This is a genomic window from Burkholderia sp. YIM B11467, assembly GCF_052952715.1.
The window spans coordinates 412,515-459,003 of sequence record NZ_JBQVSQ010000007.1 but is presented as its reverse complement, the minus strand read 5'-3'; the positions used below and the strand labels follow the sequence as shown (position 1 = coordinate 459,003).

The following is a 46,489-nucleotide window of genomic DNA, read 5'->3' as shown; positions in this document are numbered from 1 at the left end:
GGACCGTGAAACGACTCTACGCCGATGATAGTGCGGATTCCCGTGTGAAAGTAGGTAATCGTCAGGCTCCCTAAGCCAAGAACCCCCGCCCGAAAGGCGGGGGTTTTTGCATTTCGGCGACGGAAATCTAGATCTCGACGAACGAGGAGACCTGCGAAGCAATCAGGCGCGGTGACGGTGAGCACTGGCAGGCACATATATCGTCGCTCAGTGCGGCCTGCCGGCCGTCTGGGCCGGTAGTAGGGATGCGCGGCCCATCGCATACGATCTTGCCTATGGTCTTGCATGCAGGACACCAGACAGGGTCGCCTTCGTAAGCTTGTTCTCGGGTGCCGATCAGGTCGTTGTTGTCGCCATCCTGGACCAGACCACCTGCCGTGGTGGTATCGCCTTTCAAAATGTCATAGCGCTTCACTTGGAGGCCTCCGAGTCACTTGGCCACGGGGCCGCGATAGTGGAAGCTGTTCAGCACGGTGTCCCATGCTTGAATCGCTTGTGTCTCGCTGGCAGGAGAGGTTGCCTCGGAGGCCGGTGTAACCGCATCGGGTGCCGCACCGAAGAGCAGCTCAATCGCAGTGTGAGGCTTCGAGATATCGCGCTCGACGCCAGGGGCAAGCAGATAGAACTGATACTTCTGCACACCGTCCTCACTGATGGCGATCAGAAGCTCTTCGCCCTGCATGCCGGCGAACTGGCGCTTACCTTTCCGCAGAACCTTGTAGCGACCCACAAGGGATTTCAGCCGGATCTCGAATGCAGGGAGCCCATCCAGCAGCGATGCTTGCTGATCGACATCGACCGACTCGCGCAATTTCACGATCAGGTTAGATGGGCGACCGGGCACAAGTCCAACCGCCAGCGTGGCGTCGAACCCGGGCAATGGTTTGCCACCGATGGCGCCACCGTCGAAGCAGAACGCTCCGTCCGAAGGAACATCCCAATCCGTGCGACGATGGATGTTGCGAAGAATTTCGGTGGCATTCCGGATGGCAGTTTGATCGTACCCACCACCAAATTTATTCTTCAGCACGAATAGCGTCTCGTCTGATAGCGCGTATCCCTCAACATCGTAGACTTGCTCTTCCGACGGCACATCGTAGCGACCAAAAACGAAGAAGCGCGAGTCTTCACTCGGTCGAACCACTTGATGCGACCACGGAGTTTTTGTCGGCGTGAACGATTTGTGCGGATCCAGCCTCATCGTAGTTTCTAGTTCGAGTTCACGCGTGTCGATCCGACGCGCAAACTCCTGCCTGCTCACGTTTTTGGTGCTCGCGATCGAATACCCCATGTACTTGAACTGTTGGTTGTATACCTCGGCATCACCAGGAAGCTCGAGGGCGAAGCGCCCGATACACCACGGGCGGGTATCGTGCATTACAGGTGCGGTCATAACGTGATCCGATGAGTTGCTGCTTTTACATGCAGTAAGCCCGAAAAAGAGGACTGTCAGAGCGGTGAGAGTTTGTTTGCCGAAGCGACTCACGGTGGTCATGTCGGTGTGTCGATTGTTCTTGCGATCTTGACCAGGCTGTATAGCGTGGCCCAACGTGCCCACGGATGTTTAAAGCACTCTTGGTGACCCATGCCGTTCTGGTCAAAAGCAATCCGTACGCCTTCGGCCTTGCCTCCTGGGATGCCGCCCTTCAACCCGCGGGCCACAGCTTCGCCAGACCACACCGGCACGGTGCCATCGCCAAAAATCAGGCCTCGTTCAGCTGCAAAGTTGGGCGTCATCAACTCGGCTTCTATCGTATAAGCCTGATTTTTGACACGTATGCGAATTTGTCCCTTTGCGTTGTCGCTTAATAGTTGGGCACCAAGCAGATCTTCTTCCGTAGTACTGGCAGGAAAGTCTCCTCGCCAGAAGATACGACCGAATGTGAGTAGTTTTTCACGGGGAACAGATATCTCCCGACGTCTTGGACCCGCGGACGCATTGGTCTTCGTTGTTGCCGATTCGGCAGCTTGTTGTAGAGGACCGCTCCCGTAGAAAGCGTAGGTGTTGGGGTGGTACTTGTTGATCAATGCTGTTTGTCGCTCAACGACCTCACGCATCGTCATCTGAAAATTCTTCTGAATAGTCATGGCGGGTTCGTTGATCGCCAGGCGCTTCTTGGCAATACCAGCCGGATCGAGGATTGCATCAGTCTGATGAGGCACCAACCCATACCACGCCTGCGACGCGTACAACGAGAGCGTGTCGCCCGGCTTGGGGAGCTTGAGAATTTCGTCGCGTCTAAGATTGCGCACGATCCACCATGGTTCATAGCCGTGATAGTCGGGCATTGGCAGGAGCTCCAGCGGCCCGGGCGCATTGGCCGTGACGGCAGTGAACTCGCGGCTGTTGCGCCCCGCCAGCACCTGGTTGATGACTGTATTTTCTGTCTGTGCCCCCGCACGAAACCGTCTCGCGGCAAGCGGCGCACCCGTGGCCGGCTGCGCACCGTGAATCACCCCGTACATCAGGTCGGCATGCCCGGCGATCACCGACGCCATTCGCGTGACCAGCCCACCCATCGAATGCGTGATGATGATTGCCTTCTTGACCTTGTTTTCCGCGCAGATTTCCCGGATGCCCATAAGTCGAGCCTTCCTCTTGCGCTTCTTGTCAACGCAATCGATGCCTTCGACTACATCCCGAGCCGAATCGAGATTCGACTGAAGCCAGTTGTAGCCGATTGCGTAGACGGGATATCGGAACTCGCAGAATTTCTTGAACTCGTCGGACGTGGCGTGAATCACGTCTGCAGTCGGGCCGTGCGCACCGTACAGCCTCGGTGGAGTACCGATGATCGGTTTCAGCGTGAACGTTTCGCCCGTTGGGTCGCCTGCGGCCCATGCCCCGAGTAACTTGCCTGAATCCGCCGGGTTGTTCAGCTCGCGTTCGAGCCACGCGAAAGTTGAGTGGTAGCTCGTGCAGTGCACGGAGCCCCAGCCCCTGCGCCGTGCCTCCTCCTCGGAAACGTCGCATCCGTCCGTGCTGACCTCTCCGAAGGCCGAGACCATGGCCGCGTGCGGGTCGTAACGTGTTTGGCGCTCCGCAGCGTTTTCGAAGTAGCCGGACACCGCGAACGACAAGGAGTCGGTGATGCCATTTGGTGGGTCCCATATTTCCTTGCCGTTGTTTCGGTCGACCAGCAAGGACCCCATGACGCCGGGGATAAAGATCACCGGAATCGGTTGCCTTGGATCGCAATCGATCTCCTTCGCGCGGGTGTTCGAGTCGGGTGTCAGCGTCACTCTCGCCGATGAGCCGCCTCCAGGTTCGTGTCGTGCCTGAATGGTGATGGCTTCGGTTTTCTTGTCAGTGCTGTTGCTTTTGGGATTGCTCATGCGAGTACCAGGGCGGAGCTGCGATCGATCGACGAAGGGCGGATGGGTACGCGAATCTGCATCGCTATCTGGCCTCGTCGCGAGGGAACGGCAACACCCGAATCAGCAGCGACTCGACATCGACGTTCTTTTGTACGGTGGTCTGCCCCGATTCGTTCGTGACGCCCTTGATGACCGTCCCGTCCGCTCGCACGATTTCATAGGGATGGTTCTTGAGCACTTCACCGGTGATCTTGTGACGAAGAACGTAGGGATCGTTGAACGCGGTGTGAGGCCTGTCATTCATGTGTTCCGCAACCGAGCTCGGGCCGAGCCGGCCAAACGAAGCGGCCTTGCTCGTCCGGGTACCGCGGGTGCCGTCTTCGATTCCGTCGGCTGTGATGCGCAGGTAGGAACCGCCGCACTTCAGCATCAGCTCCTGTTTGGCTTCGATCACGACACGACCGCGATTGCTGGTGATCGCAAGATCCTGGTCCGCGTATAGCCGCATCGCGTCGCTTTGCGCCTCGATCTCGACTTTTCCCTTCGCCGCGAACAACTTCATGCCGGCCTTCTGAACGAACAGGCTGATTTTCTCGGCTGCGGCTGCGATCAGGGATTTTCCCGTCGCGATATGGGTATGTTCGCCACTGACAAAATTGATATGTCTGTCTGCAGCGATCTGCGTCGATTTCCGCGTGGTTGTCGCGATACCGGCAGGGCTTGACATGACGATCAGCGGTGTTGCGAAGCCGTTGGCTTCGCCCAAGCCGCCGCCATCCGTTCGACCACCGGAGGTCTGGCCGGACTCCGGATGTTGAGTTGCCCGTGCGACAGCATCGAAGTCATCTCGACCGGCCTGTAGCGATTCAGCCTGCGCTGTCGCACTTGCATGAGACAACGACTCAAGCAGCATGCCCGAGCGCGTAAGCTGATCTCGCGCTTCGGCAGCGTCGAGCTGTTCGCTATCGGGCGATTTCTTATGCGTGGTGAGATAGAGGCCTCGATTCGCCCTTACCGCACCGTAGTCGTCGGTGTGCAGTACAAATCCCATGCCCAGATAGCGGCCCCGTGTGTTGCCATCCTGGCGAATCAGGTAGCCCTGGTGAAACAGGCTGTAGCGCTTGCCCGTGAAGGTGGTCAGGCGCGTGCCGCCTTGATTCGTCGCATCATCATGGACCAATGCGTTGTAGGCGCCCGTTTTGCCGAACCCCTTCGACTGAAACCCGGACAACAGCACGTTCGTATGCCAGGGCGGCGGAGTTGTGCCGCCGTTGAGCCTGCCCAACACGAACGGCCGATCGCAGTCGCCACCCCAGTGTCCGATCGCCACCCATTCTCCGGCGCGAGGCACATGCACCGCGCCATATGCATTACCGGTGTCGGCCTGAAGTGTCAGAAGCAGTGGTGACGTGTTGAAGACGCCGGAAGGGCTTTGACGGTCCCACACATGGCGCACACGGATCCGGTTCAGCGAGTCGGACCACGCTTCTTCGCCTTCGGGCGCAACGACATGCGCATGCTCAATGTGTATCGCGGGCTTGGGGTGCTCAAACGGGCTCCGATATTCGACGGTTGTCGGTTGCGCTTCTATCTCGACGACGAAGAACCCGATTTCTCCGTCGCTGATGTGCGGCTGCGATGCAAAGGAGGGGCCGTGCCTGGCTTTCGCGTCGGTGATCGTCTGCTGCAGACTGCGGGGAAAGGAGCCGGAGAGTCGTCCGATCGGGATGTTGTTCTCGACGTACCAGTGCGCTTCGATCGCCACAAATTCGCGATCGTGCGGCGCGATGGCGATGTGTCTCGGATGATTGTTCAGGACGAAGCGTGCGCCCGTGTCGATCCAGCGCAGGCCGCCCGTTCCGACATAGCGACGGGCTATCGAATCCCACGCCTCCGTTCGAAGCCGGGCACGGCGGTCGCCGGCGCGAGAGTCGGCATAGCCATATAGCGTCGACTCGAAAATTTCCATCGGCGCAGAGGGAATGTGACGCGTCTCGCGCTGGCGCCCCTGCTCGACGTTGTATGTTGTCCATGCAAGATCGCTCGTCGAGTCGAAGTCGTGATGCGATCGTTTGTAATCGAACGAGCGCGATGTGTAGCGAACGCTTTGGAGGGTTTGGTGGGCGGACCATTGCGTCAGGCCATCTGCTTCGTTGCCGGTGTTGTCACGACAATACGACGCCGAGCTCGCTTCGGGTAGCGACGACAGGCGATCGACAATGATCAGCATGGTCTTCGGCGGTTCGCCTTGCCGGATTTCCTCGTGCTTCCAATAGCAGTACCAGCCTTCGTCTTCGAGCAACCGGTGAACGAAGTTCAAGTCTGAATCCGCCTGCCGGCAATACGACCGTACACGTGGCGGGTTGGTGATGTCCATGCGGACGCAGCCGCGATGCTGCGGATACCGGTCGAACACGTCGGTCAGGATTTCGCGTGCGTCTTTTTCCAGCCAGTAGTGGTCGTCGCGCGCGTGGCCGAGGAAGAAAAGGGCCGATGCGAACTCGATCTGGTAGACGGCTAGATCGCCGTCAGCGCCCAGTATTCCGGCACGATGGACGAAGCCGTGGATCGGACGATACGTCGAGTTCGAAAAAGGCGCGGTTGTTTGCTGAATCCAGAGAGTGATCGGCTGATGCATCAGCGAGAGCAGCGCGATATCGTCGCGGGTCGATGCGACGTCGACGGTCCATTGATAGTCGCGACCGATCTTCGCCCGTCCCTTTGCACGGAGCGGGATAAGCGTGTTGGCACCGAGAGGTGTATCCAGCTTCAGCAACCGGTCATGTTGCAGAAGACCTCGGTGGAGCGCGTCGAAAAGACTGCGGGATGTCGGTTTTCCGGACGAAGACGGTCTGGCTACCACGGTACTTCTCCCTTTCTCTCAGGTTCTCCGCACGGCAGCGGAGACGAGGACAATCGTGTTGTCCTCGCGTATTTCTCTTTGGAAATGTCCTAACCGATGTGGCGTGAATCAGGACATATACTAAGTAATGCAGAATTAAATGGTGCTTGGATGTTCTGGATAAAAAACGCAGTGATCGGAGCAGAAGAGGGAAATTTGCACCAGGATGAAACGTAGCGGCAAGTCTCTCGATTCGCCGGCCGGAATAGAGCGAGTACTTTGTTGACGCGGATAGCTGCGGGCGTGTAGAGGGCGCGCTGTTTGCGCGTCAGGACGCAGTTGACGTTTCGAAATCGGCGAACTGTCTCCGATTGTCACGTGACGGGCGATGTGGGGTGTCGACGATAGATGCGGATACTGACTGTGCCCAAAGGCAGGGCTTGCCTGTTTCGCAAGCTTCCGATTACGCGGGGTGCGATTCGAAGGAACCGAGTCGCGTGGGCGACGATAAGGTGATGATGCTTGGCCGGTGATTTCTGTTGTGACGGTTGTTTAAGGTGGCCGTTGATAAGCTTTGGCGGTATCTGAGCCGAGGAAGGGCGCAAAGAGACCAGCTGGACGTCGAGTCAACACCCAAGCAATAAGGGCCGCATAAAGCGACCCTTGCTTTTTAGAGCGCAAACGGGTTTCGGCCGCCCGGCTGATGGTAGGGCTGCTCGCGCAGTGCAAGCCCGTCGTGGTCAGGTCTGATGCAGATTTGCCGGGTGATGTGATTGATCTCGAGATAGACGAGATCACCCGGTTGGAATCCGAACAACTTGAAGTGCGCATCGACGACGCTCATCCAGGGCAGGTACGGCCAGCCCCGCTTGGGCTTGTCAGGCGTGCTGCGGAGGATCATTTGGAGCACCGTGCTCGGTTTGCGCTTCTTGGGACGTGAATTACTATTGGCGCCAACCATTTCCGACTTCTGTGCTGAGTTGGTTGTGGTTAGCGGGTCGTATGGGTGGCAGCCCATGCGACCCGCGCTTCGTGCGGCGATGCTGTTTTAGTTTAACGAAGGAAGACGCTTGATGAGACAGAAACGTGCGAACTAGCCGAACGGTATATGTGGAGTTCCACGTTGTCTTTTGAGAATTGACGCGAAGTGTTTTTTCGCGATAGTTTTTGTTAAAGAAGAATAATATTCTGTACGCTAGCTGCTACGCAATAGAGGGTTTTATTGAGATTCGGCCGTCGAATGCTCGAATAATCTGTACATACCCGTTATGAGTCAATAAGGCCGGGCCACGATCTTTTGATACCCATAGAACGCCCGCTTCTTCACGCACGGTCCACGAGGAGGGATTGCCAAATTGGTCAATGATTTGGATTTCGCCAATAGGTAAGCCGCAACTTCTATTGATACGTAGGCAGTTGTCGATTGCCGAAAATTGCGCAAAGCCGAGACTCTCATTACGAGCAACCAGCCGCCCTTCCACTTCATGAGCAGACCGTCCATTGCGGTCACGGTAGATGGATACGGTCAAGTGTTGTACATCCAAAGCTCGTAGTGATCGGGTCCATTCCACATCGTGAAGGTTGCTGACAACAGCAACATAGCGCGGAATGTAACGTAGGACCATTGCAGCTTGTTCACGTGTAATGTTGCTAAATGCACGTGTGAGGCTTGTGATGCAGCTGTCTTCGGGTTCGCCATAACGGAAGCAGCGTACCTGAGGTAGAACATGGCCTTCGAGCGAGTGCCCGGCCAATTCGACCTCGACGACGAACCAGTGTGACAAGCTCTTGTGTATGAGGGCTAGGTCAGCGACTCGTCGTTCTCCTTCCAATAGAAACGAACCAGCGAAGACCCCGCACCAATAATCAGGCTGCAGACAGGTAAGTGCCTTCACAACCTCCGCTTCGAAGTCAATTTCGACGAAAGTAGTAGGATCGACAAGGTTGAAAATATTATCTTCGTGGCAATCTCCGGTTAAGAGCTTTTTCATGCTTTGCTCCAGCTGACCGTAGCGACACCTTCCATATTCAGTTCTTCTTCTTTTAGGCGTTGAATCTCGGGCCCGCTAGCGACGAGCGTGTAGATCACGGCCCCCTCTTTACCTTTGGCCGGTCTCACGACTCGGCCAAGTCGTTGAATGCGTTGACGACGTGTTGCAGTGCTGGCGGCAATAATGCCGAGCTCTGTTTCAGGGACATTAAATCCTTCGTCGAGGGCCCGGCACGTTACCAAAACATCAATTTGGCCATGACGGTATTGCGCAAGCATCGCTGCACGATCTCGAGGTTTCATCTTCGAATGATAGACCCCACTTCGTACGCCATTTTCTTTAAGAACAGTTTGAATTAGATCGCATGCTTCAATGTCTTCGTGGAATACGATTGTCCGTTTTCCGCGATTTGCCGCAATAAGTCGTAATGCTATGCGAATACGATTTATGCTCAAATTTAGAATGCGTGCGCGCTTTAGATATAGGGCAATCGTTTCTTCTGAATTTGCGCCGTGCTGACTTATCGATCTTGCGATGGCTTTGCTTAGTTTGTCGTACTCGGTTTGACGATCTTCCTCGAGTTCGAAAATTAAATTTCTGAGTTGAAATGGGACGATTACATTGTCTTTCAATGCCGCCGCATAATCATAACTGTAAATTATTGGTCCTAGCGCCGGAATCAATACCTCTTTGAGCCCATCATCGTAAGGTCGCTCGGGTGTTGCTGATAGACCTAGCGAGGCAAAACTATTAATTTGCAAGACAGTGCGGAAATGTTCGGACGCGGCCTTATGGCATTCATCTACAATTAGGAAGCATTTTTGCTCCCGCATCCTTTCCGCCATTTTCGCGGCAGTGTTGAGTACGGCGATGTTGATTGTGCCGACGCGAAAGTTGGAATTTCCAGTGACAATGTTTATTTCATCGAGACTCAGATCGAAATAGTTCGCTGCCTCCTCCCACCACTGCTCGAGTAGTGCAGCTGTAGGGACGACGATGAGCGTTGCGATCGGTTTAATGCGATCAATACAAGAAAGTGCGAATACTGTCTTACCTCCTCCGGTCACAACGCTGACGATGCCGCGATGCTGGGCCTGTTCCCACTCTTCCAGCGCCGCGACTTGCCAACCACGTGGTGTCAGTTTTGGCAAAGCACCTCCCGCCTTAGTTTGAAGTTTTGCGACCAAATAATTCGGCTTCGGCCTGAGCACGGACTTCGGCATCAGCGTTGTCGAGTTGTTCAGCGCGTGCGCGGAGTAGGCTATTTTTCAGGTTGCGCACGCTATCCGGATTGACCCGCGCTGTTAGCTTACTTGTTTTGAATTCTGCAACCGCATCAAAAATGTACTGTTGGACGCATTCGGAAATCGCGTCCTTAGCTTCAAGGGTCTGGTAATATGGATGCAAGCCATTAATAATGACATGCAATACGCCAGCCTGCGCGCCAGGAACAAAAACTACATGCGGCTCGTAAGAGCTGGTTTCCTTGAGTGAGATAATGACATTAAGATCGGGAAGAATTTCGAGTCGCCCGATTTCATCTTCTGCCGTCAGGGTCTGAAGCTGTTGGAGATTATTGGCCGTGATAATTTCTAAAGGCGGAAGGGCAGCATTATTTAGTGCGTCCCTCATTTCAGGGCTCGTGAATTCGGATTGCATGTCTTTTACAAGATCACGCACCTGTTCCTTAGACCATTTCGCACCGCGGCCGGAACTGCGACGGCTTTTTGCATACTCGACATAGTCCTTTGTCTCTTTGACAAGGAACTGTTCCAGCTGCTCCTCTTCATTATCTTCAAAGAGCACCCTATCTTTGGTGTGCGATACGCCAAAGCCGTCTAACATCAAAACGCCGGTCAGACGCTGTGCAATAAGGTTGTTCGCCCCTTCGTCATCTACGCCACCAAATATTACACTCGGTTTCCACGCGCTGGGATATCCTTGAATTTGACGCCCATTCTGAAACATCGAAAACCCGCCGTACTTGCGCCCACCTTTGCGCAGAATGCCTATCCAGCCCGTAATAATCTTTCCGTCGATCGGGAAGCTTGGTAGATCGCGTTTCATAACCGTGCCCGACGGATCGGTGTCCCACTCGCTTTCTTGAGGAGGAAGGATTTCTTCGCCATTATAAGTTAGCTTCATGGCGACCTGTCCCTTATCTCCGGGGCGTAGATCGAACATATACATGGAGCCAAGATAGTCTTTGATCGTCTGTTCGGATCGGGTCTGTATGACACGCCGAAGTTTGCTGATGGTAATTTTTGTATAATGCTCATCTCGGCTGACGGTACGCATGGTCAGCGGGACTTTGGCACTGTGATTAGCGATAGCATCTACGTCAATTATCGCAGTCCACTCTTCTCCACTGCCCAGTTCGCATGTTGTTACCGTCCAATAGGCACCTATCCAACAGGCCGCCGTCTTCATGCCCATGCCGTATTTTGAGCGCCCTCTACTATCCGGAGTCGGATGAGCAATGCGCAGTGCAGCGACAAGGTCCACACTGCTCATGCCGATCGAATTGTCTGAGATCGTGAGTGTTTTATTGGGGCGGTCGTGAACGATCGAAACAGTGAGCGGTTCACCCTCTTCCCGAAGGACATCATCAATTAAATTGCCGTAATTTAGACGAGATTGAGTCGAATTGTCGACAAATTCCGCGAGTGCGAACCACATCGTATAGCTCAAACGGCTATAGGCATCGATGGCTTTGGGCCCGACGGTCAACTCCGCCTCTTGAGGGGCCTGATTGGTCTGTTGGATTTCTTGATTCATTATGTTTATCCCCCGGAGATGGGCTGGCCTGCGCCAGACCCCATTACGTCGAAAATGAGTCAGACGTGATTTTACCCTCAAATCGACCACGCGATCCTTGAATGTAGTCACTTGATGCTTCAATGCTAATCCAAAAACGCTCTAACTCTTCTGCAGCGGCTCCCGTCGTGTTGCTGCCTCCGAACGGGTCGAGAACTATGTCACCTGGCTCAGTCAAAAACTTAATGAAGAATTTCGCAAGGTCGATCGGCATGCGAGCAGGGTGCAGCTGGAGATTATTGTCCCGACAATACGTTTGATACAAGTCAAAATTTTGCGTATTCGAATAGGTTAAGACATTCGATGGAATTGCGCCCCCATTGTTTTTAAGAAAAGAAGTTTCGCCAATGTTATGTTGGGAGGGGCGCTTGCCTGCGTTATAGCTACCCTTCTTCAACAATTCTTTCATCGATTGACTATATTCTTGAAGCACTCGCTGATTGCTAGCCTTCGGTTTCTTGTTGGGAGACATCCACCATAATTTGGTGAAGCTGTCTTTCACGCGAATTCGCTCTACATTCACCCATTGGGCTGGAGAAGGTAGTTTTGCTGGATTTTGCCAAATAAATTCCTGGCAGAGATAAAGGTCATTTTTTGTCTGAAAATCAAGAAGCGCACGTAAGGCAAGCGTGGACATAACTGGAAGGCCAGGCTCCCATGAATTTCCCATTTCGATAACAATGGAGCCATCCGGTGTCAACATTTTCTTTAGCAATGGACCAAAAGCACAGAGCCAATGGATGTAGTTTTCACCAGTCTCGTTACCGTAACGCTTTTTTCGATTCAATGGAAAGGGCGGCGATGTGAAAATCAAATTCACCTTTCCTTCAAATCGCGAGATAGACCCGTCGTCGAGTATCTCGTCAGATTTTCCATGAAGCATCCTGCCCCATGGAGTTGCATACGCGACATTTGCCGGTGGGCGCCCAAGAAACGGGCTAGCTGGTCGGTCGTCTTTTTCTTCTGTTGATGCGTCGATGGTAGTTGTCTGCATGTAGGTCTAAATTAAGATTTCAATATTGATTTTTGTCGTCTAGTGATGCGCTCAACAGGCACGACATTTTCATGATAAAAGTGGATTTCTTAACAACGATATCGATCTGTCTAATCATTCGACGATGATGTCCAAACCACACCTCTGTACTATATGCAAGAGCTTAAGCGCAGCGCCCGTAGGTCTCTTCTGACCGATTTCCCACTTCTGTACAGTCGAAAGACTTGTGTTAAGTAGGAGGGCAAACACGGCTTGACTGACATTTGTTTCTTCACGAATGCGCTTAATTTCTGCCGGCATCAATGGTGCGACAGGAGATATGCTGAGTTGGTCAAACTGGCGTAGGGTGACTTGGTCTGTCGCGCGAGTTCCGCCAGAGCGATCCTCAATGGCGGATATAGCTTTGGAATCAAGGGATTTTGTCTTCCGCATATACCTATTCTTGCCGGTTGACTCGTTCGCCGAATTTTCTCGGCACCTACAAGACTGGACCACCTCTGATCGATGTCTAAGGTTGTTTTATAGCACTAGGTGCTACTATTCGCAAGCTTAAGTGTCGCCAACATCAGAGGTTTGAGGTGTGGGATCACATGTTCAATCGAGGGAGCGAGCGAGGGTTAGACGCATCAGATCCTCGCCGAAAGTCGTTGGGCAAGGTTTGTGCGTGCAAGGTCTGGGTGGATACGGGGCCAACGCATGGTATCTGGCGGGTGTGTCCAAATGTGACCTATTTTTGTCGTATTTCGTAATCCGGAAGATCTGACCTTCTTGGTCTTCGTAGATACGGTTTTAGCGATTCCAATAAGAATCGTAAATCCGTCGAAAATTTACATGCCCTTCACGAAATCGCTGCTTGCTGGGTCGGCGGCCGATTTGCAGTTTTTATCTCAGTGAATAAGGGGAGGGCGGTGGCCGGAGCAGCGCTCAAACATGGGCTGAGGAAGTTGCAAGTGACTATCGAAGTACCGATTCGGATCTAGTCCTTGCCGCGAAGGCGGACGACGTACGCGTGTCCTTCGCGGCAAGTGCTGATGGTGCATATTGGCGGCAGTTTCGACATCCAATTCCAAAGCTGCGGCATCGGTTATATCGGCCCTAGAGCCCTGCGATTGCCCACGCGGATTTCAAACGTCAATATTCCCCGCCCTCAACGCATTCGACTCAATAAACGCCCGCCGCGGCTCCACATCATCCCCCATGAGCGTAGTAAAGATCCCATCCGCAGCAATAGCGTCCTCGATCTGCACACGCAACAAACGCCGCACCGTCGGATCCATCGTCGTTTCCCACAGCTGCCCAGGGTTCATCTCCCCCAGCCCCTTATACCGCTGCTTCGAAACATTCCGCTCGGCATCCGCAAGCAGCCACTTCATCGCGCTCTTGAAGTCCGTCACGGCCATGCTGCGCTCGCCACGCTTGATGACCGCACCTTCCCCAATAAGTCCCTTGAACGTATTCGCGGTGGTCACGAGCTGCTGATAATCCGCCGTGTGTTGGAATTCCTGGTCGATGACCGAAACCCGCACGTTCCCGTGATGGGTACGCTCGACATGCAGCGACCGTTGCTCGCGCACCGGATCATACGAAGGCACCACGCGCACTTCGTTCTTCAAAGCCTCATCATGCAACGCAGCATGCAGCGCCTTCGCCGAAGCCTCCGTCGAAGCCTCATCGGAAAGGTCGATCGCAACCCCATCCATGATCGCTTCAAGCGCGGCCGGGTCATACAACCGGCTCAACCGCTCGATCACGCTCTTCGACAGCAGATACGACCGCGCCAGCTCCCCGAGCGCATCACCGGAAATCGCTGCCGCGTTCTCGCCGGGCACCAGCTCCGAGCCTTGCAGCGCCAAGCGCAGCATGTGCGCGTTGAGCTCCACGTCGTCCTTCAGATACCGCTCGTCCTTGCCCGCCTTGATCTTGTAAAGCGGCGGCTGCGCGATATACACATACCCGCGCTCGATCATGTCCGGCATCTGTCGATACAGGAACGTGAGCAGTAGCGTCCGGATGTGCGCACCATCGACGTCCGCGTCGGTCATGATGATGATGCGGTGATAACGCAGCTTGTCGAGGTTGTAGTCTTCTTTGCCGATGCCGCAGCCGAGCGCGGTCACGAGCGTGACGATCTGCTCCGACGACAGCAGCTTGTCGTAGCGCGCCTTCTCGACGTTCAGCACCTTGCCGCGCAGCGGCAGGATCGCCTGGAACTTGCGGTCACGCCCTTGCTTGGCCGAGCCGCCTGCCGAGTCGCCCTCGACGATGTAGATTTCGCACTTCGCCGGGTCTTTCTCCTGGCAGTCTGCGAGCTTGCCCGGCAGGCCGACGCCGTCGAGCACGCCCTTGCGGCGCGTCATCTCGCGCGCCTTGCGTGCGGCATCGCGCGCACGAGCAGCCTCGACGATCTTGCCGCAGATGATCTTCGCGTCGATCGGCGTTTCCAGCAGGAACTCTTCCAGCGCCTTCGCGACGACGTCCTCAACCGGCGCCCGCACTTCGGACGAAACCAGCTTGTCCTTCGTCTGCGAACTGAACTTCGGCTCCGGCACCTTCACCGACAGCACGCACGACAGCCCTTCGCGCATGTCGTCGCCGGTCGTCTCGACCTTGGCCTTCTTCGCGATTTCGTTGTCGGTGATGTACTTGTTCATCACGCGCGTCATCGCGGCCCGCAGGCCGGTCAGGTGCGTGCCGCCGTCGCGCTGCGGAATGTTGTTGGTGAAGCACAGCACGTTTTCGTTGTAGCTGTCGTTCCACTGCATCGCGACTTCGACGCCCACGCCTTCCTTCTCGCCGATGGCGTGGAAAATCGTCGGGTGCAGGTTGGTCTTCGTCTTGTTGATGTACTCGACGAAGCCCTTCACGCCGCCGGCGAACGCGAAATCGTCTTCCTTGCCCGAGCGCAGGTCGGTCAGGCGAATCCGCACGCCGTTGTTCAGGAACGAAAGCTCGCGCATGCGCTTCGCGAGGATGTCGTAGTGATACTCGACCGTGCCGAAAATGGTCGGATCGGCCATGAAGTGCACTTCGGTGCCGCGGTTCTCGGTATCGCCGGTCACCAGCATCGGCGACACTTCCACGCCGTCCACCTGCTCGAGCACGCGCTCCTGCGCGACGCCGCGATGGAACTCCATGAAATGCTTCTTGCCGTTGCGGCGCACGGTGAGGCGCAGCCAGCTCGACAGCGCGTTCACGCACGACACGCCCACGCCGTGCAGGCCGCCGGACACCTTGTAGCTGTTCTGGTCGAATTTGCCGCCGGCGTGCAGCTCGGTCATCACGATCTCGGCGGCGCTGCGCTTCGGCTCGTGCTTGTCATTCATCTTCACGTCGGTCGGAATGCCGCGGCCGTTGTCGGTCACGGTGATCGAGTTGTCGGCGTGAATCGTGACGTGGATATCGTTGCAGTAGCCGGCCAGCGCTTCGTCGATCGAGTTGTCGAGCACCTCGAACACGAGGTGATGCAGACCGGTGCCGTCCGACGTGTCGCCGATGTACATCCCGGGGCGCTTGCGCACCGCTTCCAGACCTTCGAGGATCTGGATCGACGAGGCGCCGTAGCTGCTGTTATCGGGTTGCGAATTGTGCTGTTCACTCATGGATATCTTCCGGTTCTGCGAGGCCACTCTAGTGGCGGCGCGGTACGTTTCAGCGAGAGAAATCGCCGGGCCGCTCCAGTTTCCTGGCTCGTCCACGGTGCCGGTCAGGCACCGAAAGGACGGGTTGTCGGTTCGCCATAAAAACGCCAAAGGGGCTTGCCGCCCCCTGGTGTGTGTCGTGATGTCGCGCGCGTCAGATGCGCATCGGCATCACGACATACTTGAACTCTTCGTTCTCGGGCACCGTGATCAGCGCGCTCGAGCTGGCGTCGCCGAGGCTCACCTGCACGGTGTCGACCTTCAGGTTCGCGAGCACGTCGAGCAGATACGTGACGTTGAAGCCGATGTCGACGGTGTCGCCCTGGTAGGCGATTTCCAGTTCTTCCTGCGCCTCTTCCTGATCGGCGTTGGTCGACATGATCTTCAGCTGGCCCGGCGCGATGATGCAGCGCACGCCCTTGAACTTGTCCGAGGTCAGGATCGCCGCGCGCTGCAGCGAACGCTGCAGTTCTTCGCGGCCGATCTCGAACGTGTTCTTGTGCGCCTTCGGGATCACGCGCTGGAAGTCGGGGAACTTGCCCTCGACGAGTTTCGACACGAGCTCGACCTGGCCGAACGTGAACTTGGCTTGGGTTTGCGCGATGTCGATGGTGACGGTGTCGTCGATGTCCTCGAGCAGGCGCTGCAGCTCGAGAATCGTCTTGCGCGGGACGATCACTTCCTGGCGGCCGAACGTGCCGCCTTCGAGCTTCATCGACGAGAACGCGAGGCGGTGGCCGTCGGTGGCCACGGCCATCAGCTGGTCGCCGTCGACGACGAGCAGCATGCCGTTCAGGTAGTAGCGGATGTCCTGCTGCGCCATCGCGAAGTGCACCATGCCGAGCAGCTGGCGGAACGACTTCTGCGGGACGGTGAGGGTCGCGCCGAAATCCTTCGCCTGCGCGACGGTCGGGAACTCGTCGGCCGCGAGGGTTTGCAGTGCGAAGCGGCTCTTGCCCGATTGAACGGTGAGGCGCTTGTCGGCGAGCGACAGCGTGACCTGACCGTCAGGCATCGCGCGCAGGATGTCGAGCAGCTTGCGGGCCGCGACGGTGGTCGCCACCTGGTCGCCGCCGACGCCGAAATCGGCGCGCGTGGTGATCTGCAGCTCCAGGTCGGTCGACAGGAACGAAACGTCCGGGCCGTTCTTGGTGATCAGCAGGTTGGCGAGGATCGGCAACGTATGGCGGCGTTCGACGATGCCGCTGACCGTTTGCAGCGGCCTGAGGAGGGTGTCTCGTTCGGTCTTGACCAGTTGCATAGAGTTCCTTCGTTGAGTAACGGCCTGCAGCGCAGCAGCCTCGCAGCGCCCCGCCGGCCGGGCTCTTGGCCCGCCTCCACCGGGGCGGTCAAACCAGTATTGTGCCTCAAAACCGAACCGCCCCCCTTAATTTGGGGCGGATGCCGAATTATCAAGCGCGCCCGCGCTCAGCCCTTCAGCGTCTGTTCCAGCACGTGCAGCTCGTGGTTGAGCTGCGCGTCCTTGCTGCGCTCGTCGGCGATCTTGCGCACGGCGTGCAGCACGGTGGTGTGATCGCGTCCGCCGAACAGCTCGCCGATTTCCGGCAGGCTCTTCTGCGTGAGTTCCTTCGCGAGGTACATCGCGATCTGCCGCGGCCGCGCGATGTTCGCCGGACGCTTCTTCGAATACATGTCGGCGACCTTGATGTTGTAGAAGTCGGCGACGGTCTTCTGGATGTTCTCGACCGAAATCTGCCGGTTCTGCACGGTCAGCAGATCCTTCAGCGCTTCCTTGGTCAGCTCGATCGAGATCTCGCGGCCGTGGAACTTCGAATACGCGAGGATCTTGCGCAGCGCGCCTTCGAGTTCGCGCACGTTCGAGCGCAGGTGCTTCGCGACGAAGAACGCGACGTCTTCCGACAGGTTCACGCCTTCCGACTGCGCCTTGCGCATCAGGATCGCGACGCGCATTTCCAGCTCGGGCGGCTCGATCGCGACGGTGAGGCCCGAGTCGAAGCGCGAGATCAGGCGATCGTCGATCCCCGAAATCTCCTTCGGATACGTGTCGCTGGTGATGATCACCTGCGCCTTGTTCGCGACCAGCGCCTCGAACGCGTAGAAGAATTCTTCCTGCGTGCGCGACTTGCCGGAGAAGAACTGGATATCGTCGATCAGCAGCAGGTCGAGCGAGTGGTAGTAGCGCTTGAAATCGTCGAACGCCTTGCGCTGGTACGCCTTCACCACGTCCGACACGTATTGTTCCGCATGGATGTAGCGGATCCGCGCGCCGGCCTTGTCGAGCAGCAGCTGGTTGCCGATCGCGTGGATCAGGTGGGTCTTGCCGAGGCCGACGCCGCCGTACAGGAACAGCGGGTTGTACGAGATGCCGGGGTTGTCGGCGACCTGGATCGCGGCGGCGCGCGCGAGCTGGTTCGCCTTACCGGTCACGAAGTTGTCGAACGTGAGCACCGGGTTCAGCTTCGAGCGCTCGTACATCGAATCGGCTTCGCCGCCGGACGGCGCGGCGCCGGGGCCCGGGCGCCACGTGCGGCGGCCGGCGGCCGCTTCGTGCGCGGGCAGGCTCGGCAGGTCGATGTCGGCGTCGTCGGCGTTCAGGTGGTGCGCGGCGGCCGACGGCGTCATCGGCACGTTGGATGGTGCGGCGGGCGCAGCGGCGGCATTCGCGCTCAGGTTCGCGGCGATCGCGGCCACCGTGGCGGCCGGGCCGGTCGGCTGCAGCGGCGCGCGCGGGGCGCCAGTGCCCGATGCTGCACCGGCTGCGGCGCTGCGCATGCCTGCTTTGGGATCGAGGACGAACTGGACTTCGATCGGCGCGTTCCAGAAATCCCGGGCCAGATCGGAGATCCGGCCCGAAAACTGGCTCTTGACCCAGTCCAGCTTGAATCGGTTCGGCGCGGCGATGGACAGCGTGTTCGCCGACGCATCGAAGGCCACCGGGGCCAAGGGTTTGATCCACGTCACGTACTGCTGGGGCGTCAGCTCGCGCTCCAGCAGTGCGGAACAGTGTTGCCAGAAATCGTTCATCAAGTAACTGTCGTTTTTTGCATGCACAGCGCGGCTCGCAGGCGCCCTTGTCGCGATCGCGCAACAAGGCCCGAAGCGGTCGTGCGAGCGTGCCTCGGACGCCTGCGTCACAGTCGTGGAGAGGCAGGCGAGCGCCGAGGCGGCGTGCGGGATTCTTGGAGATAAGGCGAGATTCTAACGCCAAACGCCGCCACAGCGGGACTTATCCACAGGCTGTGATTGTGGGGCGCGGGGCCGGATCGGCCGGGGCTGGCACAGGCGGACGACTCCTAAGGTATTGACCGCCAACAGAAAACCGGTTTAAATAGCGGGTTCCGCGAAAACCAATCCTGTATTCCCGGCGATTGCGTTCGCCCGAATGCCTCCGGTTAAGGGCACGCGGTCCCCTGAATTTCGACATTCTCGAACAAGTGAGAACATCATGAAACGTACTTACCAACCGTCCGTGACGCGCCGCAAGCGCACCCATGGCTTCCGTGTCCGTATGAAGACGGCAGGTGGCCGCAAGGTCATCAACGCTCGCCGCGCGAAGGGCCGCAAGCGCCTCGCCATCTAAGGCAGGTTGCGCGCTGTGTCCGCCGTCCGCAGTCCTGCGGAAGGTGCCGTCGAGCCGGGTGCGAATCCGTTGCAGACGAAAGCCGCCTTCCCGAAAGCTGCGCGACTTCTGAAAACGGATGAATTTTCATCCGTTTTTCGTTTGCGCCCTTGGCGGCGCTCCGCGCACTTCGTGATCTACGGCAAGCCGACCGGTCAGCCCGCGCGTCTGGGGCTCGTCGTCGGCAAGAAGTACGCGCCGCGTGCAGTCACGCGTAATCTGGTGAAGCGGCTGGCGCGCGATGCATTTCGCGTGCGCCGGGCCGAATTCGCCGGTTACGACCTGCTGCTGCGGCAGCACACGCGCTTCGACAAGAAAGCGCTGCCGAGCGCGGCTTCCGCCCCGCTCGCGGCGATGTGCGCGGCCGAAATCCGCGAACTGCTCGACAGGGCAGTCCGGGAAATCGCTCGCCGCGCGTCGAAGCCCGCGTCCGAGTGACGCATCCGTCCGCGGTGCGGCGTTCGCGCCCGCCCGGCCGGTTTTGACGCGGTGCCGAACGGCGCCGCCCAAGGTATGGAAACGGTATTGATCGCCTTGCTGCGCTTCTACAAGGTTGCCGTGAGCCCTCTGCTCGGCAACCGTTGCCGTTTTTATCCTTCCTGTTCGGATTACGCGCGCGAGGCAATCCAGTATCATGGCGCCGCGCGCGGCACGTATCTCGCCGTCAGGCGCGTGTGCCGATGCCATCCGTTTTCCGCGGGCGGCATCGACCTCGTCCCGCCGCCCAACTCCGACACTCGCGCTCGCGGCGAAGCCGACGCGCGGTCCCATCGACTCTGAGACAACGCATGGATATCAAACGCACCGTCCTATGGGTGATTTTCTTCATGTCAGCTGTCATGCTGTACGACAACTGGCAGCGGTCCCATGGACGCCCGTCGATGTTCTTCCCGAGCGCTACGCAAACGGCCCCCGCGGCCGCTGCCGGCGGCGCATCGGGCACGGGCGCGACGACGACCGCAGGTGATGTGCCTGCCGCCGCAGCCGGCACCGCACCGTCGACGACGGCACCGGCCGCACAGGCGCAGCTCGTGAAGTTCTCGACCGACGTGTATGACGGCGAAATCGACACGCGCGGCGGCACGCTCGCGAAGCTGACGCTGAAGAAGCAGGGCGACGGCAAGCAGCCTGACCTGTACATCACGCTGTTCGACCACACGGCCGGCCACACGTATCTCGCACGCTCGGGCCTGCTCGGCGGCGACTTCCCGAACCACAACGACGTCTACACGCAGGTGAACACCGGCTCGACGTCGCTGGCGGGCGACCAGAACGCGCTGAAGCTGTCGTTCGAATCGCCGGTGAAGGGCGGCGTGAAGGTCGTGAAGACCTACACGTTCACGCGCGGCAGCTACGTGATCGGCGTCGATACCAAGATCGACAACGTCGGCACGGCGCCTGTCACGCCGACGGTCTACATGGAACTCGTCCGCGACAACACGGCCGTCGAAACGCCGATGTTCTCGCACACGTTCCTCGGACCGGCGGTCTACACGGACGCGAAGCACTTCCAGAAGATCAACTTCAGCGACCTCGACAAGAACAAGGCCGACTACGTGACCTCCGCCGACAACGGCTGGGTCGCGATGGTGCAGCACTACTTCGCGTCGGCATGGATTCCGCAGCAGGGCGTGAAGCGCGACATCTACGCCGAGAAGATCGATCCGACGCTGTACCGCGTCGGCGTGAAGCAGCCGGTCGCCGCGATCGCGCCGGGCCAGTCGGCCGACGTGCAGGCACGCCTGTTCGCCGGTCCGGAAGAAGAGCGCATGCTCGAAGGCATCGCGCCGGGCCTGGAACTCGTGAAGGACTACGGCTGGGTGACGATCATCGCGAAGCCGCTGTTCTGGCTGCTCGAGAAGATCCACGGCTACGTCGGCAACTGGGGCTGGGCGATCGTATTGCTGACGGTGCTGATCAAGGCCGTGTTCTTCCCGCTGTCGGCTGCGAGCTACAAGTCGATGGCGCGCATGAAGGAAATCACGCCGCGCATGCAGGCGCTGCGCGAACGCTTCAAGAGCGATCCGCAGAAGATGAATTCGGCGCTGATGGAGCTGTACAAGACCGAGAAGGTCAATCCGTTCGGCGGCTGCCTGCCGGTCGTGATCCAGATCCCGGTGTTCATCTCGCTGTACTGGGTGCTGCTCGCATCGGTCGAAATGCGCGGCGCGCCGTGGATTCTGTGGATCCACGACCTGTCGCAGCGCGATCCGTTCTTCATCCTGCCGGTGCTGATGGCCGTGTCGATGTTCGTGCAGACGAGCCTGAACCCGACGCCGCCGGACCCCGTCCAGGCGAAGATGATGAAGTTCATGCCGATCGCGTTCTCGGTCATGTTCTTCTTCTTCCCGGCCGGCCTGGTGCTGTACTACGTCGTGAACAACGTGCTGTCGATCGCGCAGCAGTACTACATCACGCGCAAGCTCGGCGGCGTCAAGAAGAAGCCGGCCTGACGCCCGGCGCACCCGCGGGCGGCGAGCCGCCCGCGATGCACGCAAAAAAAGCCGCATGGTTCGCCCATGCGGCTTTTTTGTATCCTGGCGGCGGCGCGCGGTGTGCGATGCGCGTGCCGTTCCCGCTCAGGCTTTCTTCGCTTCGATCTTCGGCTCGCCGTAGAACTGCTCGATCAGTTCCTGAACGAGGTAGCGCTGATGCGGAGACAGCGCCTCGATCTTCGACGCGAGTTCGATCGTCTCGGGCGTCGGCGGATAGCGCTCGTCGCGCGGCAGCGGTTGCGGCGTCGGGTGTTCGATCACGCTCGGCGACGGGCCGTAATGCAGCCAGTGCAGTTCGACGCGCAGCCATTCGGCAAGCGTTTCGAGTTTGTCCGACGTCGGAATCGTGCGGCCCGTCAGCCATTTGTGCGCGGTTTGCGGCGAAACGGGATGCGTTCCGCGGTGGCGCAGATTGAATCGGTTCGCAAGCTCCGTCGCGCCGGTGACCTTCTCCGGGCTGCGCCGCAGGGCGAATTTCAGGCGTTCCGAGAACGCGGCTTTTTCTTCGGATGTCGGCATGGGGGAGATTGTGCAATTCCACCGCCGCGTTTCAGACAACCATATGAGATAAACATATCTTATTCGGACGAATCCCGGCCTTCACCGGGATGGGTGGCGAAATTGAGGGACGCAGCGTCAAGCCGCTCCGGCAGGCATACTCGTCCGAAACGGTGGCTGTGACATTGCGTTGGACTGATACTCGACTTATCCCCGGCGGGATAAATTCGGGCGAGTCCGAATCCTGCGTGGCGGCCGGTGGCGTGTGGGCCGGCACGCTACAATGCCGGCGTTCCGATGCCCGAACTGTTGCGCGGGCGCACCACTCACTGTCTGACCACCCGATTCATCCGATTCCCATGCTCGCTACCGATTCCGATCCGATCGTCGCCATTGCCACCGCTGCCGGCCGGGGCGGCATCGGTGTCGTCCGCGTGTCGTTCGGGCGCGGCGGCGAGGCGGCTGCGCTGCCGCTGATCGACGCGTTGTGCGGGCAGAAGCTCGCGCCGCGTCATGCGAGCTACGTGCCGTTCCTCGACGAGCACGGCGCGCCGCTCGACCGCGGCATCGCGCTGTATTTCCCGGCGCCGCACTCGTACACCGGCGAGCACGTGCTCGAGCTGCAGGGCCATGGCGGACCGATCGTGATGCAGTTGCTGCTGCAGCGCTGCCTGGATGCGGGGCGCGGCTTCGGGTTGCGGCTCGCGGAGCCGGGCGAGTTCACGCGGCGCGCGTTCCTGAACGACAAGCTCGACCTCGCGCAGGCCGAGGCGGTTGCCGACCTGATCGAGGCGAGCACCGAGGCGGCGGCACGCTCGGCCGGGCGGTCGCTCGACGGCGCGTTCTCGCGGCAGATCCATGCGCTCGTCGACGACGTGATCACGCTGCGGATGCTGGTCGAGGCGACGCTCGATTTTCCGGAAGAGGAGATCGACTTCCTGGAAGCGGCGGACGCGCGCGGCAAACTCGCGAAGATCCGCGCACAGCTCGTGCACGTGCTCGGCGATGCGCGGCAGGGCGCGTTGTTGCGCGAAGGGTTGTCGGTCGTGCTCGCGGGGCAACCGAACGTCGGCAAGTCGTCGCTGCTGAACGCGCTGGCCGGCGCCGAGCTGGCGATCGTCACGCCGATCGCCGGGACGACGCGCGACAAGGTTGCGCAGACGATCCAGGTCGAAGGGATTCCGCTGCACATCATCGACACGGCCGGGCTGCGCGAGACGGAGGATGAGGTCGAGCGGATCGGCATTGCGCGCACGTGGAGCGAGATCGAGCGCGCGGACGTCGTGCTGCACCTGCTCGATTCGCGCACGGGGCTGACGGCGGATGACGAAGTGATCGCCGCGCGGTTCCCGGGTGGTGTGCCGGTGGTGCGGGTGTTGAACAAGACGGATCTCACCGGTGTGCCGGCTTGTGTCGAGCATCCGGCGGCGGAAGGGGATCTGACCGAGGTGCATCTGTCGGCGAAGCGCGGCGACGGGATCGACATGCTGCGTGCGGAGCTGCTGCGGATCGCGGGGTGGCAGGCGGGGGCTGAGGGTGTGTATCTCGCGCGTGAGCGGCACCTGATCGCGCTGCGGGCCGCGCAGGAGCATCTCGCGCAGGCAGCGGATCATGCGGAGCAGCGCGCGCAGTCGCTCGATCTGTTTGCGGAGGAGCTGCGGCTCGCGCAGGAGCAGCTCAATGCGATTACCGGGGAGTTCACTTCGGATGATCTGCTGGGGGTGATTTTCAGCAGGTTTTGTATCGGGAAGTAATGCCCGGAAATTCAGGATTCGGCATTCCTTTACGAAACACTCGCCGCGCTACAGATCTTTCCGATGCATGCCGAACTGATCACGCCGGCCTGATTGCGTTGCGGTTCGGATCGTCGATCCTGCATCGGCACGCATGCCGATCGACGCATCCGGATCATCACCGTTCTCAATCCCAATGGTGGTGATGGTAGTACCCGCCACCACCGTAATACCCGCCATCAGGCACCACGATACAGCCGCTCAGCAACACGGCGACGCCGGCAATCAGCAAAAGGACTTTCTTCATGGCGCTCACCTGCTTGGGTTCAATGTGAAACCCAGCATAGCCAGCGCCTGCAACACCGGCTGTAAGCATTGGTATCCTCGCTCCGCAATGCGTAACGGCGGATTATTCCGGTCAAAATGACCGTAACAAATGCCCCAAAACAGCAGACGTTTTCAGGCGACGACGACCCTGTTTCGCCCCGCATCCTTCGCACGATACAGCGCGGCATCGGCGGCTTCGATCAACGCATCGGGTGTCGACAAGTCGTCGGCCGATACGGTCGCACAGCCGACGCTGACGCTCACGCGCCCCGCCGGCGCAGCAGGCATCGCGAGATCGAGCCGCAACACGGCTTCGCGCGCCTCTTCGGCAACCACCCGCGCACCGCGCGCGCCCGTGTTCGGCAGCACGATCGCGAACTCCTCGCCGCCGTAACGCGCGACGATATCCGCGGGCCGCCTCACCGCGCCGGCCAGCGCATTCGCGACCGCGATCAGGCATGCATCGCCCTTCACGTGACCGAACGCGTCGTTGTAGGCCTTGAAGAGGTCGACGTCGACCATCAGCAGCGACAGCGGTTCGCTTTGTCGTCGCGCCTGCAGGAACAGCGTGTGGAAATGATCGTTGAAGTGGCTGCGGTTGAACGCGCCGGTCAGGCCGTCGCGTGCGGAAGAACGAACCAGCGTCGCATGCGCCTCGAACAGCTGCTGGTACAGCATCGTCACTTCCCAGGCGAGCACGCACACGAGCACGCCGGGCGTGAACATGCTGAACACGCGCGCGACATACCAGCCGACCGTGTAGCGGTTCGTGGCCAGCAGGTTCAGCGTCGTGTCGGTGAGGCACGCGAGTACCGCGATCGCGAGCCACAGGTCGAGCGTCGTGCGCAGCCGGCCCGTGGCCAGCACGGCAACGAGCGCAAGCGCATTGAGGATCCACACGAACAGCGCGATGCCGCTGAAGGGCAGCAAGGCCGCGTCGCCGGGCGGAAGGAACGCGGGCGGCAGCGACACGTTCAGCGCGAACGCGCACAGCAGCGCAGCCGCGACGGCCGGCCCGCCAACGAGCGCGACCGCCCACCGGCGCGTCTGCCTGTCACCGACCGGTGCGCGCGTCAGCCGCTCGCGTGCGAGCAGCGCGGCCATCACGAAGCACGGGAAACCCGCATGCCAGAAGACCCACATCCACGCGGCGCTTTGCGGGCGCGCGCCGAGCAGGCCATGCGGCGCGAACACGCCCGGAAAGGTGAGCAGCTGCAGCGCGACGGCGAGTGCGGTGAACGCGTAGGCGCCGCCGAGCGCGCCGAGCACGGGCTGGCGCGTGACGGTGAACTGCGCGCCGAGGAAGAACGCCGCGATGCTCGCGGTCGTGAACACGGTGAGCGCGCACATCGGCATGAACGGCTCGACGGCCGGCAGCGTGACGTTCGCGTGCGGCGCGGCGATCCCGAGCGCAAGCAGGATGACGAGCGCCGTCAACGCGCCGAACCAGAGCTGACGGCGCGTCGTGTGCTGGATCAGGATGCCTTCCATGGAGTCCCCCGGACACGCGTGCGGAAACGCCCGGTCTTGCGCCGGGCGGCACGGCACGCATCCGGTCGCGGCGCGACCGGTGCGGCCCGATCCTATCGCGTTATTGGCGCGCGCTCAAATGCCGAGCCCCGGGCCGAAGTTGCCGGCGACCCAGTGCGTGACGGCGTCGACGTCCGCATAGTCCTGTTCGGGCAGGCCGTCGAGCATCGACAGCACTTCGTTGCTGGCGCCGGCTTCACGAGCGGCATCGACGAGCGCATCCTTGTTCGCCGGGTAGCGGACGGCCGCGAGCACGTCGGCGATCTGCAGATCGATCGTTTCGTGAGGGATATCGTGCGGCGGGGGAGCGGGCTGGTCGTTCACGGCGGCGTCTCGCGGGTTGAGCGGGAATCGGATCGAAGCGGAATCGGGGCGCGCCACGTGTTGCCCGGCTCGGGGTGGCCCGGTCGGCGCGCACAGCGGAGGGACGGCGATCGACTCAATGCTCGCGTCGCACGCGGCGCCACGGGTGCTTCCAGTCGATATGGGGTGCGTTTTCGTCGCGCGGATGCTGACGCCGATGCTCCTGCCAAAGTTCGTCGGAGAACAGCGCCGCCACGATCACGAGCGGCAGGACGAGAAAAATACCGAGTATGACTTGCTCGATCACGATAGCCTCCCTGCGGTGGCAGGAACCCTAGCTCCCATTCTAGGCTCTGAACTTCGCCCGCGTTCAATTTCTTACAGTGCGAAACGGGCCCGAACGCGACTGCGCCGCGCCGGCGTTTCGCACGTGCGCCGGCCTCAAAAAGGACTGAACATGCAACTCCAGAACGATACCAACACGCTCGCGCTACGGCCGCTGGAGCGCCAGGACCTGCGCTTCGTCCACGAACTGAACAACGACGCGAAGATCATGCGCTACTGGTTCGAGGAGCCGTACGAAACCTTCTCGGAACTGTCACAACTGTACGACCGTCACGTGCACGACCAGCGCGAGCGCCGGTTCGTCACGGTCGATTCGCAAGGCGAACTGGTCGGCCTCGTCGAGCTGATCGAACTCGACTACATCCATCGCCGCGGCGAGTTCCAGATCATCGTCGCGCCGCAATGCCAGGGGCGCGGTTATGCGGGCCAGGCGACGCGCCTCGCGATCGAGTACGCATTCAAGGTGCTGAACATGCGCAAGCTGTACCTGATCGTCGATACGTCGAATGCGGCGGCGATTCACGTGTACGAAAAATGCGGATTCCAGCACGAGGCCGAATTGAAGGAAGAATTTTTCGGAAACGGTGCGTATCACAACGCTTATCGCATGTGCATTTTCCAGCGCGATTATTTCGAGCGCCAGCAATCGGCCTGAATAAAGACGGGTCAAAACACTGACGAAAGACACCCGCGGCGGGGCCTCCGCGGGCGCCGGAGGCATGCGGGGAAATACGGATAAATACGCATGCGCTTATACCTGGCATTTTTCTTGTATCAGGTAAATGCGATTCCGCGTTGCGGTAAAGTCAGATCGTTTCGGATGACTTTAGGTGCAATGCATCAAAATGATCGGGATGGCGAAATGGATTATCCAAACCGTTCAATCGCCGCATTGTAATTTTTCTGAAAACCTTGCCGGATAACGCTTTGCGCCCGGTGTCACGGGGCGGTCCGCCGCGCGGCACACCTCGCCGCGTGCGCGCATCGCACGAAAATCGGGCTGCGCGCGGGGTGCGACAATCCGCCGCTATTGCGATCGCACAACAAATGTGCTTGCTATCGCTTGCCGGTCTTCTAAAGTGAAAAACGTGGGTTCACGATCACCTTTAAACACATAGCTAACCCAAGCCTGGTGCCCGCAAGCCTGGAGACAGAACATGATGAAACGAACCGGTATCCTCGTTGCCCTCGTCGGTGCATTTTGCGTGGTGTCGATTGCCCAGGCAGGCGGCGATTCGGCCGTCAAGCCGACGCAGGAAATCCAGCTGACGAAGAACGCATGGGGCTGCCTGTCGAAAGACAATCTGGACTCCGTACTGAGCCACGAGCGTGACGGCAAATCGCAGGCGAAGCAGCAGTACTTCGACGACTACCGTTGCCTGTCGGTACCGGAAGGCCAGCGTTTCCGCGTGGTGTCGGTCGAACAGGGCGACGTGCAGTTCGTCAGCGCCGACAACAGCGACCAGCAGGGTCTCTGGACCGATNGGTACCGGAAGGCCAGCGTTTCCGCGTGGTGTCGGTCGAACAGGGCGACGTGCAGTTCGTCAGCGCCGACAACAGCGACCAGCAGGGTCTCTGGACCGATTCGCGCTTCGTCAAGCAGTAACCCGCAATAACCCGCGCAGTCGCACGACGCGCGAGCGCGCCGGCCCGATCGGCCGGCGGCGCGAACCAAACACGGCCCGGCACATGCCGGGCCGTTGCGCTGTGGCGCGCACATGACACGCGCCCGGCGGCGCGCATTCGGTATCATCACGGCCCGACCGAACCGAATGCCCGCCCGGGCCGCATCCGCATGGCGCTGAAATCCACGATCTACAAAGCCGAACTGCAAATCGCCGACATGGATCGGCATTATTACGCCGACCACGCGCTCACGGTGGCGCGCCATCCGTCGGAAACCGACGACCGGATGATGGTGCGGATCGTCGCATTCGCGCTGTTCGCGAACGAGCGGCTCGAATTCTGCAAGGGGCTGTCGGACGTCGACGAGCCCGATCTGTGGCAGAAGGACCTGACGGGCGCGATCGACGTCTGGATCGAGGCCGGCCAGCCCGACGAGCGGCGCATCTCGAAGGCGGCCGGCCGTGCCGGACAGGTCACGGTGATCGCGTACGGCGGCAAGACGTCGGATATCTGGTGGCAGGGCGTACGCAGCAAGGTCGAGCGGCTGCGCAACGTGCAGGTGCTGTCGCTTGCCGACGGCGTCGCGGCCGCGCTCGGGCAGCTCGCGGAGCGCACGATGCGCCTGCAGTGCACGGTGCAGGACGGCGCGGCGTGGATCTCGAGCGCCGATCACGACCCGATCGCGGTCGAATGGACGGTCCTGAAGGCGCGCGCGGGCGCGTGACGGCCCGCGCACCGGCCGCGTTCAACCGATCGCGGCCGGCGGCCCCTTGAATTCCAGCATGTTGCCTTCGGGATCGAACAGATAGATCGACGGCCCGTAGCCGCCGGCGCCGTAGCGCTCCGCGGGGGCCTCCGGCCGCGCGCCATGCGCGGCGAAATGCGCGGTCAGCGCGTCGGGATCGAACGGCTCGACGCGCAGGCACAGGTGATCGAGGTTGCGTCCGGTGCCGGGCGGCCCGCTGTCGGGGCGGTCGATCGGGCCGCCGACCGATATCAGGTCGATCAGCGCATCGCCGGCGCGCAGCTGCACGAGGCCCAGATCGGGCTGTTCCTTCTCCACATGGCAGCCAACGGCGTCGCAGTAAAAGCGCGTCATCGTCGCCATGTCGGTCACGCGCAGCACGATGTGATCGATCGCGCGGATGGTGGGCTTCATGGGCGGGCACTCCTTCGCAGTCGTCGAGCATCGAGTGTAGACGCATCGCGCCTGCGCCGCCCGCCGGAACGCGGCACAATCGACAGACGAAAAAAAGCCCGTTCACGCGGAGCGGAACGGGCTTAATCCATATCAGGAGGAGACATGGAGGAGACAGTTCCAACTATACACACGGCGATGGTGCGACGCAATATTCCGAATGCAAAAAAACGTCAGGACGGCGATTTGTCGCATCCGCACTGCAGCAAAATGGTGACGGGACGATGACGAAAACCGCGCCGGAACAGCCGGCGCAGGCGTTTTGTCCGATTTATGCTTGAATGATGCGTCCCCGGTTCGCCGGCTCGAATCAGAGAGCAAGATTCAGGGCGCGACGGCACGTGCCGATGTCTAGAGTAGGCACCATCTACACTACATACAGAGTGCGAGGTTCAGATGAAAACCGCCTATCCGACCGACGATGCCCGCTGGGGCGCCGTGACCACTCGCGATCCGCATGCGGACGGCGCGTTCTTCTATGCCGTGCGCACGACCGGCGTGTTCTGCCGCCCGACCTGCGCGTCGCGGCTGCCGCGCCGCGAGCATGTGTCCTACTTCACCGATCCGGCCGCCGCACGTGCGGCCGGCTTCCGGCCCTGCAAGCGTTGCCAGCCGGAAGGGCTGCCGCGTGAGCTCGAGATCGTCAACCGCGCATGCGCGGTGCTCGACGCGCACGCCGAGCGGCTCACGCTCCAGCAACTGAGCGATGCCGTGCACGTGAGCCCGTTCCACCTTCAACGGCTCTTCAAGCGCGTGGTCGGCGTGTCGCCGCGCCAGTACCAGGCCGCGCAGCGCGGCGCCGCGCTGCGGCAGGCGCTGCAAAGCGGGCAGCCGGTCACGCAGGCGGCCGTCGACGCGGGCTTCAATTCGCCGTCGCGACTCTATGCGTCGGTGCCGCGCGAGCTCGGGATGGCGCCGTCCGCGTTCCGCCGCCAGGGCGCCGGGCTGCGAATCGACTATGCGACCGCGGCGACGTCGCTCGGCACGGTGCTCGTCGCCGCGACCGAACAGGGCATCTGCCGGATCGCGTTCGGTGACGAGCCGGCCGCGCTCGTCGGCGAGCTGAACGACGCGTTCGCCCGTGCCGAACTGGTTGAAGCGCCCGTGCGGCTCGCACCGTTCATCACGCAGATCCGCGCGTACCTGGACGGCACGCGACACGCGTTCGACCTGCCGCTCGACATCGCGCCGACCGCCTTCCAGCAGCGCGTGTGGGAAGCGCTGACGCATATTCCGTACGGCGAAACGCGCAGCTACTCGGAGATCGCCGAGGCGCTCGGTTCGCCGCGCGCGGTGCGGGCCGTCGCGTCCGCGTGCGCGTCGAACCCGGTCGCGCTCGCGATCCCGTGCCACCGGGTCGTGCAAAAGGGCGGCGCGCTCTCCGGATATCGTTGGGGCGTGCGCCGCAAGGCGACGCTGCTCGCATCCGAGGCGCGTCATGTCCACCACGATGAAACCGAAGCCGTGACGGAGGGCAGCGCAGTTTGAGCCTCGCCAAAACAACGATCACGTCAATCGTGAACGGCGGCCATGTGCCGCCGTCCGCGCAGATGGAACTGCGCTTCAATGCGCCGTATGACTGGGCGCGCGTGCTGCGCTTCTTCAGCGGGCGCGCGATTCCGGGTGTCGAGCAGGTCGCGGACGGCACGTATCGCCGCATCGTCGACCTGCACGGCGATTCCGGCCGACTCACGGTCACCAAACACCCGCGCAAGCATTGCCTGATCGCGACGGTCGAAGGGACGGTCGCGCGTCATGTGGACGATGCGTTCGCCGCGCGCGTCGCGACGATGTTCGACCTCGGCGCCGATCCGGCCGCGATCGGCGGCGGGCTCGCGCGCGATCCCTGGTTCGCGCCGCTCGTCGAGGCCGCGCCGGGGCTGCGCGTGCCGGGCGCATGGTCGGGGTTCGAGCTGGCCGTGCGCGCGATCGTCGGCCAGCAGGTGAGCGTGAAGGCCGCGACGACGATCGTCGGCCGGCTCGTCGAACGGGCCGGCGAGCGGGTGGTGCCTGTCGACGATGGCGCACCTGCGTGGCGTTTCCCGACGCCCGACGCGCTGGCCGCGTGCGATCTCGACAAGATCGGGATGCCCGGCAAGCGCGTGGCGGCACTGACGGGCGTGGCGCGCGCGGTGGCGGCCGGCGACGTGCCGGTCGATCGCGAGCATGCCGACCTGGCGACGCTGCGTAGCGCGTGGCTCGATCTGCCCGGCATCGGCCCGTGGACCGTCGAATACATCGCGATGCGCGCGTGGCGCGACCCCGATGCGTGGCCGGCGTCCGATCTCGTGCTGATGCAGTCGATCGCCGCACGCGACCCGGCGCTCGACCGGCTGGCGAGCCAGAAGCGCCGCACCGAAGGCTGGCGGCCGTGGCGCGCGTATGCGGCGCTGCATTTGTGGAACGAAGTGGCCGACCGGGCGGGCGGCGCGCGCGGCGGATGATCGATTCGGCGGCACGGTTGCACCTGCCGCCGCCTGTCCGCGCATCGCGTTCCATCGGACGAATGCACGTGACCGACGTGCCCATCGGTGCCGCCTGGCACCGGTGCCACATGCCGCGACGGCCGCAATCGCCCCGTCCGGCGGCCCGCTCCGCCCCGCGCGCCGTGCCCGGCGCCACCTCAAGCGCGTGTTCCGGCGAGATGTTAAAGTGCCCGCTACCAACGAAGCGACCAACAATCCAGCCGGCCTCGCGCGGCGTTCTGCGCGCGGCCGTCACGCACTTGCGTCTCCATGTCGAACACCATGACTCACCGCCAGTCCGAACTGCTGCTGAATCGCCTCGAAGCGCTGAGCTCGGGCCCGACGCGGCAGCATCTGCCCGACGGCCTGCGCGGCATCGAAAAGGAAAGCCTGCGCGTGACGCGCGACGGGATGATCGCGTTCTCGCCGCATCCGCGCGCGCTCGGTTCGGCGCTCACGCATCCGTCGCTGACGACCGACTATTCCGAAGCGCTGATCGAGCTGATCACGCCCGCGGAACGCGACGCCGCGATCACGCTCGAACGCCTCGACGATCTGCATCGCTACGTTTATGCGTCGCTCGGCGACGAGATGCTGTGGAACGACTCGATGCCGGGCCTGCTGCCGGCCGACGACCAGATTCCGATCGCCGACTACGGCACGTCGAACATCGGCCGCCTGAAGACGGTGTACCGGCGCGGCCTCGCGTATCGCTACGGCCGCACGATGCAGTGCATCGCCGGCATCCACTACAACTACTCGCTGCACGAGGAAGTGTGGCGGCGCCTGCATGCGGAAGAAGGCTCGACGGCGACGCTCGTCGACTACCAGTCGGAGCGCTATCTCGCGCAGATCCGCAACTTCCGCCGCCGCAGCTGGCTGCTGATGTACCTGTTCGGCGCGTCGCCCGCGCTCGACACGAAGTTCCTGCGCGGCAAGCCGCACAAGCTCGAGACGTTCGACGCCGATACGCTGTACCTGCCGTATGCGACCAGCCTGCGGATGAGCGATCTCGGCTACTCGAACACGACCGCCCAGGCCGCGCTGCACGTCGACTACAACACGCTGCCCGGTTATCTCGACGCGCTGTCGACGGCCGTGAGCGAGCCGTATCCGGCGTACGAGGCGATCGGCACGCATCGCGACGGCGAGTGGATCCAGATCAACACGAACGTGCTGCAGATCGAGAACGAGTTCTACTCGACGATCCGTCCGAAGCGCGTCACGTATTCGGGCGAGCGGCCGCTGCATGCGCTCGCATCGCGCGGCGTGCAGTACATCGAGGTGCGCTGCCTCGACATCGATCCGTTCGAGCCGACCGGCATCGCGCTGGAGACCGCGCGCTTCATCGACGCGTTCCTGCTCGCGTGCGCGCTCGACGAAAGCGCGGCGCTCGACTGCGACGCGTACAAGGAAGCGAACGCGAACTTCGGCAGCGTGACGATGGAAGGCCGCAAGCCGGGGCTCACGCTGGCTCGCGACGGCCAGCCGATCACGCTGCAGGCGTGGGCGGACGAGCTGATGACCGATATCGAAACCATCGGCCGCCGTCTCGACGAGATCCGTGGCGGCGACGAGCACGCGCGCGCCATCGCCGCGCAACGCGAGAAGCTTGCCGATCCGGAACGCACCTCATCCGCGCGCGTGCTGCGCACGATGCGCGAGAACGGGCAGTCGTTCCTCGGGTTCGCGCTGGCGCAGAGCGAAGCGCACGCCGCGCATTTCCGCGCGCATCCGCCGTCGGCGGACACGCTGAGCACCGAGCAGGCGCTCGCCGCGAAATCGCTGGCCGAGCAGGCCGATCTCGAAGCGAAGGAGGCCGGCTCGTTCGATGCGTTCGTCGCGGCCTATCGTGCTTATACGCTGAACCGCTTCAGCGTTTGAGGATCGCGCACGCGGCCGCGCGCGCTGGCGTGCGGGCCGCGTGTGTGTCGGCCGGCGCCGGTGGCGCCGCGCCGTTACCCGCTCAAGCGGGTTCGGTCCGCAATCAGTGATGGGCGTAGGTGCCGCGATCGATCGCGTGCGGTAGCGCCGGTTTGCCCGATTCCCCGTTCCCCCTCCCTTCGCTGCCGTAACCGGCGTCCTCGCCGCGCGCCTGCGCGGCGCGCTGCATGATCGCCTGCATGTTCTCCGGAAAGTCGGGACTGCTCGCGAGGCTCGTCCGGTAGCCGGCGGCCTGCAGCTCCGCGAGTTCCTGACGGACCTGGGCACGCGTCAGCGTCGATGCGGCCTGCGCATGGGCGGCGAAGGCCGCGCCGATCAGCAGGATCGCGCATGCCGCGTGTTTCATCGTCTTCATCGTGTTTGCTCCGTGAGGTTCCGGTGCCGCGCCGTCGTCGGCGCGGGCGGAATCGATGCGGCCAGTCTAGGCTTCGGACGCCAAACGAAACATCCCGACCGCCGGCAGGCACCTTTGTTGCACCTGCAACATTGCGCGGGTGACCGCGTTGAGCGCCATGGCGAACCGTTTGCGACGGACTTCCTGTCGAGCGCGACAGTTGCCCGCCATCTGCCGGCCACCGTGTAGCGGCGGGTTCGCACCGGGTCGCCACGCATCGGGCTTGTCCCCCCTTGTGCAAGCGCCTCGCGCCTCCTAACCTCTTTTAAGCGACTGATCGGTTGGCCGTGCAACGTCGTTGCGTGCGCAAGCGTCCGATCGCTGCCGTGACCGTGGAACGATCGCTTTGCCCCGAATCCGGGGGCGCCGAAACGCCAGCCCGGGTCGACCGCACAAGGCATGGGACCCAAGTAGGCGCTGAAGCGCCAACTCGGGTCGACCGCACAAGGCATGGGACCCGAGTAGGCGCTAAAGCGCCAACTCGGGTCGACATCTGGAGACACGATGAATCCCACCGACGCCCTACCGCCCGGCATCGTCTTCGCGCAGCCGTTGACGCCGGTCGCCAACTCGCTGTTCCTGTCGTTCCTCGTCGCCGCGATCCCGATCGCGGTCGCGCTGATCGCGCTGGGCGTGCTGCGCCGTCCCGCGTGGCAGGCATCGCTTGCCGGGCTCGTCGCCGGCCTCGCGGTCGCGATCGGCGCGTGGGGCATGCCGGCCGGGCTCGCGTTCAACGCGGTCGGCGCGGGCATGGCGCTCGCGGTCGTGCCGGTGATGTGGATCGTCTTCAACGCGCTGCTGCTGTACAACATCGCGGTGAAGTCGGGCCGCTTCGACCAGTTCCGGCAGTGGATGCTCGACAACCTGCCCGACGACCGCCGCCTCGTGCTGCTGGTCGTCGCGTTCTCGTTCGGCTGCCTGCTCGAAGGGATCTCGGGATTCGGCACGCCGGTCGCGATCACGAGCGCGCTGCTGATCGCGCTCGGCTTCCCCGCGCTCGAAGCGCTCACCTATACGCTGCTGTTCAACACGGCACCGGTCGCGTTCGGCGCGCTCGGCGTGCCGATCACCGTGCTCGGCGCGGTCACGTCGCTGCCGCCCGCGACGCTCGCCCAGATGGTTGGCCGGCAGTTGCCGTTCTTCGCGCTGCTGCTGCCGTTCTATGTGGTCGGCGCGTATGGCGGGCTGCGTTCGATCAGGCAGCTGTGGCCGGCGCTGCTCGTGTCGGGCGCCAGCTTCGCGATCGCGCAGTTCGTCACGTCGAACTTCCTCGGCTATCAGCTCACCGACGTGCTGTCGTCGCTCACGTCGCTGATCGTCACGATCGGCTTCCTGCAGGTGTGGCGGCCGCAGCCCGATCCGCAATACGCGCTCGCGCGCAGCGTGCCCGCGGCGGCCGGCGCCGCGCGCGCGGGCTTCGGCGGCTGGCTGCCGTGGCTCGTCGTGTCGGTGGTCGTGATCGTGTGGGTGCACGCGAACGTCGCGGCGATCGGCGACGTGAAGATCAAGTGGCCGGGCCTGCACAACGCGGTGTTCGTGTCGCTGTACCACAAGCCGTATGCGGCGATCTGGGATTTCCAGCCGCTCGGCACGGGCACCGCGATCCTGTTGTCGGCGATCATCACCGCCGTGCTGACGCGCACCGGCGCCGGCGCGTTCGTCGAATGCGTGGTCAAGACGTGGCGGCAGACGTGGATCGCGATCGTCACGGTGATGATGATCGTCGGGCTCGCGTACCTGCTGAACTACTCGGGGATCAGCTACACGCTCGGCACGGGCGTCGCGTCGACGGGCGCGCTGTTCCCGCTGGTGTCCGCGTCGCTCGGCTGGATCGCCGTGTTCCTGTCCGGCAGCGACACGTCGGGCAACGCGCTGTTCGGCAACCTGCAGGTCGTCGCCGCGCGGCAGCTCGGGCTCGATCCCGTGTTGATGGCCGCGACCAACTCGTCGGGCGGCGTGATGGGCAAGATGATCTCGCCGCAGAACATCGCCACCGGCGTGTCGACGACGGATCTGAAGGGGCAGGAAGGCCTGGTGTTCGCGCGCACCTTCTGGCACAGCGTGATTCTCACGCTGCTGCTCGGCGTGCTCGTGTTCCTGCAGCAGCACGTGTTCACGTGGATGATTCCGGCGCTTCCGAAGTGACGCGCGGCCGGACGCAAAAAGGAAGGCACGAGGAAAAAACGAGGGAAGGCGCGACGAAAAGCGCCAGGCAATGCAGCGGGAAATGCGCGAAAGCGGCGAACGCGCGGTGGCTCAGCGCGCGTTCGCCCGCCGCGTCGTGTCGCGCGTGGCGGGCTCCGCCGGCAGGATGCACGCGAGGAACGCGTCGATCGCCGGGCTCTGGCGGCGCGCCTTCAGGTAGTACACGTATTCGTCGATCGTCGTGTCGACGCCGCGCAGCGCGATGACGCGCAGGTCCGGATGGCGCTCGGCCTCGCCGAGCGGAAACAGGCTGCCGCCCACGCCATGCAGGATCGCCTCGCGGATCGCTTCGCGGCTGCCGATCTCGGCGACCGACGCGGTCGCGACGCCGGCCGCGGCCAGGATCGTCTCCGTGCAGCGGCGCGTGATCGAACCTTCCTCGCGAATCAGCAACCGCACGTCAGCGAGCTGCGCCGGGTCGATCGCGTCGAAACGCGCGAGCGGATGGGTGCGATGCACGACGAGCACCAGCGGATCGGTCGAGATCACCTTGCGTTCGAGGCCGTCGGCATCATTGCGCTGCGATGAGACGGCGAGATCGATGCGGAATTCCTGCAGCGCCTGCAGGATCTCCTCGGAGTTGCCGATCCGGCACGTGAGCGCGATCGACGGATGCGCGTTCGAGAAGCGGCCGACCGCGTCCATGATGTAGTACGGGCCCGTCGCGCCGATCCGCAGGTGCCCTTCGAACAGGCCGCCGACGTTGCGCAGCATGATGTCGGCCTGCGCCTCGAGCGCGATCATCTTCTCGACGAGCGGCAGCAGCTCGATGCCGGTCTCGGTGACCTCGAGCTTGCGGCCGCTGCGGTAGAACAGCTCGACGCCGTACACCTGCTCGACCTGCCGGATCTGCGCGGCAATCGTCGGCTGGCTCACCCCCAGGTGGCGTGCGGCGCGCGTGATGCTGCCCTGCCGGACGGTCGCGTGGAACGCCTTCAGCTGATCGAACACGACTCGGCTTCTCCCCCCTCTTCATCGCGCGTCAGCGTAGCGCACGCGTGTGTCGGCCGCATGAAAGGCGTGTCGTGCGCTACTTCGAAAAAAAGCTGGGGGTCAGCGCAAGAAACCTGCGGGAACCGGTCACGGCCGGGACATGCCGGTGCGGGGTAATAGCGGGTAACACACCGACCGCCGGCCCCGCTCGACCGGCACCCCACTCCTACCGACAACAGGGTTCCCTTCATGTCCTCGAACAATCGACGCGATTTCCTGCGCCTCGCCGCGCAGTCGGCCGGCGCGATGGCCGCCTACGCGGGCTTTCCGCCCGCGATCCGCAACGCGCTGGCGATGCCGGCCGCCTATCGCACCGGCACGATCCGCGACGTGGAACACGTCGTGATCTTCATGCAGGAAAACCGTTCGTTCGACCATTACTTCGGCGGGCTGCGCGGCGTGCGCGGTTTCAACGACCCGCGCCCGCACCTGCTGCCGAGCGGCGCGCCGGTGTGGCAGCAGCCGCCGGCGTCGGTGTTCACGAAGAACTACCATTCGCGCGGCATCGATCCGTCCGCGCCGTACGTGCTGCCGTTCTACCTCGACCCGAAGCAGACGACCGAATTCCAGCCGGGCACCAACCACGGCTGGAGCAGCGGCCACCTGTCCTGGAACAACGGCCAGTGGGACCAGTGGGTGAACCAGAAGCAGGACGTGCTGACGATGGGCTACCTGAAGCGCCAGGATCTCACGTACCACTACGCATTGGCCGACGCGTTCACGATCTGCGATTCGTACTTCTGCTCCGCGCACGCCGACACGGCGCCGAACCGCATCTACCTGTGGACCGGCACGGTCGACCCGCGCAACATCTACGGCAACCCGCCGAACGGCCCGGGCATCGGCGAGCGCGACGACGTGAACGGCTACACGTGGACGACCTATGCCGAACGCCTCGAGAACGCGAAGGTCAGCTGGAAGGTGTACCAGGGCGGCACGGGCATCCCGGGCGACCCGACCGACAACTACACCGACAACTCGCTGATGTTCTTCAAGCGCTTCCAGGTGAAGGAAGGCGCGAGCGGCCCGCTGGTCGACAAGGGTGCGTCGGACCACACGCTGGCCGAGCTGAAGGCCGACGTGCAGGCGAACCGGCTGCCGCAGGTGTCGTGGATCGTGGCGCCGTACAAGTACAGCGAGCACCCGCAGGCGTCGCCGACCGACGGCGCGTTCTACATCAACATGGTGCTCGAGGCGCTCACGTCGAACCCCGAGGTGTGGGCGAAGACGGTGTTCATCCTCAACTACGACGAGAACGACGGGCTGTTCGACCACGTCGTGCCGCCGGTGCCGCCGGTCACGAGCGGCGTGGGCGGCCAGGGCATCGTGTCGTCGAACCTGCTGTCGAACCTCGGCGACGAACTGCTCGACCTGAACAAGTACCCGGGCGAGATGAGCCCGCTCGTGCCGGGCGCGGACCCGGGCGGCATCCAGCCGATCGGCCTCGGGCCGCGCGTGCCGCTGATCATCATCTCGCCGTGGACGAAGGGCGGCTGGGTCTGCTCGGAGACCTTCGACCATACGTCGGTGCTGCGTTTCCTCGAAGCGCGCTTCGGTGTGAAGGAGCCGAACATCAGCGCGTGGCGCCGGTCGATCTGCGGCGACCTCACGTCGGCGTTCGACTTCTCCGCGCGGCCCGACACGCGCACGGTGAGCTTCACGGTGCCGCAGCACATCGCGACGGCCGGCCAGGCGTACCAGGTGCCCGCGCAGCAGTCGATGCCGGCGCAGGAGCCCGGCACGCGGCCCGCGCGCGCGCTGCCGTACGAACTGTTCGTGCACAGCCGCGTGAGCGGACACGATGACACCGTGTCGCTCGACTTCGCGAACTCGGGCGACGCGGGCGCGGCGTTCTACGTGTACGACCGCCGCAACCCGACGACGCCGCCGCGTCGTTATGCGGTATCCGCGCACGATCGTTTCGTCGACACGTGGAGCACGTCGGCCGCGCGCGGCGAATACCATCTCGCGGCGTACGGCCCGAACGGCTATCTGTGCGAGTTCCAGGGCAACACGCGGCTCGCGGCGGACGGCCGCCACGCGAACCCCGAAGCGAAGATCGGCTACGACGTGCGCAACCGTCACGTGTACCTGCAACTGCGCAACAGCGGGCGCGCGACGTGCCGCGTGACGGTCGACAACGCGTACAGCCATGCGCATGCGCGCACCTATACGCTGGAGCCGGGCGAGCGCGTCGAGGATCACTTCGAGCTGTCGTCGAGCCACGGCTGGTACGATTTGACGATTACCGCGACGACGCTGCGCGGCGGCGACGACAAGGTGGTGCGCCGCTTCGCGGGCCACGTCGAGACGGGCCGGCCGAGCCACAGCGATCCGGGGCCGGTGAAGCACTCGGCCTGACGGCCGGTAAGCGTCGCGCGGTTCGGGCGAAGTCCGCCCGTCGCGCGACCGCCGCCTGCCGGTTGCATTCCGGTTGTATGCCGGCAGGCGGGATTGGTTTTTGGAAACTGAAAACTGTTGACAATGTGTCGGGCCGAGGGTATATAAGGATCATTCGCCGATATGGCGCCCTCGTTTTCACCCGCAGCTCCGCTGCCTGCCGACCATGACTGCCCCGAACACGCTCAGCGCCATCGAACTCCTGCAAAGCCAGTCGCTTGCGATGATTGTCCAGGACATGCTCGAGCGCGCGATCGTCTCCGGCGAATACGCACCCGGCGAGAAACTCAACGAAGTCGAGATCGCGACCAAGCTGAACGTGTCGCGCGGCCCCGTGCGCGAAGCGTTCCGCGCGCTCGAACAGGCCGGCCTGCTGCGCAACGAGAAGAACCGCGGCGTGACCGTGCGGGTCGTGCCGCTGCGCGAGGCCGAGGAGATCTACGAAGTGCGCGCGATGCTCGACGAGTCGGTCGCGCGCGCGCTCGCGCAGCGCATCTCGCCCGACACGCTGAAGGTGCTGAAGGGCATCATCCAGTCGATGAAGGACGCCGCGAAGACGCACGACGTCACGCGCTATACCGAGCTGAACGTGCAGTTCCACGACGCGATGGTCGTCGGCGTCGGCAATACGCACCTCACCGACACGTACCGCCGGCTCGTGCGCCAGCTCGGCCTGCTGCGCCAGGCCGCGATCGAGGCCGAGGAGGATGCGATCGCCGTGTCCGCGGCCGAGCACGACAAGATCGTGCAGGCGCTCGCGGGCGGAGACGGGGAGAAGGCCGTCGCGCTGGTGCGCGAGCACGTCGCGCACGGCCTTGCGCGGATGCGCCGCACGCACGAGCAGGGGTTGCCCGCGACGGGCAAGGCGGCGCGGGAGAAAACCGCGCGCGCATAAGGCCCGGCAAGGCTCGCTCGGGCCGTCGCGCAAAAGCAAAGGGACGCTTCGCAGCGTCCCTTTTTCATGGCGTCGTTACCGTCGTCGCATCATTGTTTCGTCACGCCTTGTCGGCCTTCCCGGCCGCGCTCGCGAATTTCGCGAGCCACGTATCGACGGCCGACGGCTGCCGGCTCTCGTCCTCCGCGCGCTCCTTGCGGCGGATCGCATTGCGCACGACGTGCGCGCCGACATAACGGATCGGCTCTGGCGGGAAATGGCCGAGCGGGCCGTGCACGATCGGGCTGCGCGTCCACGCGTTGTCGAGGCCGAGCACGAGCGACGACAGGATCTGCCCGCCCATGTAGGTCGGCCCGACACCATTGCCCGAATAACCGAAGCCGTAGAACACGTTCGGCGCGTCGTCGAGGCGGCCGAAGAACGGGAAGCCCGTGACCGAGCGGTCCGACGGCCCGTTCCAGCTCGCGGTGACCGGCACGCCCGCGAGCGACGGAAAGAATTCGCGCAGGCTTTGCGTGAGCTGCGCCTCGTACGGCGAGCGCTGGTCGAACACCGGCGCGATGCGGCTGCGCCACGAGAACGTGTTGCCGCCCTTGCCGAGCATCAGCCGGCCGTCGGCGGTGGTGCGGTAGTAGTAGACGAAGATCCGCGAATCGAGCACCGACACGCCGTCGACGAGCCCGGTCTGTCCGAGCAACTCGGGGCATTTCTCGGTGATGACCATGTCGCTCGACACGACCGCGATCGTGCGCTCGAACTGCGGGAAGCGGCTCGCCATCCACGCGTTGATCGCGAACACGAGCTTGCCGGCCGTGATGCTGCCGGACGGCGTGCGCACGACGGCCGGCTGTCCGGGCGTGAAGTCGAGCATCGGCGTGCGCTCGTAGATCCGGATCCCCATCGCGAGTGCGACACGGCGCAGCCCGCGCACGAGCTTGNCGGCGGGCGCCCGCCGGCCGGCTGTCCGGGCGTGAAGTCGAGCATCGGCGTGCGCTCGTAGATCCGGATCCCCATCGCGAGTGCGACACGGCGCAGCCCGCGCACGAGCTTGCCCGGATGCACGGTCGCGGCGATCGGCGAATAGACGCCGTCGAGATTGCGCGCGGAACCGGAGCGGCGCGCGACTTCGGCGGGCGGCAGCGGCTCGTAGCTGTGGATGCCGCATGCGGCGAGCGCGTCGAGCACCGGCGCGAGCGTGCCAACCTGCGCGCGCGACGTCGCGGTGTACAGGGTGCCGTCGAGCCGCAGTTCGGCATCGATGTCGTGCGCGCGGCAGAAATCGGCGATGTGCTGGACGGCCGCTTCCGACGCCTTCACGAGCCGGATCGCCTCGGCTTCGCCGAACAGGCGCCGCAGCGTCAGGAATTTCGCGGACCACGTTAGCAGGCACCCGCCGTTGCGGCCGCTCGCGCCGGCGCCGCACAGGTCGGCCTCGACGATCGCGATGTCGAGTGCCGGGTTCTGCTGCTTCGCCTGGATCGCGGTCCAGAGCCCGGTGAAGCCGCCGCCGACGATGCAGACGTCGGCCTGCGTCGCGCCTTGCAGCGCGGGGGCGAGATCGCCGTCGTTGAACAGCGCTTGTTCGATCCAGAAGGGTCGCATCGGATGTTTCGTCAATAAGGGTCGGGGCCGTGCCGCGCACGGCCAGGAAAACCCGGCCGCGCGCATAGGGGCACGCGGCCGGTTGCATCAAGTCGCGTCAGGCCGCCGCTTCGGCCGACACGCGGCGCACGCCCATCGCCCGCAGCGTGTCGGCGATCGCGGCGACGGCGCCGGGGATGCCGGCCTCGCCGAAGTGGCCGATGCAGCCGACGCGGAACGTGTCGACTTCGGTCAGCTTGCCCGGATACAGAATGTAGCCGCGCTTTTTGACCTCCTGATAAAACGTCTTGAAATCGTAGTTCGGATCGTCCGGCGCATGGAACGTGACGATGATCGGCGCCTGGATAGCCGGATCGAGGAACGGCCGGAAACCGAGCGCGAGCATCCCGTCGATCAGCGCGCGATAGTTGCGCTGATAACGGCCGCCGCGCGCGGCGAGCCCGCCTTCGTCGACGTATTGCGCGACGGCCGCGTCGAGCGCCGCGACCACGTGCGTCGGCGGCGTGAAGCGCCACTGCGTCGTGCGCTGCATGTAGACCCACTGGTCGTACAGGTCCATCGCGAGCGAGTGGCTGTTGCCTTCGCACCGTTCGAGCGTGCTGCGCTTCGCGATCACGAAGCCGAGCCCCGGCACGCCTTCGAGGCATTTGCCGGACGCCGCAATTACCGCGTCGAACGGCGTCGTGCGCGCGTCGATGTCGATCGCGCCGAACGAGCTCATCGCGTCGACGATCAGCCCGCGGCCATGCTTCGCGACGATCTGCGCGATCTCGTGCAGCGGGTTCAGCACGCCGGCACCCGTCTCGCAGTGCACGAGCGCGACGTGCGTGATGCCCGGATCGGCGGCGAGCGTGCGCTCGACGTCGGCGGGGTCGACGCGACGGTCCTCGCGGTAATCGAGCGTCGTCAGCTTGCGGCCGAGCACACGGCAGATCTTCGCGAGGCGCTGGCAGTACGCGCCGTTGTTCGGCACGAGCACGTGGCCGTCGCGCGGCACGAGTGTGCCGATCGCTGCCTCGACCGAGAACGTGCCGCTACCCTGCAGCGGCACGCATTCGTGCGTGCCTTCGCCGTGCACGATCTGCAGCAGGCGTTCGCGCAGCCGCGCGGTGATCGCGTTGAAGTCGCTGTCCCACGAACCCCAGTCGCGCAGCATCGCGTCGCGCGTGCGGTCGGAGGTCGTCAGGGGGCCTGGGGTGAGCAGGATGGGCTGGGCGGCGAGCGTCATGGTGTCTCCTTGGTGAAGTCGGGACGTCACGTGAATGCGGCGAAGGGATCAGCGGCGATGCGGGGTGCGCCAGGCCTGCGTGCGGCGCAACAGACGATGCGAGATGCACGCGAACAGCAGGCACGCGCACGACGACGTCACGAGCACGAGCGTCGCCATCGCGGCGGCCGGGCCCATCTGGCCCGCGTCGTCGAGGTTCAGGATCGCGACGGAGGCGGGCTGCGTGTCCGGCGAGTAGAGGAACGCGACGGCCGAGACCGTCGTCATCCCGTTGACGAACAGGTAGCGCGCGATCAGCAGGATCGCGGGCAGGCACACGGGCACCGTCACGCGCAGGAAGGTCCTGTAGAACGGCACCTTCAGCGACGCGGACACGGCCTCGAACTCGCTGTCGATCTGCCTGAGCGCGGTGACGGCGGTCAGGTGGCTCGACGCGTAGTAGTGGACCACCGTGACGATCGCGAGCAGCCACAGCGAGCCGTACAGCCCGTTCAGCGGATTGCCGGGCGCGTTGAACAGGAAGATGTAGCTGATGCCGAGCACGAGGCCCGGCACGCCCATCGGCAGGATCGCGCACAGGCTGATGAAGCCGCGCAGCCAGCGCGCGCCGCGCGTCTTCTCGATCAGGTACGCGCCGCCGAACACGACGATCGTGCCGCCGAGCGCGACGGTCGCGGCCATCCGCAGGCTGTTCTTGTACGCGTCGAAGATGCCGGCGCCGATCAGCCCCATCCGGTAATGCTGCAGCCCGAGGCTCATCTGGTACGGCCAGAACTTCACGAACGACGCGAACACCGAGATGCCGACCACCGCGATGAAGAACGCGCACACGAGCGCGCAGTACGCGAGCATCGCGGCGTCGAAGCCGCGCGACGGCTTCGGCTGATACGGCGTCGAGCGCGCGCCGAGCTGCGACTGCTGGCGGCGGCGGATGAAGAAGTCGACGCCGAACGCGACGAGCGCCGGACACAGCAGCATCAGGCTCACGACCGCGCTGCGGTTGAAGTCCTGCAGCCCGATGATCAGCTTGTAGATGTCGGTCGACAGCACGTTGTACGAGCCGCCGATCACCACCGGCACGCCGAAGTCGTTGATGCACATCGTGAACGCCACCATCGTCGCGCTGATCAGCCCGTACTTCGCGCCGGGCAGCGTGATCGTGAAGAACTTGCGCGTGCGGCTCGTGCCCATCGCGTCGGCGGCCTCGTAGAGCCGGCCGTCCGCGAGCGACAGCGCGGTGACGAGGATCATCAGCACGTGCGGGAACGACGCGTACACCATGCTCGCGACGATGCCCGGCAGCCCGTAGATCGAATGGCCGTGCAGCAGCGGCTTCAGCAGCCCCGCGTTGCCGAACCAGTAGATGAACGACACGGCCGACAGCAGCGTCGGCGCGAGCAGCGGCAGCAGCGCGATCGTGCGCGCGGCGTTCTTCAGCGGCATGCACGAGCGCGTCAGCGCATACGCGAACGTGAACGCCATCGGCACGACGATCGCCGTGACGAGCGCGCCCACCGTCAGCGAATGCAGCATCGAGCGCAGCACGCCGCTGTCTTCCAGGTACTCGACGAAGTTGTGCGCGCCGACAAAATGCCCGTTGGCATCGACGAAGCATTTCTGCACGACGAGCGCGAGCGGCAGCAGCAGGAACAGCGACATCAGCGCGGCCATCGCGACGAGCGCGAACTGCGCGATGCGGTCGTGCCAGTGCGTGATCTGCCGCACGTCGGCGGGAGCGGACGCGCCGCGGCGGCGCTCGGTCAGGACGGTGCTCATTGCAGTCGCTCCTTCGCGCTCGGGAACACGCGGACATGCTCGCGATCGAGCGCGAGGTCGATGCGCGCGCCGGCCTGCACGCCGGTGCGGTCGACGTCGTGATACGACAGGTCGGCGACGATCTCCTGGCCGTCGAGCCCGTCGATGCGGAAGCTCACGCGGCAGAACGCGCCGAGGAATTCGAGCTTTTCGACGCGGCCGGCCAGCACGTTGTCGGCCGTTTCGCCCGGCACGCGAATGCGCAGGTCTTCCGGCCGCACGTAGACCGATACCGCCGCACCCTGCGCGGGGCGTGCCGCGCCATGGCGGCAGTCGAGGCCGACCGCACCCGCGCGCAGCGTGCCGTCCTGCGCGACTTCGGCGGGAATCGTGTTGACGCGGCCGATGAAGTCCGCGACGAACGGCGACGCGGGCTGCCGGTAGATTTCGAGCGGCGTGCCGATCTGCTCGATCACGCCGTGGTTCATCACGACGATGCGGTCGGCCATCGACAGCGCTTCTTCCTGGTCGTGCGTGACCATGATCGTCGTCACGCCGAGCCGCTGCTGCAGCGCGCGGATCTCCTGGCGCAGCCGCACGCGCACGCGCGCGTCGAGCGCCGACAGCGGTTCGTCGAGCAGCAGCAGGCCTGGCGACGTGGCAAGCGCGCGCGCCAGCGCGATGCGCTGCTGCTGGCCGCCGGACAGCTGGCCCGGATGCTTGCGATGGCTGTCGGGCAGGCCGACCAGCGCGAGCAGCGTGTGCACGCGCTCGTGGATCGCGTCGCGCTTCATCTTGCGGTTCACGAGCCCGTACGCGACGTTGTCGTACACGGTGAGGTTCGGGAACAGCGCGTACGACTGGAACACGATGCCGTAGTCGCGCAATTGCGGCGGCAGCCGCGAGATGTCGCGGCCGTCCTGCATGATCTGGCCGGCGTTCTGTGTTTCGAGCCCCGCGATGATCCGCAGCAGCGTGGTTTTCCCGCAGCCGGACGGCCCGAGGAAACAGATCATCTCGCCCTTCATCACGCTCAGGTTGATGTCGGTGAGAACCTGCGTGTCGTTGTACCGCTTCTCGATGCGTTCTACGCTCAGATAAGGTGCCATGCGCGCCTCCATGCTGGGGCGGCCCGGGGGCCGGATTCGACGACGGAAAGGGTGGCGCGGGGCGGCGCGCGGCGCGGCCCCGCTGCCGGTCGCGGCGTTACTGCTGCGTTTTCGCCCCGTAGCGCTTCTGCCACGTATCGAGGATCGACTGGCGGTTTTTCGCGGACCACACGAAGTCGTTCTTCACGAGCAGGTCCGAATAGTTGTCGGGGATGCCGGCCAGCTTCCGCGCGACGCCCGGAT

Annotated in this window: 39 protein-coding genes and 3 pseudogenes (1 of these 42 running past the window's edge); 16 read left to right on the top strand and 26 right to left on the bottom strand. The window is 63.0% G+C overall.

The features are described 5' to 3' along the window. Nucleotides 1–127: 127 nt before the first annotated feature. From ACTRWB_RS25420 to dnaA, 13 genes are all read right to left on the bottom strand, one after another. Nucleotides 128–415, bottom strand: coding sequence for a PAAR domain-containing protein (locus ACTRWB_RS25420; RefSeq protein WP_446903485.1), 288 nt, complete (start codon nucleotides 413–415; stop codon nucleotides 128–130). Nucleotides 416–430: 15 nt separating this feature from the next. Then, nucleotides 431–1,495 (bottom strand): T6SS immunity protein Tli4 family protein, encoded by a 1,065-nt coding sequence (locus tag ACTRWB_RS25415; protein WP_446903484.1) that lies wholly within the window; start codon nucleotides 1,493–1,495, stop codon nucleotides 431–433. Continuing rightward, the gene (locus ACTRWB_RS25410; protein WP_446903483.1) at nucleotides 1,492–3,336 is read right to left on the bottom strand and encodes an esterase/lipase family protein; all 1,845 of its coding nucleotides are present in this window, start codon (nucleotides 3,334–3,336) and stop codon (nucleotides 1,492–1,494) included. The genes ACTRWB_RS25415 and ACTRWB_RS25410 overlap by 4 nt, the downstream gene beginning before the upstream one ends. Before the next feature lie 64 nt (nucleotides 3,337–3,400). Further along, nucleotides 3,401–6,094: a type VI secretion system Vgr family protein gene (locus tag ACTRWB_RS25405; RefSeq protein WP_446903482.1), complete on the bottom strand. Its 2,694-nt coding sequence runs from the start codon at nucleotides 6,092–6,094 to the stop codon at nucleotides 3,401–3,403. 736 nt (nucleotides 6,095–6,830) lie between these two features. Beyond that, the gene (locus ACTRWB_RS25400; RefSeq protein WP_446903481.1) at nucleotides 6,831–7,061 is read right to left on the bottom strand and encodes a hypothetical protein; all 231 of its coding nucleotides are present in this window, start codon (nucleotides 7,059–7,061) and stop codon (nucleotides 6,831–6,833) included. Nucleotides 7,062–7,362: 301 nt separating this feature from the next. Further along, a complete protein-coding gene (locus ACTRWB_RS25395; protein ID WP_446903480.1) occupies nucleotides 7,363–8,151 on the bottom strand; it encodes a hypothetical protein in 789 nt (262 codons plus the stop codon). Then, nucleotides 8,148–9,374 (bottom strand): DEAD/DEAH box helicase, encoded by a 1,227-nt coding sequence (locus tag ACTRWB_RS25390; protein WP_446903479.1) that lies wholly within the window; start codon nucleotides 9,372–9,374, stop codon nucleotides 8,148–8,150. Before ACTRWB_RS25390 ends, ACTRWB_RS25395 begins: the two co-directional genes overlap by 4 nt. Further along, on the bottom strand, nucleotides 9,316–10,929 hold the full coding sequence (locus ACTRWB_RS25385) for an ATP-binding protein (RefSeq protein ID WP_446903478.1): 1,614 nt from the start codon (nucleotides 10,927–10,929) through the stop codon (nucleotides 9,316–9,318). The genes ACTRWB_RS25390 and ACTRWB_RS25385 overlap by 59 nt, the downstream gene beginning before the upstream one ends. Before the next feature lie 43 nt (nucleotides 10,930–10,972). Next, nucleotides 10,973–11,962 (bottom strand): DNA-methyltransferase, encoded by a 990-nt coding sequence (locus tag ACTRWB_RS25380; protein WP_446903477.1) that lies wholly within the window; start codon nucleotides 11,960–11,962, stop codon nucleotides 10,973–10,975. 114 nt (nucleotides 11,963–12,076) lie between these two features. Further along, complete coding sequence (locus ACTRWB_RS25375) at nucleotides 12,077–12,262, bottom strand: helix-turn-helix domain-containing protein (protein WP_446903492.1); 186 nt, start codon at nucleotides 12,260–12,262, stop codon at nucleotides 12,077–12,079. An 824-nt stretch (nucleotides 12,263–13,086) separates the two neighbouring features. After that, complete coding sequence (gene gyrB / locus ACTRWB_RS25370; RefSeq protein WP_446903491.1) at nucleotides 13,087–15,561, bottom strand: DNA topoisomerase (ATP-hydrolyzing) subunit B; 2,475 nt, start codon at nucleotides 15,559–15,561, stop codon at nucleotides 13,087–13,089. Between the two features lie 193 nt (nucleotides 15,562–15,754). After that, the gene (gene dnaN, locus ACTRWB_RS25365) at nucleotides 15,755–16,861 is read right to left on the bottom strand and encodes a DNA polymerase III subunit beta (protein ID WP_006750113.1); all 1,107 of its coding nucleotides are present in this window, start codon (nucleotides 16,859–16,861) and stop codon (nucleotides 15,755–15,757) included. Nucleotides 16,862–17,028: 167 nt separating this feature from the next. Then, a complete protein-coding gene (dnaA, locus tag ACTRWB_RS25360; RefSeq protein ID WP_343495081.1) occupies nucleotides 17,029–18,606 on the bottom strand; it encodes a chromosomal replication initiator protein DnaA in 1,578 nt (525 codons plus the stop codon). 421 nt (nucleotides 18,607–19,027) lie between these two features. Here dnaA and rpmH point away from each other — a divergent pair, with 421 nt between their 5' ends. The 4 genes from rpmH (at nucleotide 19,028) to yidC (ending at nucleotide 21,654) form a co-directional block, all read left to right on the top strand. Then, on the top strand, nucleotides 19,028–19,162 hold the full coding sequence (gene rpmH, locus ACTRWB_RS25355) for a 50S ribosomal protein L34 (protein WP_004198824.1): 135 nt from the start codon (nucleotides 19,028–19,030) through the stop codon (nucleotides 19,160–19,162). 15 nt (nucleotides 19,163–19,177) lie between these two features. After that, a complete protein-coding gene (gene rnpA, locus ACTRWB_RS25350) occupies nucleotides 19,178–19,639 on the top strand; it encodes a ribonuclease P protein component (RefSeq protein ID WP_048244765.1) in 462 nt (153 codons plus the stop codon). A gap of 75 nt (nucleotides 19,640–19,714) precedes the next feature. After that, entirely contained in the window at nucleotides 19,715–19,981 is a 267-nt protein-coding gene (gene yidD / locus ACTRWB_RS25345) for a membrane protein insertion efficiency factor YidD (RefSeq protein ID WP_009694594.1), read from the top strand. Nucleotides 19,982–19,989: 8 nt separating this feature from the next. Beyond that, entirely contained in the window at nucleotides 19,990–21,654 is a 1,665-nt protein-coding gene (gene yidC / locus ACTRWB_RS25340; protein WP_412022796.1) for a membrane protein insertase YidC, read from the top strand. Nucleotides 21,655–21,780: 126 nt separating this feature from the next. On the opposite strand, the gene ACTRWB_RS25335 is transcribed toward yidC, so the two are convergent. Next, nucleotides 21,781–22,215: a transcriptional regulator gene (locus ACTRWB_RS25335; RefSeq protein WP_048244762.1), complete on the bottom strand. Its 435-nt coding sequence runs from the start codon at nucleotides 22,213–22,215 to the stop codon at nucleotides 21,781–21,783. Between the two features lie 338 nt (nucleotides 22,216–22,553). On the opposite strand from ACTRWB_RS25335, the gene mnmE reads away from it, so the two are divergent. After that, nucleotides 22,554–23,948 (top strand): tRNA uridine-5-carboxymethylaminomethyl(34) synthesis GTPase MnmE, encoded by a 1,395-nt coding sequence (gene mnmE, locus ACTRWB_RS25330; RefSeq protein WP_446903476.1) that lies wholly within the window; start codon nucleotides 22,554–22,556, stop codon nucleotides 23,946–23,948. 438 nt (nucleotides 23,949–24,386) lie between these two features. On the opposite strand, the gene ACTRWB_RS25325 is transcribed toward mnmE, so the two are convergent. From ACTRWB_RS25325 to ACTRWB_RS25315, 3 genes are all read right to left on the bottom strand, one after another. Next, complete coding sequence (locus ACTRWB_RS25325; protein ID WP_193099425.1) at nucleotides 24,387–25,745, bottom strand: sensor domain-containing diguanylate cyclase; 1,359 nt, start codon at nucleotides 25,743–25,745, stop codon at nucleotides 24,387–24,389. A gap of 114 nt (nucleotides 25,746–25,859) precedes the next feature. Then, nucleotides 25,860–26,108 carry a DUF2795 domain-containing protein gene (locus ACTRWB_RS25320; RefSeq protein WP_129513289.1) on the bottom strand — a complete coding sequence of 83 codons (249 nt, stop codon included), beginning with the start codon at nucleotides 26,106–26,108 and terminating at the stop codon, nucleotides 25,860–25,862. Between the two features lie 115 nt (nucleotides 26,109–26,223). Further along, nucleotides 26,224–26,394, bottom strand: a complete 171-nt coding sequence (locus ACTRWB_RS25315; protein WP_014895655.1) for a hypothetical protein — start codon at nucleotides 26,392–26,394, stop codon at nucleotides 26,224–26,226. A 150-nt stretch (nucleotides 26,395–26,544) separates the two neighbouring features. On the opposite strand from ACTRWB_RS25315, the gene speG reads away from it, so the two are divergent. The 4 genes and pseudogenes from speG to ACTRWB_RS25295 all read left to right on the top strand — a co-directional run bounded on the left by speG (nucleotide 26,545) and on the right by ACTRWB_RS25295 (nucleotide 28,782). Continuing rightward, nucleotides 26,545–27,087 carry a spermidine N1-acetyltransferase gene (gene speG / locus ACTRWB_RS25310; protein ID WP_446903475.1) on the top strand — a complete coding sequence of 181 codons (543 nt, stop codon included), beginning with the start codon at nucleotides 26,545–26,547 and terminating at the stop codon, nucleotides 27,085–27,087. Between the two features lie 502 nt (nucleotides 27,088–27,589). Continuing rightward, nucleotides 27,590–27,916: pseudogene (gene sap1, locus ACTRWB_RS25305) on the top strand (surface attachment protein Sap1); the annotation flags it as partial. Between the two features lie 2 nt (nucleotides 27,917–27,918). Beyond that, nucleotides 27,919–28,038 (top strand): annotated as a pseudogene (locus ACTRWB_RS25300) (surface attachment protein Sap1); the annotation flags it as partial. Nucleotides 28,039–28,227: 189 nt separating this feature from the next. Beyond that, nucleotides 28,228–28,782 (top strand): YaeQ family protein, encoded by a 555-nt coding sequence (locus ACTRWB_RS25295; RefSeq protein ID WP_129513287.1) that lies wholly within the window; start codon nucleotides 28,228–28,230, stop codon nucleotides 28,780–28,782. A 21-nt stretch (nucleotides 28,783–28,803) separates the two neighbouring features. Here the strand turns inward: ACTRWB_RS25295 and ACTRWB_RS25290 are convergent, their stop codons facing one another. Further along, the gene (locus ACTRWB_RS25290) at nucleotides 28,804–29,217 is read right to left on the bottom strand and encodes a VOC family protein (RefSeq protein ID WP_129513286.1); all 414 of its coding nucleotides are present in this window, start codon (nucleotides 29,215–29,217) and stop codon (nucleotides 28,804–28,806) included. A gap of 435 nt (nucleotides 29,218–29,652) precedes the next feature. Between ACTRWB_RS25290 and ada the strand changes: the two genes are divergently transcribed. The 3 genes from ada (at nucleotide 29,653) to gshA (ending at nucleotide 33,605) form a co-directional block, all read left to right on the top strand. After that, the gene (gene ada / locus ACTRWB_RS25285) at nucleotides 29,653–30,744 is read left to right on the top strand and encodes a bifunctional DNA-binding transcriptional regulator/O6-methylguanine-DNA methyltransferase Ada (RefSeq protein WP_446903474.1); all 1,092 of its coding nucleotides are present in this window, start codon (nucleotides 29,653–29,655) and stop codon (nucleotides 30,742–30,744) included. Continuing rightward, nucleotides 30,741–31,700: a DNA-3-methyladenine glycosylase family protein gene (locus ACTRWB_RS25280; protein WP_446903473.1), complete on the top strand. Its 960-nt coding sequence runs from the start codon at nucleotides 30,741–30,743 to the stop codon at nucleotides 31,698–31,700. The genes ada and ACTRWB_RS25280 overlap by 4 nt, the downstream gene beginning before the upstream one ends. Nucleotides 31,701–31,991: 291 nt before the next feature. Continuing rightward, nucleotides 31,992–33,605, top strand: coding sequence for a glutamate--cysteine ligase (gene gshA / locus ACTRWB_RS25275; protein ID WP_446903472.1), 1,614 nt, complete (start codon nucleotides 31,992–31,994; stop codon nucleotides 33,603–33,605). Between the two features lie 103 nt (nucleotides 33,606–33,708). Here gshA and ACTRWB_RS25270 read toward each other — a convergent pair whose 3' ends face one another. Further along, a complete protein-coding gene (locus ACTRWB_RS25270) occupies nucleotides 33,709–34,020 on the bottom strand; it encodes a DUF4148 domain-containing protein (protein ID WP_446903471.1) in 312 nt (103 codons plus the stop codon). A 543-nt stretch (nucleotides 34,021–34,563) separates the two neighbouring features. Between ACTRWB_RS25270 and ACTRWB_RS25265 the strand changes: the two genes are divergently transcribed. After that, on the top strand, nucleotides 34,564–36,204 hold the full coding sequence (locus ACTRWB_RS25265; RefSeq protein WP_129513280.1) for an L-lactate permease: 1,641 nt from the start codon (nucleotides 34,564–34,566) through the stop codon (nucleotides 36,202–36,204). Between the two features lie 111 nt (nucleotides 36,205–36,315). On the opposite strand, the gene ACTRWB_RS25260 is transcribed toward ACTRWB_RS25265, so the two are convergent. Further along, the gene (locus ACTRWB_RS25260; RefSeq protein WP_193099419.1) at nucleotides 36,316–37,215 is read right to left on the bottom strand and encodes a LysR family transcriptional regulator; all 900 of its coding nucleotides are present in this window, start codon (nucleotides 37,213–37,215) and stop codon (nucleotides 36,316–36,318) included. Between the two features lie 231 nt (nucleotides 37,216–37,446). Between ACTRWB_RS25260 and ACTRWB_RS25255 the strand changes: the two genes are divergently transcribed. Together ACTRWB_RS25255 and ACTRWB_RS25250 are read left to right on the top strand one after the other, a co-directional pair. Beyond that, nucleotides 37,447–39,618: a phosphocholine-specific phospholipase C gene (locus ACTRWB_RS25255; RefSeq protein ID WP_419685568.1), complete on the top strand. Its 2,172-nt coding sequence runs from the start codon at nucleotides 37,447–37,449 to the stop codon at nucleotides 39,616–39,618. Between the two features lie 205 nt (nucleotides 39,619–39,823). Then, complete coding sequence (locus ACTRWB_RS25250; RefSeq protein ID WP_446903470.1) at nucleotides 39,824–40,552, top strand: phosphonate utilization associated transcriptional regulator; 729 nt, start codon at nucleotides 39,824–39,826, stop codon at nucleotides 40,550–40,552. Nucleotides 40,553–40,652: 100 nt separating this feature from the next. Here ACTRWB_RS25250 and ACTRWB_RS25245 read toward each other — a convergent pair whose 3' ends face one another. Next, entirely contained in the window at nucleotides 40,653–41,717 is a 1,065-nt protein-coding gene (locus tag ACTRWB_RS25245) for an FAD-dependent oxidoreductase (protein ID WP_446903469.1), read from the bottom strand. Here ACTRWB_RS25245 and ACTRWB_RS25240 point away from each other — a divergent pair. Continuing rightward, nucleotides 41,609–41,935, top strand: a complete 327-nt coding sequence (locus tag ACTRWB_RS25240; RefSeq protein WP_446903493.1) for a hypothetical protein — start codon at nucleotides 41,609–41,611, stop codon at nucleotides 41,933–41,935. The genes ACTRWB_RS25245 and ACTRWB_RS25240 overlap by 109 nt on opposite strands. Here the strand turns inward: ACTRWB_RS25240 and ACTRWB_RS25235 are convergent. From ACTRWB_RS25235 to ACTRWB_RS25215, 5 genes and pseudogenes are all read right to left on the bottom strand, one after another. After that, a pseudogene (locus tag ACTRWB_RS25235) lies at nucleotides 41,873–42,154 on the bottom strand (FAD-dependent oxidoreductase); the annotation flags it as partial. The gene ACTRWB_RS25240 and the pseudogene ACTRWB_RS25235 sit on opposite strands and share 63 nt — an antisense overlap. Before the next feature lie 97 nt (nucleotides 42,155–42,251). Next, nucleotides 42,252–43,382 (bottom strand): 2-aminoethylphosphonate--pyruvate transaminase, encoded by a 1,131-nt coding sequence (locus tag ACTRWB_RS25230; protein ID WP_446903468.1) that lies wholly within the window; start codon nucleotides 43,380–43,382, stop codon nucleotides 42,252–42,254. A 48-nt stretch (nucleotides 43,383–43,430) separates the two neighbouring features. After that, entirely contained in the window at nucleotides 43,431–45,158 is a 1,728-nt protein-coding gene (locus ACTRWB_RS25225; RefSeq protein WP_446903467.1) for a putative 2-aminoethylphosphonate ABC transporter permease subunit, read from the bottom strand. Beyond that, nucleotides 45,155–46,246, bottom strand: a complete 1,092-nt coding sequence (locus ACTRWB_RS25220; RefSeq protein WP_048244728.1) for a putative 2-aminoethylphosphonate ABC transporter ATP-binding protein — start codon at nucleotides 46,244–46,246, stop codon at nucleotides 45,155–45,157. The genes ACTRWB_RS25225 and ACTRWB_RS25220 overlap by 4 nt, the downstream gene beginning before the upstream one ends. Before the next feature lie 97 nt (nucleotides 46,247–46,343). Beyond that, a protein-coding gene (locus tag ACTRWB_RS25215; RefSeq protein ID WP_446903466.1) for a putative 2-aminoethylphosphonate ABC transporter substrate-binding protein crosses the window boundary here: on the bottom strand, nucleotides 46,344–46,489 show its 3' portion. 910 nt of this gene lie beyond the right edge of the window; 146 of the gene's 1,056 nt are visible here — the last part of the coding sequence; its start codon lies beyond the right edge, outside the window; its stop codon occupies nucleotides 46,344–46,346.

What these genes read in the sequence shown, in the direction of transcription:
- ACTRWB_RS25220 (WP_048244728.1), bottom strand. Translation starts at nt 46,246, where the DNA reads ATGGCACCTTATCTGAGCGTAGAACGCATCGAGAAGCGGTACAACGAC.
- ACTRWB_RS25230 (WP_446903468.1), bottom strand. Translation starts at nt 43,382, where the DNA reads ATGACGCTCGCCGCCCAGCCCATCCTGCTCACCCCAGGCCCCCTGACG.
- ACTRWB_RS25335 (WP_048244762.1), bottom strand. Translation starts at nt 22,215, where the DNA reads ATGCCGACATCCGAAGAAAAAGCCGCGTTCTCGGAACGCCTGAAATTC.
- ACTRWB_RS25410 (WP_446903483.1), bottom strand. Translation starts at nt 3,336, where the DNA reads ATGAGCAATCCCAAAAGCAACAGCACTGACAAGAAAACCGAAGCCATC.
- ACTRWB_RS25265 (WP_129513280.1), top strand. Translation starts at nt 34,564, where the DNA reads ATGAATCCCACCGACGCCCTACCGCCCGGCATCGTCTTCGCGCAGCCG.
- mnmE (WP_446903476.1), top strand. Translation starts at nt 22,554, where the DNA reads ATGCTCGCTACCGATTCCGATCCGATCGTCGCCATTGCCACCGCTGCC.
- ACTRWB_RS25295 (WP_129513287.1), top strand. Translation starts at nt 28,228, where the DNA reads ATGGCGCTGAAATCCACGATCTACAAAGCCGAACTGCAAATCGCCGAC.
- gyrB (WP_446903491.1), bottom strand. Translation starts at nt 15,561, where the DNA reads ATGAGTGAACAGCACAATTCGCAACCCGATAACAGCAGCTACGGCGCC.
- ACTRWB_RS25415 (WP_446903484.1), bottom strand. Translation starts at nt 1,495, where the DNA reads ATGACCACCGTGAGTCGCTTCGGCAAACAAACTCTCACCGCTCTGACA.
- rpmH (WP_004198824.1), top strand. Translation starts at nt 19,028, where the DNA reads ATGAAACGTACTTACCAACCGTCCGTGACGCGCCGCAAGCGCACCCAT.
- dnaN (WP_006750113.1), bottom strand. Translation starts at nt 16,861, where the DNA reads ATGCAACTGGTCAAGACCGAACGAGACACCCTCCTCAGGCCGCTGCAA.
- ACTRWB_RS25225 (WP_446903467.1), bottom strand. Translation starts at nt 45,158, where the DNA reads ATGAGCACCGTCCTGACCGAGCGCCGCCGCGGCGCGTCCGCTCCCGCC.
- ACTRWB_RS25385 (WP_446903478.1), bottom strand. Translation starts at nt 10,929, where the DNA reads ATGAATCAAGAAATCCAACAGACCAATCAGGCCCCTCAAGAGGCGGAG.
- yidD (WP_009694594.1), top strand. Translation starts at nt 19,715, where the DNA reads ATGGAAACGGTATTGATCGCCTTGCTGCGCTTCTACAAGGTTGCCGTG.
- ACTRWB_RS25390 (WP_446903479.1), bottom strand. Translation starts at nt 9,374, where the DNA reads ATGCCGAAGTCCGTGCTCAGGCCGAAGCCGAATTATTTGGTCGCAAAA.
- speG (WP_446903475.1), top strand. Translation starts at nt 26,545, where the DNA reads ATGCAACTCCAGAACGATACCAACACGCTCGCGCTACGGCCGCTGGAG.
- ACTRWB_RS25325 (WP_193099425.1), bottom strand. Translation starts at nt 25,745, where the DNA reads ATGGAAGGCATCCTGATCCAGCACACGACGCGCCGTCAGCTCTGGTTC.
- ACTRWB_RS25255 (WP_419685568.1), top strand. Translation starts at nt 37,447, where the DNA reads ATGTCCTCGAACAATCGACGCGATTTCCTGCGCCTCGCCGCGCAGTCG.
- ACTRWB_RS25380 (WP_446903477.1), bottom strand. Translation starts at nt 11,962, where the DNA reads ATGCAGACAACTACCATCGACGCATCAACAGAAGAAAAAGACGACCGA.
- dnaA (WP_343495081.1), bottom strand. Translation starts at nt 18,606, where the DNA reads ATGAACGATTTCTGGCAACACTGTTCCGCACTGCTGGAGCGCGAGCTG.
- ACTRWB_RS25290 (WP_129513286.1), bottom strand. Translation starts at nt 29,217, where the DNA reads ATGAAGCCCACCATCCGCGCGATCGATCACATCGTGCTGCGCGTGACC.
- ACTRWB_RS25270 (WP_446903471.1), bottom strand. Translation starts at nt 34,020, where the DNA reads ATGAAGACGATGAAACACGCGGCATGCGCGATCCTGCTGATCGGCGCG.
- ACTRWB_RS25250 (WP_446903470.1), top strand. Translation starts at nt 39,824, where the DNA reads ATGACTGCCCCGAACACGCTCAGCGCCATCGAACTCCTGCAAAGCCAG.
- ada (WP_446903474.1), top strand. Translation starts at nt 29,653, where the DNA reads ATGAAAACCGCCTATCCGACCGACGATGCCCGCTGGGGCGCCGTGACC.
- ACTRWB_RS25240 (WP_446903493.1), top strand. Translation starts at nt 41,609, where the DNA reads ATGCACGGTCGCGGCGATCGGCGAATAGACGCCGTCGAGATTGCGCGC.
- yidC (WP_412022796.1), top strand. Translation starts at nt 19,990, where the DNA reads ATGGATATCAAACGCACCGTCCTATGGGTGATTTTCTTCATGTCAGCT.
- gshA (WP_446903472.1), top strand. Translation starts at nt 31,992, where the DNA reads ATGTCGAACACCATGACTCACCGCCAGTCCGAACTGCTGCTGAATCGC.
- ACTRWB_RS25400 (WP_446903481.1), bottom strand. Translation starts at nt 7,061, where the DNA reads ATGATCCTCCGCAGCACGCCTGACAAGCCCAAGCGGGGCTGGCCGTAC.
- ACTRWB_RS25395 (WP_446903480.1), bottom strand. Translation starts at nt 8,151, where the DNA reads ATGAAAAAGCTCTTAACCGGAGATTGCCACGAAGATAATATTTTCAAC.
- ACTRWB_RS25375 (WP_446903492.1), bottom strand. Translation starts at nt 12,262, where the DNA reads ATGCCGGCAGAAATTAAGCGCATTCGTGAAGAAACAAATGTCAGTCAA.